Source organism: Escherichia sp. MR, assembly GCF_005280595.1.
GTDB classification, from domain to species: domain Bacteria; phylum Pseudomonadota; class Gammaproteobacteria; order Enterobacterales; family Enterobacteriaceae; genus Escherichia; species Escherichia ruysiae.
Genome location: NZ_SZVK01000016.1, coordinates 1 through 57,671, shown reverse-complemented (window position 1 = coordinate 57,671; position 57,671 = coordinate 1). Strand labels below are relative to the sequence as shown.

Genomic DNA, 57,671 nt, shown 5'->3' with positions numbered 1-57,671 from the left:
CACCTATCTTGGCTGGATCTGGAGCGGCTTTCAGGTGACGATCGCTTTGTCGATCTGCGCCTGGATTATCGCTTTCCTCGTCGGCTCGTTATTCGGCATTTTGCGTACCGTTCCTAACCGTTTTCTCTCCGGTCTGGGTACGTTGTATGTCGAACTGTTCCGCAACGTGCCACTAATTGTGCAGTTCTTTACCTGGTATCTGGTGATCCCGGAGCTACTGCCGGAGAAGATCGGCATGTGGTTTAAGGCCGAGCTGGATCCCAATATTCAGTTTTTCCTTTCATCCATGCTCTGTCTGGGGCTGTTTACCGCCGCTCGTGTTTGCGAACAGGTGCGCGCCGCGATCCAGTCGCTGCCACGTGGGCAAAAAAATGCCGCGCTGGCGATGGGGTTGACGCTACCACAGGCTTATCGCTACGTGCTGTTGCCTAACGCTTATCGCGTTATCGTCCCGCCGATGACGTCCGAGATGATGAACCTGGTGAAAAACTCCGCCATCGCCTCGACCATCGGGCTGGTGGATATGGCGGCGCAGGCCGGTAAATTGCTCGATTACTCCGCCCACGCCTGGGAATCGTTTACCGCCATTACGCTGGCGTATGTATTGATTAACGCGGTTATCATGCTGGTGATGACGCTGGTTGAACGTAAAGTTCGCCTGCCCGGCAACATGGGAGGCAAGTAATGTACGAGTTTGACTGGAGTTCCATAGTTCCTTCCCTGCCGTATCTGCTGGACGGGCTGGTGATCACCCTGAAAATTACCATCACGGCAGTCGTGATTGGTATTTTATGGGGCACCATGCTGGCGGTGATGCGCCTGTCCAGCTTTGCGCCCGTGGCGTGGTTTGCCAAAGCCTACGTTAACGTGTTCCGTTCAATCCCATTAGTAATGGTTCTGCTATGGTTTTACCTGATCGTGCCGGGTTTTCTGCAAAACGTGCTGGGATTATCACCAAAAACAGATATCCGCTTAATTTCTGCCATGGTGGCGTTTTCGATGTTTGAAGCGGCCTACTATTCCGAGATTATCCGCGCCGGTATTCAAAGTATCTCCCGTGGGCAGTCGAGCGCCGCGCTGGCACTCGGCATGACCCACTGGCAGTCGATGAAACTGATTATTCTGCCGCAGGCATTCCGTGCAATGGTGCCGCTACTGCTCACTCAGGGCATCGTACTGTTTCAGGATACCTCGCTGGTGTATGTGTTATCTCTGGCCGATTTCTTCCGTACCGCCTCAACCATTGGTGAACGTGATGGTACGCAGGTTGAGATGATCCTGTTTGCCGGATTTGTTTATTTCGTTATTAGCCTTAGCGCATCGTTGTTGGTCAGCTACTTGAAAAGAAGGACAGCATAATGATTTCCCTGAAAAATGTTTCAAAATGGTATGGTCACTTTCAGGTGCTGACCGACTGCTCAACCGAAGTGAAAAAAGGCGAAGTTGTGGTGGTTTGCGGCCCGTCTGGTTCCGGCAAATCAACGCTGATTAAAACCGTCAACGGCCTCGAACCGGTGCAGCAAGGTGAAATCACCGTCGATGGCATCGTGGTTAACGATAAAAAAACCGACCTGGCGAAGCTGCGTTCCCGCGTCGGCATGGTGTTCCAGCACTTCGAGCTGTTCCCTCACCTGTCGATTATCGAAAACCTGACGCTGGCGCAGGTGAAAGTGCTTAAACGCGATAAAGCACCAGCTCGTGAAAAAGCACTCAAGCTGCTGGAGCGCGTGGGACTTTCCGCACATGCCAATAAATTTCCGGCACAGCTTTCCGGTGGTCAGCAGCAGCGTGTGGCGATCGCTCGCGCGCTGTGTATGGATCCTATTGCGATGCTGTTTGACGAACCGACATCGGCGCTGGATCCGGAGATGATCAACGAAGTGCTGGACGTAATGGTGGAACTGGCGAACGAAGGAATGACCATGATGGTGGTGACCCATGAAATGGGCTTTGCCCGCAAAGTGGCGAATCGGGTGATCTTTATGGACGAGGGAAAGATTGTCGAAGACTCGCCGAAAGACGCTTTCTTCGATGATCCGAAATCGGACCGCGCAAAAGACTTCCTCGCGAAAATCCTGCATTAATCACTCTGGCGCGCATAGCCAAGTGCGCGCCATCTCACGCTTTATCGTTTCGCCCCTCGTATCTGTTACATCCTGGCGTTACCCTTGTCGCAAAGAAGCACACAACAAGGAGCAACAATGGCACTGCCAATTCTGTTAGATTGCGACCCAGGTCATGATGACGCTATCGCAATAGTTCTCGCCCTCGCCTCACCTGAGCTTGATGTTAAAGCGATTACTTCTTCCGCCGGAAACCAGACACCAGAAAAAACCTTACGCAATGTTCTGCGTATGCTGACCTTGCTTAATCGCACCGATATTCCGGTAGCAGGCGGCGCGGTGAAACCGTTAATGCGTGAGTTGATTATCGCCGACAACGTGCACGGCGAAAGTGGACTGGACGGTCCGGCATTACCGGAACCCGCATTTGCGCCGCAAAATTGCACGGCGGTGGAGCTGATGGCGAAAACGCTGCACGAAAGTGCTGAACCCGTCACCATTGTCTCTACCGGACCGCAAACTAACGTCGCCTTGCTGCTCAATAGCCATCCGGAACTGCATAGTAAAATCGCCCGTATCGTGATTATGGGCGGTGCAATGGGACTCGGTAACTGGACGCCTGCGGCTGAATTTAATATTTACGTTGACCCGGAAGCGGCAGAAATTGTCTTCCAGTCAGGGATCCCGGTGGTGATGGCCGGTCTGGATGTTACTCACAAAGCACAAATCCACGTTGAGGACACCGAGCGTTTCCGCGCGATTGGCAACCCTGTTTCAACCATTGTTGCCGAACTGCTGGATTTCTTCCTCGAATATCATAAAGACGAAAAATGGGGCTTTGTCGGCGCACCACTGCATGACCCATGCACCATCGCCTGGCTACTGAAACCTGAACTGTTCACCACCGTTGAACGCTGGGTCGGCGTGGAAACACAGGGGAAATATACCCAGGGTATGACGGTGGTTGATTATTATTATCTGACTGGCAATAAACCGAATGCCACTGTAATGGTCGATGTTGATCGTCAGGGCTTTGTTGATTTACTGGCTGAACGGCTTAAATTTTACGCTTAATAACTCGCCGGATGGTATCACGTCATCCGGCACTACCATTACGGCTCGAACGGGCGTCTCTGGAACTGGTCATGACCACATTTCGGGCATAGCGTTAGGACTTCCGGCGTGTAGATCGGGAGATGGAAGTGACATTTCTCGCAGACCAGATTCCCCAGCCCTACCACTTCTCCGCTGTGATAAACCCCGTGATGGTTGAGATCCTGGAAAACTTCGCGCCATTCAAGCTGCGTTTTATCGGTGATGTCTGCCAGCTCCTGCCACAAGCTTTCTTTTATCACCCGCATAAAGACGCTGTCAGATTCTTCTTTCAGGCTCTCTTCATAGCTCATGGCGAACTCTTCCAGGTCACGTCTGACAGCTCGCGTCAACTCATCGACCTCGGTTCGCGTTAACTCCCCTGTTTTTATTACGCGCTCCCGCGCCTGTTCCACCAGTGCGTCGATATCACGTTCGCCATTACGCAGGCGTTCGCTCAGTGACGCGACCAGTTCACGGTAATATTGAGCAACCTTGTTCATCGTTTCATCTCCCGGGTCGTTAACTGACTATAATAATAGACGTTCTTTGTTCCTTGCTTTGCTAATACGCCCACAAACTCTGTAAATTAATGTATGAATAATCCGGGCATCATTTCAACGTCGAGTGCGCGAAAGGCTGTTTTGACGCGGACGTTTGGGCTATGCTATGCGGATCTGAAAAACCACCTCAACGCTACATTTGTAGCCGTATTGAAAACAGGACCACTGGCTGCCATGCAAGAGCAATACCGCCCGGAAGAGATAGAATCCAAAGTACAGCTTCACTGGGATGAGAAGCGCACATTTGAAGTAACCGAAGACGAGAGCAAAGAGAAGTATTACTGCCTGTCTATGCTTCCCTATCCTTCTGGTCGACTACACATGGGCCACGTACGTAACTACACCATCGGTGACGTGATCGCCCGCTACCAGCGTATGCTGGGCAAAAACGTCCTGCAGCCGATCGGCTGGGACGCGTTTGGTCTGCCTGCGGAAGGCGCAGCAGTGAAAAACAACACCGCGCCAGCACCGTGGACGTATGACAACATCGCGTATATGAAAAACCAGCTCAAAATGCTGGGCTTTGGTTATGACTGGAGCCGCGAGCTGGCAACCTGTACGCCGGAATACTACCGTTGGGAACAGAAATTCTTCACCGAGCTGTATAAAAAAGGCCTGGTATATAAGAAGACTTCTGCGGTCAACTGGTGTCCGAACGACCAGACCGTACTGGCGAACGAACAGGTTATCGACGGCTGCTGCTGGCGCTGCGATACCAAAGTTGAGCGTAAAGAGATCCCGCAGTGGTTTATCAAAATCACCGCTTACGCTGACGAACTGCTCAACGATCTGGATAAACTGGATCACTGGCCAGACACCGTTAAAACCATGCAGCGTAACTGGATCGGTCGTTCCGAAGGCGTGGAAATCACCTTCAACGTTAACGACTATGACAACACGCTGACCGTTTACACTACCCGCCCGGACACCTTTATGGGTTGTACTTATCTGGCGGTAGCGGCGGGTCATCCGCTGGCACAGAAAGCGGCAGAAAATAATCCTGAACTGGCGTCCTTTATCGACGAATGCCGTAACACCAAAGTTGCCGAAGCTGAAATGGCGACAATGGAGAAAAAAGGTGTCGATACCGGCTTTAAAGCGGTTCACCCATTAACGGGCGAAGAAATTCCGGTTTGGGCAGCAAACTTCGTATTGATGGAGTACGGCACTGGCGCAGTCATGGCGGTTCCGGGTCACGACCAGCGCGACTACGAGTTTGCCTCTAAATACGGCCTGAACATCAAACCGGTGATCCTGGCTGCTGACGGCTCTGAGCCAGATCTTTCTCAGCAAGCCCTGACTGAAAAAGGCGTGCTGTTCAACTCTGGTGAGTTCAACGGTCTTGACCATGAAGCGGCCTTTAACGCCATTGCCGACAAATTGACGGCAATGGGCGTTGGCGAGCGTAAAGTAAACTATCGCCTGCGCGACTGGGGTGTTTCCCGTCAGCGTTACTGGGGCGCACCGATTCCGATGGTGACGCTGGAGGACGGCACTGTGATGCCTACTCCGGACGACCAGTTGCCGGTGATCCTGCCGGAAGATGTGGTAATGGATGGTATTACCAGCCCGATCAAAGCAGATCCTGAGTGGGCGAAAACCACCGTTAACGGTATGCCGGCACTGCGTGAAACCGATACTTTCGACACCTTTATGGAGTCCTCCTGGTACTATGCGCGCTACACTTGCCCGGAGTACAAAGAGGGTATGCTGGATTCCAAAGCAGCTAACTACTGGCTGCCGGTAGATATCTACATTGGTGGTATCGAACACGCCATCATGCACCTGCTCTACTTCCGCTTCTTCCACAAACTGATGCGTGATGCAGGCATGGTGAACTCTGACGAGCCAGCGAAACAGCTGCTGTGTCAGGGTATGGTGCTGGCAGATGCCTTCTACTATGTAGGCGAAAACGGCGAACGTAACTGGGTTTCCCCGGTTGATGCTATCGTTGAGCGCGACGAGAAAGGCCGTATCGTGAAAGCGAAAGACGCGGCAGGCCATGAACTGGTGTATACCGGCATGAGCAAAATGTCCAAGTCGAAGAACAACGGTATCGACCCGCAGGTGATGGTTGAACGTTACGGCGCGGACACCGTTCGTCTGTTTATGATGTTCGCTTCTCCGGCGGATATGACTCTCGAATGGCAGGAGTCCGGCGTTGAAGGGGCTAACCGCTTCCTGAAACGTGTCTGGAAACTGGTGTACGAGCACACTGCGAAAGGTGATGTTGCGGCGCTGAACGTTGACGCACTGACTGAAGATCAGAAAGCTCTGCGTCGTGATGTTCATAAAACTATCGCTAAAGTGACCGATGATATCGGTCGTCGTCAGACCTTTAACACTGCAATTGCGGCGATAATGGAGCTGATGAATAAACTGGCAAAAGCACCGACCGATGGTGAGCAGGATCGCGCGCTGATGCAGGAAGCCCTGCTGGCCGTTGTTCGTATGCTTAACCCGTTCACGCCGCACATCTGCTTCACGCTGTGGCAGGAACTGAAAGGTGAAGGTGATATCGACAACGCGCCGTGGCCGGTTGCAGACGAGAAAGCGATGGTGGAAGATTCCACTCTGGTGGTGGTGCAGGTTAACGGTAAAGTCCGTGCCAAAATCACCGTTCCGGTAGATGCAACGGAAGAACAGGTTCGCGAACGTGCTGGCCAGGAACATCTGGTAGCAAAATATCTTGATGGCGTTACCGTGCGTAAAGTGATTTACGTACCGGGTAAACTCCTCAATCTGGTCGTTGGCTAAGCGCGGGAGGAAGCGTGCGATATCTGGCAACATTGTTGTTATCTCTGGCGGTGTTAATCACCGCCGGGTGTGGCTGGCATCTGCGTGATACCACGCAGGTTCCTTCCACTATGAAGGTCATGATCCTGGACTCTGGCGACCCGAACGGGCCGTTAAGCCGTGCGGTGCGTAATCAGTTGCGTCTGAACGGTGTTGAGTTGCTTGATAAAGAAACCACGCGTAAGGATGTTCCATCCCTGCGTTTGGGTGCTGTATCAATCTCCCAGGATACCGCTTCAGTTTTCCGTAATGGTCAAACCGCTGAATATCAAATGGTGATGACTGTCAGCGCGTCAGTATTGATCCCTGGCCGTGACATCTACCCGATTAGCGCCAAAGTCTTCCGTTCGTTCTTCGATAACCCGCAAATGGCGTTAGCGAAAGATAATGAGCAAAGCATGATCATTCAAGAGATGTACGACCGTGCTGCCGAACAGCTGATACGTAAGCTGCCAAGCATCCGCGCTGCGGATATCCGTTCCGACGAAGATACGTCGAAAACAACGGATACTGCAGCAACGCCTGCACGCGTCTCTACTACGCTGGGTAACTGATGATTCGGTTGTACCCGGAACAACTCCGCGCGCAGCTCAATGAAGGGCTGCGCGCGGCGTATCTTTTGCTTGGTAACGATCCTCTGTTGTTGCAGGAAAGCCAGGACGCTGTTCGTCAGGTAGCTGCAGCACAAGGATTTGCAGAACACCACACTTTTTCCATTGATCCCAACACCGACTGGAATGCGATATTTTCGCTATGCCAGGCCATGAGCCTGTTCGCCAGTCGACAAACGCTATTGCTGCTGTTACCAGAAAACGGACCAAATGCGGCGATCAATGACCAACTTCTGACACTGACCGGACTGCTGCATGACGATTTGCTGCTGATCGTGCGCGGCAATAAATTAAGCAAAGCGCAGGAAAATGCTGCCTGGTTTACTGCTCTTGCTAATCGAAGCGTGCAGGTAACCTGTCAGACACCGGAGCAGGCTCAGCTTCCTCGCTGGGTTGCTGCGCGTGCAAAACAGCTCAACTTAGAACTGGATGACGCTGCAAATCAGATGCTCTGCTATTGTTATGAAGGTAACCTGCTGGCGCTGGCACAGGCGCTGGAGCGTTTATCGCTTCTCTGGCCGGACGGCAAACTGACATTACCGCGCGTTGAGCAGGCAGTGAATGATGCCGCGCATTTCACCCCTTTTCATTGGGTCGATGCTTTGTTGATGGGCAAAAGCAAGCGCGCATTGCACATTCTTCAGCAACTGCGTCTGGAAGGCAGCGAGCCGGTTATTTTGTTGCGCACATTACAACGTGAACTGTTGTTACTGGTTAATTTGAAACGTCAGTCTGCCCATATGCCGTTACGCGCGTTGTTTGATAAGCATCGCGTTTGGCAGAACCGGCGGGGCATGATGGGCGAGGCATTAAATCGCTTAAGCCAGCCGCAGTTACGTCAGGCCGTGCAACTTCTCACACGAACGGAACTCACCCTCAAACAAGATTACGGCCAGTCGGTTTGGGCAGATCTGGAGGGATTATCTCTTCTGTTGTGCCATAAACCACTGGCAGACGTATTTATCGATGGTTGATATGAAATCTTTACAGGCTCTGTTTGGCGGCACCTTCGATCCGGTGCACTATGGTCATCTTAAACCCGTGGAAACGCTGGCGAATCTGATTGGTCTGACGCAAGTGACTATCATCCCTAACAATGTTCCTCCGCATCGTCCACAGCCGGAAGCAAACAGCGCGCAGCGAAAACACATGCTTGAACTGGCTATTGCCGACAAACCACTGTTTACCCTTGATGAACGTGAGTTAAAGCGCAATGCCCCCTCTTACACTGCGCAAACACTCAAAGAGTGGCGACAGGAACAAGGTGACGATGTGCCACTGGCGTTTATTATTGGTCAGGATTCACTGCTGACTTTTCCCACCTGGTACGAATACGAAACAATTCTCGACAATGCGCATTTAATTGTCTGTCGGCGTCCCGGTTACCCGCTTGAAATGGCGCAACCACAATACCAGCAGTGGCTGGAAGATCATTTGACGCATAATCCAGAAGATCTGCACCTTCAGTCTGCCGGTAAAATTTACCTCGCTGAAACGCCGTGGTTTAACATCTCGGCGACCATCATCCGCGAACGCTTGCAAAACGGCGAATCATGTGAAGATTTGTTACCGGAATCGGTATTGACCTACATTAACCAACAAGGCTTGTATCGCTGATACCTGTCATCACGGAGGGAATGATGCGACTGTGGTTAATTCGTCACGGCGAAACGCAGGCAAATGTCGATGGATTGTACAGCGGTCATGCGCCGACGCCACTGACTGCACGCGGTATCGAGCAAGCTCAAAGCCTGAATACCCTGTTGCGTGATGTTCCCTTCGATATGGTTTTATGTAGTGAGCTGGAACGCGCGCAGCATACCGCGCGGCTGGTTCTCAGTGACCGCCAGCTCCCTGTACAAACCGTCCCTGAGCTTAATGAAATGTTTTTTGGTGACTGGGAGATGCGGCATCATCGCGATTTGATGCAAGAAGATGCCGAAAACTATAGCGCATGGTGCAATGACTGGCAGTATGCCGTCCCAACTAACGGCGAAGGTTTTCAGGCGTTTTCGCAACGGGTAGAAAGGTTTATTGCCGGATTTGTTGAATATCAGCACCACAAAAATATATTAGTCATCAGCCATCAGGGCGTGTTGAGTCTGTTAATTGCACGCTTACTTGGTATGCCAGCCGGGGCGATGTGGCATTTTCGTGTAGACCAGGGCTGCTGGAGCGCCATTGAAATCAATGACGCATTCGCAACTCTACGTGTCCTCAGTAGCCGTGCTATATGGCACAGGGATGCATGACTTTTCTGTTTTTTTGCATGTAAGGTGCAGCGCCCATTGACAGCCCCGGACAGGCTGATATTCTCCGCAGCCGGACTTTTTCCGCTAAACACGACTTTGTAGAAATTGTTTTACAAAAATGGCGATGCAATCTGCGGCGCAGGGTGGGATGATAGCCCACTTTCGAAAGCCGATTCGGCGACAATTGTCCCGAAATCGCCTCTGGTTCAGGTATACTGGCAGACCGTTTTTTATCTTTTTAATTCACCCAGGGGGAAAACTTGCAGGGTAAAGCACTCCAGGATTTTGTTATCGACAAAATTGATGACCTCAAAGGTCAGGACATCATCGCCTTAGACGTTCAGGGCAAATCCAGCATCACCGACTGCATGATCATCTGTACGGGTACGTCCAGCCGTCATGTTATGTCCATTGCTGACCACGTTGTGCAGGAGTCTCGTGCTGCTGGTCTATTGCCGCTCGGCGTAGAAGGTGAAAACAGCGCCGACTGGATTGTCGTTGATTTGGGCGAAGTTATTGTCCATGTCATGCAGGAAGAGAGCCGTCGCCTGTATGAACTGGAAAAACTCTGGAGTTAATGTGTGAAGCTGCAACTTGTGGCCGTGGGAACGAAAATGCCGGACTGGGTACAAACCGGTTTTACCGAGTACCTGCGTCGTTTTCCGAAAGATATGCCTTTTGAGCTGATTGAAATTCCGGCCGGGAAACGCGGCAAGAACGCGGACATCAAGCGCATACTCGACAAAGAGGGTGAGCAGATGCTGGCAGCCGCAGGCAAAAACCGCATTGTCACCCTCGACATTCCAGGCAAGCCCTGGGACACACCGCAGTTAGCCGCTGAACTGGAACGATGGAAGCTTGATGGCCGCGACGTCAGCCTGCTTATTGGCGGGCCTGAAGGGTTATCACCTGCCTGTAAAGCAGCGGCAGAACAAAGCTGGTCGCTTTCCGCGCTGACCCTCCCCCATCCGCTGGTTCGCGTACTGGTCGCAGAGAGTCTGTACCGGGCGTGGAGCATTACCACCAACCATCCTTATCACCGTGAGTGATAAGAAAGCTTTGAGTAGAAAACGCAGCGGATGAAACTACAGAACTCTTTTCGCGACTATACGGCAGAGTCCGCACTGTTTGTGCGCCGGGCACTGGTCGCCTTTTTGGGAATTTTGCTGCTGACCGGCGTGCTTATCGCCAACCTGTATAATCTGCAAATTGTTCGTTTTACCGATTATCAGACCCGTTCTAATGAAAACCGCATCAAACTGGTGCCTATCGCCCCCAGTCGCGGCATTATCTACGATCGTAACGGCATCCCTCTGGCACTCAACCGCACTATCTATCAGGTAGAGATGATGCCGGAGAAAGTCGATAACGTGCAGCAAACGCTGGACGCTTTGCGCAGCGTGGTCGATCTGACCGATGATGATATCGCTGCATTCAGAAAAGAGCGCGCACGTTCACACCGTTTCACCTCGATTCCAGTGAAAACTAACCTGACCGAAGTACAAGTAGCTCGCTTTGCCGTCAATCAGTACCGTTTTCCGGGTGTCGAAGTTAAAGGCTATAAACGCCGTTACTATCCTTACGGTTCGGCGCTGACCCACGTCATCGGCTATGTGTCGAAAATCAACGATAAAGATGTCGAACGCCTGAATAATGACGGCAAACTAGCCAATTATGCGGCAACGCATGATATCGGTAAGCTAGGCATTGAGCGTTACTATGAAGATGTGTTGCACGGTCAGACCGGTTATGAAGAGGTTGAAGTTAACAACCGTGGTCGCGTCATCCGCCAGTTAAAAGAAGTACCGCCACAAGCCGGGCACGATATTTACCTGACGATAGATCTCAAACTCCAGCAGTATATTGAAACACTACTGGCAGGCAGCCGCGCGGCTGTGGTAGTCACCGATCCGCGCACAGGTGGTGTGCTGGCGCTGGTTTCCACGCCAAGCTATGACCCAAACTTGTTTGTTGACGGTATATCCAGCAAAGATTATTCCGCATTGCTGAACGACCCGAACACACCGCTGGTGAACCGAGCCACACAGGGGGTTTATCCACCGGCGTCTACGGTTAAACCTTATGTAGCAGTTTCAGCATTAAGTGCTGGGGTGATCACGCGCAATACTACGCTGTTTGACCCAGGCTGGTGGCAGCTGCCTGGTTCGGAAAAACGTTACCGTGACTGGAAAAAATGGGGTCATGGACGCCTGAATGTCACAAGATCGCTGGAAGAATCTGCGGATACCTTCTTCTATCAGGTGGCCTACGATATGGGGATCGATCGTCTTTCCGAATGGATGGGTAAATTCGGTTATGGCCATTACACCGGTATCGACCTGGCAGAAGAACGTTCCGGCAACATGCCTACCCGCGAATGGAAACAGAAACGCTTTAAAAAACCGTGGTATCAGGGTGACACCATTCCGGTCGGTATCGGTCAGGGTTACTGGACAGCGACCCCAATCCAGATGAGTAAAGCACTGATGATCCTGATTAATGACGGTGTCGTGAAAGTTCCGCATTTGCTGATGAGCACCGCCGAAGACGGCAAACAGGTGCCATGGGTACAACCGCATGAACCGCCAGTTGGCGATATTCATTCCGGTTACTGGGAGCTGGCGAAAGACGGTATGTACGGGGTTGCTAACCGCCCTAACGGTACGGCGCATAAATACTTTGCCAGCGCACCGTACAAAATTGCGGCGAAATCTGGTACGGCTCAGGTATTCGGTCTGAAAGCGAACGAAACCTATAATGCGCACAAAATTGCTGAGCGTCTGCGTGACCACAAATTAATGACCGCCTTTGCGCCGTATAACAATCCGCAAGTGGCTGTCGCCATGATTCTGGAGAACGGCGGCGCGGGTCCGGCGGTCGGTACGCTGATGCGCCAGATCCTCGACCACATTATGCTGGGCGATAACAACACCGATCTGCCTGCGGAAAACCCAGCGGTTACCGCAGCGGAGGACCATTAATCATGACGGATAATCCGAATAAAAAAACATTCTGGGATAAAGTTCATCTTGATCCCACGATGCTGCTGATTTTACTGGCATTGCTGGTCTACAGTGCTCTGGTAATCTGGAGTGCCAGCGGCCAGGATATCGGCATGATGGAGCGTAAAATCGGTCAGATCGCAATGGGTCTGGTCATTATGGTGGTAATGGCGCAAATCCCTCCGCGCGTTTATGAGGGCTGGGCGCCCTATCTCTATATCATCTGTATTATTTTGCTGGTAGCAGTAGATGCCTTTGGCGCCATCTCCAAAGGTGCTCAACGCTGGCTGGATCTCGGTATCGTTCGTTTCCAGCCGTCGGAAATTGCCAAAATAGCTGTGCCGCTGATGGTGGCACGCTTTATCAACCGCGACGTTTGTCCTCCGTCGTTAAAAAATACCGCCATCGCCCTGGTGCTGATATTTATGCCCACGCTGCTGGTCGCAGCGCAGCCTGACCTGGGGACGTCAATTCTCGTTGCGCTTTCCGGTCTGTTCGTACTGTTCCTCTCTGGCCTTAGCTGGCGCCTGATCGGCGTTGCAGTGGTGCTGGTAGCAGCGTTCATTCCGATTCTGTGGTTCTTCCTGATGCATGATTACCAGCGCCAGCGCGTAATGATGCTCCTCGACCCAGAATCAGACCCTCTTGGCGCGGGCTATCACATTATTCAGTCTAAAATAGCTATTGGCTCCGGCGGATTACGCGGCAAAGGCTGGCTGCACGGCACTCAGTCACAGCTTGAATTTCTGCCCGAACGCCATACCGACTTTATCTTCGCAGTACTGGCGGAAGAGCTGGGATTAGTGGGCATTTTGATTCTGCTCGCTCTCTATATTCTGCTGATTATGCGCGGGCTGTGGATAGCCGCCAGAGCGCAAACCACTTTTGGTCGCGTCATGGCTGGCGGCTTAATGCTGATATTATTCGTTTATGTCTTCGTAAATATTGGTATGGTAAGCGGTATTCTGCCGGTTGTAGGGGTTCCGCTCCCACTGGTCAGTTATGGAGGATCGGCGCTAATTGTGCTGATGGCTGGGTTTGGGATTGTAATGTCAATCCACACCCACAGGAAAATGTTGTCGAAAAGCGTGTAAGAGGTGCGCAATGCGTAAGCAGTGGCTCGTGATCTGCATCGCGGCAGGAATGCTCGCGGCATGTACAAGCGATGATGGTCAGCAACAGACGGTAAGTATACCGCAGCCTGCGGTATGTAACAGCCCAATAGTTGAGATTGGCGGGGCAGAACCGCGTTTCGAACCACTGAACGCGACAGCGAATCAGGATTACCAACGCGATGGCAAAAGCTACAAAATCGTGCAGGATCCCTCACGCTTTAGTCAGGCTGGCCTGGCGGCTATTTATGATGCCGAACCGGGCAGCAATCTGACGGCCTCAGGTGAAGCGTTCGATCCGATGCAGCTAACAGCGGCACATCCGACTCTGCCGATCCCCAGCTACGCGCGAATCACGAACCTGGCTAATGGTCGGATGATTGTGGTGCGCATTAACGATCGTGGTCCCTACGGCAACGATCGCGTAATTTCACTTTCCCGCGCGGCAGCCGACCGTCTTAACACCTCGAACAACACCAAAGTTCGTATCGATCCGATTATCGTCGCCCAGGATGGTTCTCTTTCTGGTCCAGGCATGGCTTGTACCACTGTCGCCAAACAGACTTATGCCCTGCCAGCGCCCCCCGACTTAAGCGGCGGAGCGGGAACAAATTCAGTATCTGGCCCGCAGGGTGATATTCTTCCGGTCAGCAATTCGACGCTGAAAAGTGAAGATCCGACCGGCGCGCCTGTCACCAGCAGCGGTTTCCTCGGCGCACCAACCACCTTAGCGCCTGGTGTACTGGAAGGCAGTGAACCGACGCCGACACCACAGCCAGTGGTCACAGCACCGGCTTCAACGCCTGCAACAACACCTGCAATGGTGACACCGCAAGCTGCTTCGCAAAATGCCAGCGGTAACTTTATGGTGCAAGTCGGTGCTGTTAGCGATCAGGCTCGCGCTCAACAGTATCAACAGCAGTTAGGACAGAAGTTCGGCGTCCCCGGTCGAGTGACCCAAAACGGCGCAGTCTGGCGGATCCAGCTTGGCCCATTTGCCAGCAAAGCCGAAGCCAGTACCTTGCAGCAACGTTTACAAACCGAAGCCCAATTACAGTCATTTATTACCACCGCGCAATAGCGTAAAGCAGGCAACTGAAGTGTCAATTTCTGTAAATGACGTTAACAAAGTCACGCGGAAAGTCAGATGCCTGTCGGTAGTGCATTTGCTATAGTAGGGCACTTTTTTTAATTCCATCACGGATGTCGTAGTTCAGACCATGAATACCATTTCTTCCGCTCGTATCATGAAGCGCCTGGCGCTCACCACGGCTCTTTGCACAGCCTTTATCTCTGCTGCACATGCCGATGACCTGAATATCAAAACTATGATCCCGGGTGTACCGCAGATCGACGCGGAGTCCTACATCCTGATCGACTATAACTCCGGCAAAGTGCTCGCCGAACAGAACGCAGATGTCCGCCGCGATCCTGCCAGCCTGACCAAAATGATGACCAGCTACGTTATCGGCCAGGCAATGAAAGCCGGTAAATTTAAAGAAACTGATTTAGTGACCATCGGCAACGACGCCTGGGCTACCGGTAACCCGGTGTTTAAAGGTTCTTCGCTGATGTTCCTCAAACCGGGTATGCAGGTTCCAGTTTCGCAGCTTATCCGTGGTATTAACCTGCAATCCGGTAACGATGCTTGTGTTGCTATGGCAGACTTTGCCGCCGGTAGTCAGGATGCTTTTGTTGGCCTGATGAACAGCTACGTTAACGCGCTGGGTCTGAAAAATACCCATTTCCAGACCGTACACGGTCTCGACGCTGACGGTCAGTACAGCTCTGCACGAGATATGGCGCTGATCGGTCAGGCGCTGATTCGTGACGTACCAAATGAATACTCTATCTATAAAGAGAAAGAGTTCACCTTTAACGGTATTCGTCAGCTCAACCGTAACGGCCTGCTGTGGGATAACAGCCTGAATGTTGACGGTATCAAAACCGGTCATACTGACAAGGCAGGTTACAACCTTGTTGCTTCTGCGACAGAAGGTCAGATGCGTCTGATCTCCGCAGTCATGGGCGGACGCACTTTCAAAGGCCGTGAAGCCGAAAGTAAAAAACTGCTGACCTGGGGCTTCCGTTTCTTCGAAACCGTTAACCCGCTGAAAGTAGGCAAAGAGTTCGCCTCTGAACCGGTTTGGTTTGGTGATTCTGATCGCGCTTCGTTAGGTGTTGATAAAGACGTTTACCTGACCATCCCACGTGGCCGCATGAAAGACCTGAAAGCCAGCTACGTGCTGAACAGCAGTGAGCTTCATGCGCCGCTGCAAAAGAATCAGGTCGTTGGTACTATTAACTTCCAGCTTGACGGTAAAACCATTGAGCAACGTCCGCTGGTGGTGTTGCAGGAAATCCCGGAAGGCAACTTCTTCGGCAAAATCATTGATTACATTAAATTAATGTTCCATCACTGGTTTGGTTAAAAATTGAACACTTGAAAGTGTGATTTCCGCCCCCATATACTAAGCATCAGTAAAAACTCCCGCCTTCTGGCGGGAGTTGCTATTTAATTACGTTACGCCGGAGCTGACATGAAAACCAAACTTAACGAACTGCTTGAATTCCCTACTCCTTTTACTTACAAAGTTATGGGGCAGGCGTTACCTGAGCTGGTTGATCAGGTGGTTGAAGTGGTACAGCGCCATGCGCCAGGTGACTACACCCCAACGGTAAAACCAAGCAGCAAAGGCAACTACCACTCGGTATCTATCACTATCAACGCCACTCATATCGAGCAGGTTGAAACACTGTATGAAGAACTGGGCAAAATCGATATTGTCCGCATGGTTCTGTAACTCGCTTTACCATTACCCGGCCTCCTGGTCGGGTAACTCCCCTCCCTCCTCTGTGATATACTTTTTCTCCACTTTTACTCATTCTCCACGGAGATGCCGTTTTGTATCAGGATAAAATTCTTGTCCGCCAGCTCGGTCTTCAGCCTTACGAGCCAATCTCCCAGGCTATGCATGAATTCACCGATACCCGCGATGAAAGTACCCTTGATGAGATCTGGCTGGTCGAGCACTATCCGGTATTCACGCAGGGACAAGCAGGAAAAGCGGAGCATATTTTAATGCCGGGTGATATTCCGGTGATCCAGAGCGACCGTGGCGGTCAGGTGACTTATCACGGCCCAGGTCAGCAGGTAATGTACGTTTTGTTTAATCTTAAACGCCGCAAACTGGGTGTGCGTGAGTTGGTGACCTTACTCGAACAAACGGTTGTAAATACCCTGGCTGAACTGGATATTGATGCACATCCTCGTGCAGATGCTCCGGGTGTCTATGTCGGGGAAAAGAAAATTTGCTCGCTCGGCTTACGTATTCGTCGCGGTTGTTCATTCCACGGCCTGGCATTAAACGTCAATATGGATCTTTCGCCATTTTTACGCATTAACCCTTGTGGGTATGCGGGAATGGAAATGGCTAAAATATCGCAATGGAGACCTGATGCAACAACCGACAATGTTGCGCCACGCTTGCTGAGAAATACTTTAGCCCTGCTAAATAATCCTGCCGTAGAATATATATCTGCTTAACGACGCTCATAAATGACCCAACTTGTACTGGGTCATTACTCATGCCCACATTTATGTCCTCTTTAACCGTTGCAGGCCTCTGGAGAAATAGCTCTTTTCAGCATTAAATGAGGGGCAAATGGATTTTGCTGTCTATTACAACACATTCATCCAGCGTGCTCAGACTTCATGAGTGATTGATGTTACCGACAACGTCATTTGAAAAAATTATTGTTACAGCCAGATCACAGAGACAAACGACAAAATGGCACAAACCAACAACAATTTTACATTTTCGCGACCGCTTTGGCTGCTTTCTGGACCGTTTCAATGATATACTGCCAGTCGTTAATTCAAAAATAGTTGATAATTACAACAATCTATTGAGTTGAACGCTTTCCTTCGTAATTCGCAACTGGAACACGCACGCTATGAGTAAACCCATTGTGATGGAACGCGGTGTAAAATACCGCGATGCCGATAAGATGGCCCTTATCCCGGTTAAAAACGTGGCAACAGAGCGCGAAGCCCTGCTGCGCAAGCCGGAATGGATGAAAATCAAGCTTCCTGCAGACTCTACACGTATCCAGGGCATCAAAGCCGCAATGCGCAAAAATGGCCTGCATTCTGTCTGCGAGGAAGCCTCCTGCCCTAACCTGGCAGAATGCTTCAACCACGGTACAGCAACGTTTATGATCCTCGGCGCTATTTGTACCCGCCGTTGTCCGTTCTGTGACGTTGCCCACGGTCGCCCGGTAGCTCCGGATGCCAATGAGCCGGTGAAACTGGCGCAGACCATTGCCGATATGGCACTGCGTTATGTGGTTATCACCTCCGTTGACCGTGACGACCTGCGCGATGGCGGTGCCCAGCACTTTGCGGATTGCATTACTGCCATTCGGGAAAAAAGCCCGGAAATCAAAATTGAAACTCTGGTGCCGGATTTCCGTGGTCGTATGGATCGCGCGCTGGATATTCTGACCGCCACGCCGCCAGACGTGTTCAACCACAACCTGGAAAACGTGCCGCGTATTTACCGTCAGGTACGCCCAGGCGCGGATTACAACTGGTCGCTGAAACTTTTAGAACGCTTTAAAGAAGCGCATCCGGAAATCCCGACCAAATCGGGTTTAATGGTGGGTCTGGGCGAAACCAATGAAGAAATTATTGAAGTGATGCGAGATCTGCGTCGTCATGGTGTGACCATGTTAACGCTGGGGCAATATTTGCAGCCAAGCCGCCATCACCTGCCAGTTCAACGTTACGTTAGCCCGGATGAGTTCGACGAAATGAAAGCCGAGGCACTGGCGATGGGCTTTACCCATGCTGCATGTGGTCCGTTTGTCCGTTCTTCCTACCACGCTGATTTGCAGGCGAAAGGGATGGAAGTTAAGTAATCCCGTAATAATTACTTACATCTGTCTGATAAAAACCCGCTATCTGAAGCGGGTTTTTTTATCGAACAAGATATAGAGGGAGCGTCCTGCTCGCCACGTCACTCTTTATGAGAGAGCTTTTCAGCCTGAAGATCAACGTCTGCGCCTTTCTTCGCCGCAGCATCGTCATCATTCATCGCTTTCTTGAATCCTTTGATAGCCGCTCCAAGGTCTCCGCCCAGCGTACGTAACTTCTTAGTCCCAAACAGCAGAACGACCAGTGCCGCAACGACCAGCAGTTTGGTAATACTAATCTCACCCATAGATACCTTCTTGACATAAAACCGGCAACAGAACGCGCCTTAAAAACCAGAGAATATTAACGGTCATTCGACGCGCGCACACAATAGCAATCTGTAACAAGGTGAATCAAGCGCCGAATAAAAAAACATCATAATAATTGCGGTGGCGCAAACCGTCGGTTGTTTAAGACGGGGAGTTGTGCACGTACCTGACGCACGCGTTCAGGTGTCACTTCCGCCATGATTAAGGCCGGCATTTCTGCCGCCGCCGCAATGGTGACGCCAAAGGGATCGATAATCCGGCTTTGCCCGATATTTTTGTTCCCGCACTCCCCTGCCGCCACCATATAACAGGTGGTATCCAGAGCACGAGCAGCAAGCAACGTTGACCAGTGGTGCTCTTTGAGCGGTCCGCGAACCCAGGCTGCCGGAAGGACCAGGATTTCTGCTCCCTGTATAGCCTGTGCCAGCGCCAGCTCCGGAAAGCGTAAGTCATAGCAGGTCATAAGACCGACCTTCATGCCTTCGACCTCCAGTAACTGGGCTATTTCATTACCTGCATCAACATGACGCGACTCCTGAATGGAAAACGCATCATAAAGATGCAATTTGGCATAACGAGCGACAATTTTTCCTGCCTGAAGAGCCACCAGCATATTCCATGCTCGCCCCGGCGTAGAGGGAACATGAATCGTCAGAATCGTCGTCATCATGTTACGTTTACTTTCCCGCAATAAACGCCCGATAAATTGGCCTTCCAGCAGCTGCGCTGATTTAACAGATAGATCCGGATCATGATCGTCCCGCGCCAGCAAGGCTTCCGGCAGGACAAACAATGAGACGTCGTTTTCCGCCGCCTGCGCCATCAACGAGGCGCAAATTTCAGCGTTCTTTTCCCACACGGATGTAACAGCAAATTGTCCTGCGGCAACCAGCATTACCACCTCCTGCCAAAGTCGTAAAATTCGCCAACGATGATTATTCGGCGTTACACTTATCACTCATACAAATCAAATAGCAGGATTTTGCAGTGTTACAACTCCTTTTAGCAGTTTTTATTGGCGGTGGTACGGGAAGCGTGGCGAGATGGCTGTTAAGTATGCGATTTAACCCGCTGCATCAGGCGATTCCTTTGGGAACATTGGCAGCAAACCTGATCGGCGCATTCATCATAGGTATGGGATTTGCCTGGTTCAGTCGGATGACAAACATTGATCCAGTGTGGAAAGTATTAATCACCACCGGATTTTGTGGCGGGTTGACAACCTTCTCAACATTTTCAGCCGAAGTGGTGTTTTTGTTGCAGGAAGGGCGTTTTGGTTGGGCATTACTGAACGTCTTCGTAAACCTGTTAGGTTCTTTTGCCATGACTGCACTGGCTTTCTGGTTGTTTTCAGCATCAACCGCACACTAAAGACCAAAAAAAACCCGCTGATTAAGCGGGTTTTGAATTCTTGCTGACGTATCTTACAGAGCGATTACGTTTGCAGCAGAAGGGCCTTTGGCACCGTTAGTGATTTCGAACTCTACGCGCTGACCTTCAGCAAGAGTTTTAAAACCATTAGTCTGGATTGCAGAGAAGTGTACGAACACATCTTTGCTGCCGTCTTCCGGAGTAATGAAACCGAATCCTTTGGACTCATTAAACCACTTAACGTTACCTTTAATCTTAGACATCAAAATTACCTTTACATGAAAAATAGACACAAATGCTGTGTCGGTTACCAGTACACCAATTGTGGTACGCTTTGTCCAGTGCAACTTTGCTAAAAAGTGATAAAAGTCGCGTTATTTTTGGTGATACTTGCCTTACGCTATGATTTTTAAAGGTTTTGTAAAAACATAACTTGTCTAAAACTGAAACCGCATCCAGGCAAAGTAAACATTGCCATTGTTGTAGGTGCCAGGAATATAGGTCATCTGAAAAGTAGCCAGCTCATAGCCCACACAAACCAATGGCAGTACACCGGGACAGGTATGTCGTTCCCGTTATCACGCGTCGTTACGTACAAACCGTACCCGTTACTTTTCTCATCCCAACGCAACTGACCCAAACCGCTGCCCCACGATTTTTCGTTATAGCGATCGTTTTTTCTTTGTTATAAGCGAAAAGTGAATGCCAGGTTTTACCGAGATTCTATCTAAATGTAGTAATCCATAGATCCGTACCAGCAGAAACTTAGTCAACACGGATTCGCTCAATGAAAACAAGGGGAATTACGGCAATACATTTACTTGCGCCCATTAGTGGCCATAAAATATTTATCAGAAATCCACTGTCAGCATAGCTAAACTAAAATAAACAAACCTTAATTACTTCAACCTAAAGAACAAACTTAATATTTAATAGCGTTATACAAGAAAATATCATCAAATTATTCCGGAGACTTAAGTTGTATTTTTCTTTCATATAGCTGCTTAATCACAAAATTCATCCCAGCACGGTTCGCAATCTACAACAGAAAAAAACCTTATTTTTTAACTAGATGAAATAATAAGTCAGCAAATAAACATCTCCTACACTCTCATCACGCGTATACAGAAAATCATTTTTTAAGTAAGAAAAGGTTCTCCCATCAAGCGATTAACAAAACTGCATCAATTACTTATCAATTAGCATACATAATCACATTGATAAATACCGGTCATAAAAACGCATTTTGTTATTCAGGTATAAAAAACAAAAACATCAATGTATTAATGGTAGCTTTTCTTGATTTTAATCAGCATTCGCCACCCATTTATTCGGCATATTTTTTCTTTAGTCTTAGGAATTTGTTATTATTTACCTTGGAGTCTGGAACAGGAAAAATTATGCTGACATTCATTGAGCTCCTTATTGGAGTTATGGTTATTGTGGGTGTAGCTCGCTACATCATTAAAGGGTATTCCGCCACCGGGGTATTATTTGCAGGTGGTCTGTTATTGCTGATTATCAGTGCCATTATGGGGCACAAAGTTTTACCTGCCAGCCAGACTTCAACGGGCTATAGTGCCACGGATATCGTTGAATACATTAAAATATTGCTGATGAGTCGCGGTGGCGACCTTGGCATGATGATCATGATGCTGTGTGGTTTTGCCGCTTATATGACCCATATCGGCGCGAACGATATGGTCGTCAAGCTGGCGTCAAAACCGCTGCAGTACATAAACTCCCCTTACCTGCTGATGATTGCCGCCTATTTTGTTGCCTGCCTGATGTCACTGGCAGTTTCCTCCGCAACGGGCCTGGGCGTTTTACTGATGGCAACGTTGTTCCCGGTCATGGTGAACGTGGGTATTAGTCGCGGCGCGGCTGCTGCCATTTGCGCCTCACCGGCGGCAATTATTCTCGCACCAACTTCTGGTGATGTGGTGCTGGCGGCGCAGGCTTCCGAAATGCCGTTAATTGACTTCGCCTTCAAAACGACGCTGCCTATCTCAATTACCGCAATTATCGGCATGGCGATAGCCCATTTTTTCTGGCAGCGTTATCTGGATAAAAAAGAGCACATCTCTCATGAAATGTTAGATGTCAGCGAAATCACTACCACCGCCCCCGCGTTTTACGCCATTCTGCCGTTCACACCGATCATTGGCGTGCTATTTTTTGACGGCAAATGGGGTCCGCAATTGCACATCATCACCATTCTGGTGATATGTATGCTGATTGCCTCCGTTCTGGAATTTATTCGCAGCTTTAATACACAAAAAGTCTTTTCTGGCCTCGAAGTGGCTTATCGCGGCATGGCTGATGCCTTCGCTAACGTGGTAATGCTATTAGTTGCTGCGGGGGTATTTGCCCAGGGACTTAGCACCATCGGTTTTATCCAGAGCCTGATCTCAATCGCTACCTCGTTTGGTTCAGCGAGCATTATCCTCATGCTGGTGTTGGTTATCCTGACGATGCTGGCGGCGGTGACTACGGGTTCCGGCAATGCGCCATTCTATGCATTCGTTGAGATGATCCCGAAACTGGCGCACTCTTCAGGCATTAACCCGGCATACCTGACTATTCCAATGCTACAGGCGTCAAACCTGGGTCGCACGATTTCGCCTGTCTCTGGCGTTGTGGTTGCGGTTGCCGGGATGGCAAAAATTTCGCCTTTTGAAGTGGTTAAACGCACCTCGGTGCCGGTGCTTGTTGGGCTGGTGATTGTAATCGTGGCTACAGAGTTGATTGTACCCGGAACAGCCGCCGCAGTTACAGGTAAATAATTCTCCTTGCCGGAGGTATGCTTCCTCCGGCACTCTCTTCAGCCACTGTGGTAAATGCGCTGCGGCCTGCCAACTTTACCGTGAACAATTTCAGCAATAACAAGATGGCGGCTGGCGCAATATTCAAGATAACGTCTGGCGGTAGTGCGACTGATGGTCAATGCCTGCGCTACCGTCTCCGCCGTATGTTGCACACCTGGCTCTTTGAAAAGTTTCCGCACTGCGTTAAGTGTCAACGCATCAATACCAGTCGGAAGATCGTCCTTCGGTTCGCCACGCGCATAAGCGTTAAACATCTCATCAATTTGCTTCTGACTGGCACTATCAATACTTTCCAGCATATGTTTACGCTGGCGAAAACGGGTCAATGTCTGTCCCAGACGCTCATAAGCAATTGGCTTGATCAGATAATCAAACACACCACAGCGTACTGCTTCAGATACCGTTTCCATATCGCTGGCAGCAGTAGTAAACACCACGTCACCGTGATAATGCGCCTGCACTAGTTCATGCAGTAAATTAATACCTCTACCGTCAGGGAGATAGTTATCCAGCAGGATAAGCCCCGGCTTAAAACGCTCGATCATCATTCGGGCCTGCGCCAGGTTTCCCGCCAGCAATATCTGACTGAATCCGGGAATATGACGAATATATTCCGCATGCATCTCTGCCAGCGGCGTTTCGTCCTCAACGATCAATAGAGTTAATGGAGCTGTCATTAGGTTTCACTTTCGGAATATAGATTGAAAATAAAGTACCGCAGGGGTCATTCTCTTCAAGAGTGATAACTCCACCGCAGCGCGTTACATAGCTGGCAATAAGATACAACCCAATGCCATGCTCACCGGGTTCATCAGCACGCGTACTGACGCCCTGCTCAAATATTTTGTCGCGCAGAGCCTCTGGGACACCGCAACCCTGATCGGCGACTTCTATCACCACATCATCGCCTTCATCACTCAAATATAACTCGACTATCTTATTCCCTTCATCGCTGCGCAAACTGGCTTCGAAAGCGTTATCGAGTAAGTTGCCCACAATCGCCGCAAACTCAGTGCTGTCCAGCCCTGGCGGCAGTTGAGAAAGCTGGCTGCCGGGGACGATTGTCATTTTTAGCCCCAGTTCGCGGGCGCGCTGTACTTTACCAAACAACAGCCCCGCCACCTGGCGATCGGCAAAGGCTTCGCGCAGACTGTCAATAAGCTGTTGCTGAGCCTGGGACTCCCCCTGAACCATCGCCAGCACGCGATCATACTCTTTCATCTGCAACAGACCATTGAGCGTAGACATCCAATTGAGATGTTCATGACGCAATGTGCGCAGGCTTTCGACATATTGTTTAATTTGCGTCAGTTGTGCATTGAGGGTGGAAATTTCGTCTTTACTACGAAAGCTGATAATTGCCCCCAGCAAATCGTCACCAGAACGAATAGCCTCCCGATTAGCAATGACGCTCAGGCCGTTAAAATTTGTCACCACATCCTGGCGTTTTTCATCAATCTGCTCGGTGAAGAAATCGGCGGGTCTGACCACCTCTGCAATGGGTTTGCCCAGCCACTGCCGCCCAGGGGAACTCAGCCCCAGCATTTTTCTTGCGTTACGGTTGATGGCGGTTATGTCACCGTGCGGATCCACTGCAATCAGCCCTTCATAAACCGAACTAAACAGCGCCTCTTGCTGACGAACAACCCGCGCAATTTGCTTCGGTTCCATCCCCATCATCTGGCGGCGGATATGTGCGGCTAAGAACCACGACAACAGCATCAGAATACCCAGTAGCACGACAAATACGCCGGCCATTGGTAATAAAAATTCGGCGCGCCAACTATCGATTTTACTGACCAGATAACCCACCGACACCACGCCGATGACTTTGCCATCATCATCAAAGATCGGTGTTTTGGCACGCATCGCCATACCTATCGACCCTTTACCCGTGATGAAGTAGCTCTCCCCTTTCTCCAGCGCGCCGGGTTTGGTGAATTGCATAGGATAACCAATTTTCTCGGGATTAGGATGGTAAAGGCGGATCGAGTTGCGGTCACCTATCACCACATAGTCAAAATCAGTATCTCTTTGTAATTTATCGGCAATGGTCGCCAGCCGTTTGTAATTACGCGCTTTAACCGCCGTGATGATGCTGTCATTGGAGGCAATAATTTTCGCCTGATTCATTGCCATATCGCGCACATGAAGCGTTAAATAGTCCTCAAAACTGGCCGTAAAATATTGCGCCAGTGCTGCGATGACAAATATTGAGAACACCAGAATCAGCAGGAAGATACGCAACGGAAATGCCAGTCGTTCGAAAAAAGCAAACTGTTTATTCTCATTAAACTGCAACATTGTTTTCCTTGCGGGGTAAACCCTGTCTTTTGGTGAATGTAATTAAAATGTTGAATCTCGATATATAAAAATCAAATATGATCGTGGCAAAATTCATTCATTAAATCAATTAAATAACTTAAAACCACGCACCAATCCGCAATTACATTAATTAAAAAACTTAAAACCATTAAATAAATAAAAAACCACTAACTCTATGTGAAATAAATCAAAATTTCACGCCGCAATACTCCTTAGGATGTATGGCAAAAGGAGAAACAGATATACCTCGCTCGCTGCCCTTTCTCCCAACTGAAAATAAAAGGTTATCAGTTTGCAACACTGACTAACATTCATTGCAAATTGATAACAACACATACCTTCAGGATATGACTTATTATGTTCGGCAATGATATTTTCACCCGGGTAAAACGTTCAGAAAATAAAAAAATGGCAGAAATTGCCCAATTTCTGCATGACAATGATTTGAGCGTTGACACAACAGTCGAAGTATTTATTACCGTAACCCGCAATGAAAAGCTTATCGCTTGCGGTGGAATCGCCGGAAATATTATTAAGTGCGTCGCTATCAGCGAATCTGTTCGCGGTGAAGGACTGGCGCTGACATTAGCCACCGAACTGATAAACCTCGCCTATGAACGGCACAGCACGCATCTGTTTATTTATACCAAAACCGAATACGAGGCGCTGTTCCGCCAGTGCGGTTTTTACACGCTGACCAGCGTACCAGGCGTGATGGTGTTGATGGAAAACAGTGCCACACGTCTGAAACGCTATGCCGAGTCACTAAAAAAATTTCGTCATGAAGGGAACAAAATTGGCTGCATTGTGATGAACGCCAATCCCTTTACTAACGGTCACCGTTATCTGATTCAACAGGCAGCGGCACAGTGTGACTGGCTGCATCTGTTTTTAGTCAAAGAAGATTCTTCGCGCTTTCCCTATGAAGACCGGCTGGATCTGGTGTTGAAAGGCACCGCCGATATTCCGCGCCTGACCGTGCATCGCGGCTCCGAATACATCATCTCCCGCGCCACGTTCCCCTGCTACTTCATTAAAGAACAGAGCGTCATTAACCATTGCTACACCGAAATTGATCTGAAGATTTTCCGTCAGTACCTCGCTCCAGCATTGGGCGTTACCCATCGCTTTGTCGGTACTGAACCTTATTGCCGCGTGACCGCCCAGTACAACCAGGATATGCGCTACTGGCTGGAAACACCGACTATCTCCGCACCGCCCATTGAACTGGTTGAAATTGAGCGGCTGCGTTACCAGGAGATGCCGATATCCGCTTCCCGGGTACGCCAACTGCTGGTGAAAAACGATCTAACGGCTATCGCGCCGCTGGTTCCGGCAGCCACGCTGCATTACTTGCAGAATCTGCTTGAACACTCCCGTCAGGACGCGGCAGCTCGTCAAAAGACCCCCGCATGAGAAACAGGTGAAAAATGAAAATAAACCAGCCCGCCGTTGCAGGCACCCTTGAGTCTGGGGATGTGATGATACGCATCGCCCCGCTCGATACGCAGGATATCGACCTGCAAATCAACAGCAGCGTTGAGAAACAGTTTGGTGATGCGATTCGCACCACCATCCTGGACGTTCTCGCCCGCTATAACGTGCGCGGCGTACAGCTGAATGTCGATGACAAAGGCGCACTGGATTGCATTTTACGTGCACGACTGGAAGCCCTGCTGGCGCGCGCCAGCGGTATCCCGGCTCTGCCATGGGAGGATTGCCAATGATTTCCGCTTCGCTGCAACAACGTAAAACCCGCACCCGCCGCAGCATGTTGTTTGTGCCTGGCGCTAATGCCGCGATGGTCAGCAACTCTTTCATCTACCCGGCTGATGCCTTGATGTTTGACCTCGAAGACTCCGTGGCGCTGCGTGAAAAAGACACCGCTCGCCGCATGGTCTACCACGCACTGCAACATCCTCTGTATCGCGACATTGAAACCATTGTGCGTGTAAACGCGCTGGATTCCGAATGGGGTGTTAACGACCTGGAAGCTGTCGTTCGCGGTGGTGCAGACGTTGTGCGTCTGCCGAAAACTGATACCGCTCAGGATGTGCTGGATATCGAAAAAGAGATCCTGCGTATTGAAAAAGCCTGCGGACGCGAACCGGGCAGCACCGGTTTGCTGGCGGCAATTGAATCTCCGCTGGGTATTACCCGCGCGGTAGAAATCGCGCACGCATCTGAACGTTTAATCGGTATCGCGCTGGGCGCGGAAGACTACGTGCGTAACCTGCGCACTGAACGCTCACCGGAAGGTACAGAACTGCTGTTCGCTCGCTGCTCCATTTTGCAAGCCGCGCGCTCTGCCGGTATCCAGGCGTTCGATACCGTCTATTCCGACGCCAACAACGAAGCCGGATTCCTGCAAGAAGCCGCACACATCAAACAGCTGGGCTTTGACGGCAAATCGCTGATCAACCCGCGTCAGATTGATCTGCTCCACAACCTCTACGCACCAACCCAGAAAGAAGTGGATCACGCACGCCGCGTCGTAGAAGCCGCTGAAGCCGCCGCTCGCGAAGGCCGCGGTGTGGTTTCCCTGAACGGCAAGATGGTTGACGGTCCGGTTATCGATCGTGCCCGTCTGGTGCTCTCCCGCGCAGAACTTTCCGGCATCCGCGAAGAATAAGGCAATCAAAATGACGCAGAAAATTGAACAATCTCAACGACAAGAACGGGTAGCGGCCTGGAATCGTCGCGCTGAATGCGATCTTGCCGCTTTCCAGAACTCGCCAAAGCAAACCTACCAGGCTGAAAAAGCGCGCGATCGCAAACTGTGCGCCAACCTGGAAGACGCTATTCGTCGTTCTGGTTTAAAGGACGGCATGACCGTCTCCTTCCACCACGCTTTCCGTGGCGGTGACCTGACCGTCAATATGGTGATGGACGTCATCGCGAAGATGGGCTTTAAAAACCTGACACTGGCGTCCAGCTCTTTGAGCGACTGCCATGCACCGCTGGTAGAACATATTCGTCAGGGTGTGGTCACCCGCATTTATACCTCTGGTCTGCGCGGCCCACTGGCGGAAGAAATCTCCCGTGGCCTGCTGGCTGAACCGGTACAAATCCACTCTCACGGCGGTCGTGTACATCTGGTACAGAGCGGTGAACTGAATATCGACGTTGCTTTTCTCGGCGTCCCGTCCTGTGATGAATTCGGTAATGCCAACGGTTACACCGGTAAAGCCTGCTGCGGCTCCCTCGGCTATGCGATGGTCGATGCCGACAATGCGAAACAAGTAGTCATGCTCACCGAGGAACTGCTGCCTTATCCGCATAACCCGGCCAGTATTGAACAGGATCAGGTTGATCTGATCGTCAAAGTTGATCGCGTTGGCGATGCCGCAAAAATCGGCGCAGGCGCGACCCGTATGACCACTAACCCGCGCGAACTGCTGATTGCCCGCAGCGCAGCAGATGTGATTGTCAACTCTGGCTACTTCAAAGAAGGTTTTTCCATGCAGACAGGCACCGGCGGCGCTTCGCTTGCGGTAACCCGTTTTCTGGAAGACAAAATGCGTAGCCGCGATATTCGCGCCGACTTCGCCCTCGGCGGCATTACCGCAACGATGGTTGATCTGCACGAAAAAGGGCTGATCCGCAAACTGCTGGATGTGCAGAGCTTTGACAGCCACGCTGCGCAATCGCTGGCTCGTAACCCGAATCATATCGAAATCAGCGCCAACCAGTACGCCAACTGGGGTTCGAAAGGTGCATCGGTTGATCGTCTCGACGTGGTGGTACTGAGCGCGCTGGAAATTGACACCCAGTTCAACGTCAACGTGCTGACTGGCTCTGACGGCGTACTGCGTGGCGCTTCCGGCGGTCACTGCGATACCGCGATTGCATCCGCCCTTTCCATCATCGTCGCACCGCTGGTACGCGGTCGTATTCCGACTCTGGTGGATAACGTGCTGACCTGCATCACCCCGGGTTCCAGCGTCGATATCCTGGTTACCGACCACGGTATCGCTGTTAACCCGGCACGTCCTGAACTGGCAGAACGTCTGCAGGAAGCGGGCATTAAAGTGGTTTCCATTGAGTGGCTGCGCGAACGTGCGCGTCTGTTGACCGGTGAACCACAGCCGATTGAATTCACCGACCGCGTCGTTGCCGTCGTGCGTTACCGCGATGGCTCAGTGATTGATGTTGTACATCAGGTGAAGGAATAAGCCATGCACCTGCTCCCTGAACTCGCCAGCCACCATGCGGTTTCGATTCCCGAGTTGCTCATCAGCCGGGATGAAAGGCAAGCACGGCAACACGCCTGGCTCAAGCGCCATCCTGTTCCACTGGTCTCCTTTACCGTGGTTGCGCCTGGGCCGATTAAAGACAGCGAGGTCACACGCCGGATTTTTAATCATGGCGTGACTGCCCTGCGTGCTTTAGCCGCAAAACAGGGCTGGCAAATTCAGGAGCAGGCTGCACTGGTTTCCGCCAGCGGGCCGGAGGGCATGTTGAGCATTGCCGCACCGGCTCGCGACCTCAAGCTCGCCACCATTGAGCTTGAACATAGTCATGCTCTTGGACGTTTGTGGGATATCGATGTCCTGACGCCCGAAGGCGAAATTCTCTCCCGCCGCAATTATTCACTGCCGCCTCGCCGCTGCCTGTTGTGCGAGCAAAGTGCGGCAGTTTGTGCGCGTGGGAAAACCCACCAACTGACCGATTTACTCAACCGTATGGAGGCGCTGCTGAACGATGTCGATGCCTGCAACGTCAACTAAAACCACAAAGCTTGCGACGTCATTAATCAATGACTACGCCCTGCTGGGCTGGCGCGCCATGCTGACTGAAGTCAATCTGTCACCGAAACCCGGTCTCGTGGATCGCATTAACTGCGGTGCGCACAAAGATATGTCGCTGGAAGATTTCCACCGTAGCGCGCTGGCGATTCAGGGCTGGCTACCACGTTTCATTGAATTTGGTGCCTGTAGTGCAGAAATGGCACCAGAATCGGTACTCAGCGGATTACGCCCAATTGGTATGGCCTGCGAAGGCGATATGTTCCGCGCTACCGCTGGTGTAAACACCCATAAAGGCAGTATTTTTTCTTTAGGGCTGATGTGTGCGGCAATTGGTCGTTTGCTTCAGCTCAACCAGCCGGTAATGCCCAAAACCGTTTGTGCGACGGCAGCCAGTTTCTGCCGTGGTCTAACCGATCGCGAACTGCGCACCAATAATCCACAACTAACGGCAGGCCAACGGTTATATCAGCAACTTGGTCTTACCGGTGCGCGCGGTGAAGCCGAAGCGGGCTACCCGCTGGTTATCAACCGCGCCCTCCCGCATTACCTCACTCTGCTGGATCAGGGGCTGGATCCTGAACTGGCATTGCTCGATACCTTATTGCTACTGATGGCGATCAACGGCGATACCAACGTCGCATCGCGCGGTGGCGAGGGGGGCCTGCGCTGGCTACAGCGCCAGGCGCAAACATTATTGCAAAAAGGGGGCATCCGAACCCCCGCCGATCTCGATTATCTCCGGCAGTTCGACAGGGAGTGTATCGAACGAAATCTCAGTCCAGGCGGCAGCGCCGACCTGCTGATCCTTACCTGGTTTTTAGCACAGATTTAATAATTTAAGCACTTGATAAATTTGGAAATATTAATTTTCGGAGAACCCGTATGTCTTTAGCAAAAGATAAGATATGGAAATTATTGGCCCCACTGGTGGTGATGGGCGTCATGTTTCTTATCCCTGTACCCGACGGTATGCCGCCGCAGGCATGGCATTACTTCGCCGTGTTTGTGGCAATGATTGTCGGCATGATCCTCGAGCCAATTCCGGCAACGGCGATCAGTTTTATTGCAGTGACTATTTGCGTTATTGGCAGTAATTACCTGCTCTTTGACGCCAAAGAATTAGCTGACCCCGCTTTTAATGCCCAAAAACAGGCGCTGAAATGGGGACTGGCTGGTTTTTCCAGTACCACTGTCTGGCTGGTATTTGGCGCATTTATCTTTGCCTTAGGGTATGAAGTTTCCGGATTAGGCCGTCGTATTGCCCTTTTCCTGGTGAAATTCATGGGTAAACGCACGCTGACGTTGGGTTATGCAATTGTCATTATCGACATTCTGCTGGCTCCGTTTACACCGTCTAACACCGCACGTACCGGGGGTACGGTTTTCCCGGTCATTAAAAACCTGCCGCCGCTGTTTAAATCATTCCCGAACGATCCGTCCGCGCGTCGTATTGGCGGCTATTTAATGTGGATGATGGTCATCAGTACCAGTCTGAGTTCCTCCATGTTTGTCACCGGTGCGGCACCGAACGTGCTGGGTCTGGAGTTCGTCAGCAAAATTGCCGGTATCCAGATTAGCTGGTTGCAGTGGTTCCTCTGCTTCCTGCCTGTTGGGGTTATCTTACTTATCATTGCACCGTGGCTTTCCTACGTGCTGTACAAACCGGAAATCACACACAGTGAAGAAGTGGCAACCTGGGCGGGTGATGAACTAAAAACCATGGGTGCGCTAACACGCAGAGAATGGACGCTGATTGGCCTGGTACTGCTCAGCTTAGGTTTGTGGGTATTTGGCAGCGAAGTGATTAACGCCACTGCGGTTGGCCTGCTGGCAGTTTCGCTGATGCTGGCGCTGCACGTTGTGCCGTGGAAAGACATTACCCGCTATAACAGCGCATGGAACACGCTGGTTAACCTGGCAACGCTGGTTGTCATGGCTAATGGCCTGACCCGTTCTGGCTTTATCGACTGGTTCGCCAGCACCATGAGTACGCACCTGGAAGGTTTCTCACCACACGCAACAGTGATTGTACTGGTTCTGGTCTTCTACTTTGCACACTACCTGTTTGCCAGCCTGTCTGCGCATACCGCAACTATGCTGCCAGTCATTCTGGCCGTCGGTAAAGGGATTCCGGGCGTACCAATGGAACAACTGTGTATCCTGCTGGTGCTGTCTATCGGTATCATGGGCTGTCTGACGCCGTATGCAACCGGTCCTGGGGTGATTATTTACGGCTGTGGCTATGTGAAATCGAAAGATTATTGGCGTCTTGGCGCTATCTTCGGGGTAATTTATATTGCCATGCTGCTTCTGGTAGGCTGGCCGATTCTCGCCATGTGGAACTAATACGTTCGTCAAACGCTGAATAAATCATCACGCCCGCCAGGTAACCCCACCTGGCGGGCTTTTTTATGATTTAATAGATAGTATTCAGTGTATGTATGAGTTTCACACCCATTATGAAAGCATTCTGGCGTAACGCCGCTTTACTGACGGCTTCTCTGCTCTCCTTATCTTCTGTCAACGCCGCTGCGTTGCAGGCAAAACAGTATGGCGATTTTGACCGCTATGTCCTGGCTCTCTCCTGGCAAACAGGATTTTGCCAGAGTCAACACGATCGAAATCGTAACGAACGAGATGAATGTCGCCTGCAAACCGAAACGACCAACAAAGCTGATTTTCTGACCGTACATGGCCTGTGGCCGGGGTTGCCAAAATCAGTCGCAGCGCGTGGCGTTGATGAACGCCGCTGGATGCGCTTCGGATGCGCCACTCGTCCAATCCCGAACTTGCCGGAAGCTCGCGCCAGCCGGATGTGTTCATCACCGGAAACCGGGTTATCGCTGGAAACCGCAGCTAAACTGAGTGAAGTTATGCCAGGGGCTGGCGGACGCTCCTGTCTGGAACGTTACGAATATGCGAAACATGGTGCCTGTTTTGGTTTTGACCCGGACGCTTATTTCGGCACGATGGTGCGTCTGAATCAAGAAATTAAAGAGAGCACAGCCGGAAAATTCCTTGCGGATAACTACGGTAAAACCGTAAGCCGCAGTGACTTTGACGCGGCCTTTGCCAAAAGCTGGGGGAAAGAGAACGTCAAAGCGGTCAAGTTAACGTGCCAGGGTAACCCGGCGTATTTGACTGAAATCCAGATTTCGATAAAAGCTGACGCCATCAACGCACCGCTCTCAGCAAACTCATTCTTACCACAACCACACCCTGGCAACTGTGGCAAAGCCTTTGTGATTGATAAAGTGGGTTATTAATCATCTGATCTGTAAAACGTCGTCGCGCGTTTTACGTAAAACATGATGATTAATATATATACATAATGCGCTGCATTGAGGAATTACCTGAATGTGACGTATATCACTTCAAAGAGTGAGCAACAGTCAGTATCATCATATGAGTTAAACCCTCGCCGCCTGACGGTGAGGGTTTTCTTTTGGGTATGTTTATCTGCGACACTCGCAGTACCGACGACATGGAGTAAAAATGTCCAGACCAACTATCATCATTAACGACCTGGATGCCGAACGCATCGATATTCTGCTGGAGCAACCCGCCTATGCCGGTTTGCCAATCGCCGACGCGTTAAACGCAGAGTTGGATCGCGCCCAAATGTGTCGGCCAGAAGAGATGCCACACGACGTGGTGACGATGAACAGCCGGGTAAAATTCCGCAATCTTAGCGATGGCGAAGTGCGTGTACGCACACTGGTGTATCCGGCCAAAATGACCGACAGCAATACTCAGCTTTCCGTGATGGCTCCGGTGGGTGCCGCACTGCTGGGACTTCGCGTTGGCGATACCATTCACTGGGAACTTCCGGGCGGCACCGCAACCCACCTTGAAGTGCTGGAACTCGAATACCAGCCTGAAGCCGCTGGCGACTACCTGCTTTAATCCCATCTGCACAAGCGTTTACTCGCTTTGCCCAGAGGATGCATCCGCATCCTCTTTCTGTTCAAATATCAACCAGACTTATCATTTTGCTCTTCCCCGCTACGTTCTAATCTGAACTGGTTATCAACCTGCGGACTCCATTATGAGTGAAGCTCTTGGTATTACAGTATTTTATATTTTCATCGCGGCAATACTTGTTGTCGCGGTGCTATACCTTGAGCAACACTGGTAGTGTTTATGTGAATATATTTTACCAATCAATACTTAATAGATATAAAATCAACGTCGCAAATCACAGAACTGCAATCAATAATGTGATGTTATGTATTCATGCAACAGCAAGGAGAGAATGCTTATGTACAAAACAATCATTATGCCGGTAGACGTATTTGAAATGGAATTAAGCGACAAAGCCGTTCGTCATGCTGAATTTCTCGCCCAGGATGATGGTGTAATTCATTTACTCCATGTATTACCTGGCGCCGCAAGCCTTAGTCTGCACCGTTTTGCTGCCGATGTGCGTCGTTTCGAAGAGCATTTGCAACATGAGGCGGAAGAACGCCTGCAGACAATGGTTGGTCATTTCAATATTGATCCCTCCCGTATCAAAACTCATGTACGTTTTGGTAGCGTGCGAGATGAGGTGAACGAGTTAGCCAAAGAACTGAATGCAGATGTCGTGGTTATCGGTTCACGTAATCCATCAATTTCAACTCATCTGTTAGGATCTAATGCTTCCAGTGTGATCCGCCACACCAACCTGCCTGTATTAGTCGTTCGTTAACAGATTAACGTATTTATGATGCCCTGCCCGGAGCAATCCCGGCAGGTTTTTTATAACGAAAAAAAGCCGCCAGATTTGACCCCGGCGGCTAAACAATAGCAGGTGAATCTTACTTCTTCTTATGCAGTTTTGGTGCGAATCAGGTAGTCAAAGGCGCTCAGAGAGGCTTTGGCACCTTCGCCAGTGGCGATGATGATCTGCTTGTACGGAACAGTCGTACAGTCACCAGCAGCAAACACACCTTTAACGTTGGTTTCGCATTTCGCATCGATGATGATTTCACCCATGCGGTTACGTTCTACTGCGCCTTCCAGCCAGTTAGTGTTCGGCAGCAGACCGATCTGGACGAAAATACCGGCCAGTTCGATGTTGTGAATATCGCCGCTAACACGGTCGCGATATTCAAGGCCGGTCACTTTGCTGCCGTCGCCTTTTACTTCAGTGGTTTGCGCGTTCAGAATGATATCGACGTTTTTCAGGCTGCGCAGTTTGTCCTGCAATACCTGGTCTGCCTTCATTTCCGGAGCAAACTCAAGCAGGGTTACGTGTTCAACAATACCTGCCAGGTCGATTGCCGCTTCCACACCGGAGTTACCGCCGCCAATCACCGCCACACGTTTGCCTTTAAACAGCGGGCCATCGCAGTGCGGGCAGTAGGTTACGCCCTTAGTGCGATACTGATCTTCACCTGGTACATTCATGTTGCGCCATTTCGCGCCGGTCGCCACGATAATGCTGCGTGCTTTCAGCACCGCACCGGAGGCCGTTTCAATCTGATGCAGACCGCCTTCAACCGCCGCAGGAATCAGTTTGCTCGCGCTCTGGCTGTCGATTACATCAACATCGTATTCATCAACGTGAACTTTCAGCGCACCAGCCAGTTTCTGGCCTTCGGTTTTCGGTACGGAGATGTAGTTTTCGATATCGACGGTATCGAGGATCTGACCGCCAAAACGTTCGCCCATCAGACCGGTACGAATGCCTTTACGTGCGGAATAAATGGCCGCCGCTGCACCTGCCGGGCCGGAACCGACGATTAATACGTCATAAGCATCACGTTTGTTCAGTTCTTCTGCCGCACGTTTTTCCGCACCCGTATCGATTTTGGCAACGATTTCGGAAATAGTCATACGACCCTGACCAAACTCTTTACCATTCACGAACACAGCCGGAACGCCCATCACGTTGCGATCGGTAATTTCGTTCTGGAACGTACCGCCATCAATCGCCGTGTGCTTAATGCGCGGGTTCAGTACGCTCATCAGGTTCAGCGCCTGCACCACGTCCGGGCAATTATGGCAGGAGAGCGAATAATAAGTTTCAAATTCAAAATCACCGTCGATATGGCGAATCTGCTCCAGCAAAGATTGTGCTTCTTTCGACGGATGACCGCCGGTCCACAACAGCGCCAGTACCAGCGAGGTAAACTCGTGACCCAGCGGGGAACCTGCAAAGCGCGGCCCCTGGTTGGAACCTGGATTAGTGATCAGAAATGACGGCTTACGCACCGGCAAGCTGTTATCTTCTTTAAAGGTGACTTTGTCTGACAGTTCAGCGATTTCAGCCAACAGTTCCTTGATTTCTGCCGATTTTGCGCTGTCATCCAGCGTGGCAATTAACTCAACAGGCTTTGTCAATTTCTCAAGGTAAGCCTTGAGTTGAGTTTTCATATTTGTGTCGAGCATGTTTATCTCCTGGGCTTTAAACATCATCATGCAAGCGGCCTCATCGGCTACCTGGATGCAGCTTGCATCATGGTGTAGAGAAGAAAATCGGGTGCCGCAGCACCCGAAGAATTAGGTGAATTTCCGAAGTATTTCACGCCAGAGCAAGGCGGCTAGCCTGTGAATCCCCGGAAGCTTACACAAGTAAGTGACCGGGGTGAGCGGGCGACGCCAACGCCGCTATGGCGTGAAAGACGAAGGAAATTTAGATTTTACCAACCAGGTCCAGGGACGGAGCCAGAGTTGCTTCACCTTCTTTCCATTTAGCCGGGCAAACTTCACCTGGGTGAGAAGCCACGTACTGTGCTGCTTTGATTTTACGCAGCAGGTCAGACGCGTCACGGCCAATGCCTTCAGCGGTAACTTCGATAGCCTGGATGATACCCTGCGGGTCAACAACGAAGGTAGCACGGTCAGCCAGACCTTCGTCTTCACGCATGTTGTCGAAGTTACGGGTCAGGGCGCCAGTCGGGTCGCCGATCATCGCATATTTGATTTTAGCGATGGTTTCAGAGCTGCTGTGCCATGCTTTGTGGGTGAAGTGAGTATCGGTAGATACTGCGTATACGTCTACGCCCAGTTTCTGCAGTTCTTCGTAGTGGTCAGCAACGTCGCCCAGTTCGGTCGGGCATACGAAAGTAAAGTCAGCCGGGTAGAAGAAGAAGACGCTCCAGCGGCCTTCGGTATCTTTTTCGGTGATTTCAATGAATTCGCCGTTTTTGAATGCCTGGTTTTTAAAAGGTTTAATTTTGGTGTTAATCAAGGACATCTATACTTCCTCCGTGTTTTCGATGTGATGTAAGGTAACCAATTTTTGCCGATTCGGCTAATGCGTTTCCATTATCAAATCGATAAGTTTTACCTTACAACCTTCGTAAGACAACTTTGTGAACTTTGCACCGCCAGCGGCGATAAAAAGTAAAAAGGGTCCCCTTTCCAGGTGACCGCATAACCTGAACTACCCTTTGGTATCTTCAGCGCCTGTTCAACAGGCTGCGGTGTTGCAATGATGATCGCAATGACGAGAGGGATTACAACACCCTCATAAACAAAGGGCAATCATCTGACATAAGGTCTTAACTATGACAGTGATAGGTTAAGCCTTTTATTGTGTATTTGCACTGAACGAAAAGGACAAAGCAATGTTAAAAAAGATAATTTTTTTAACCCTACTCCCAGGATTAGCTTACGCCGAAGAGCTTCCTGCGCCCGTTAAAGCGATTGAAAAACAGGGGATTACGATTATTAGATCGTTCGATGCACCGGGTGGCATGAAAGGTTATCTGGGGAAATATCAGGACATGGGAGTCACTATCTACCTTACGCCTGACGGCAAACATGCCATCTCTGGCTATATGTACAACGAAAAGGGAGAAAACCTCAGTAACGCCCTTATTGAAAAAGAGATTTACGCACCTGCCGGACGCGAAATGTGGCAGCGCATGGAACAATCAAGCTGGTTACTTGACGGTAAAAAAGATGCACCCGTCGTGGTTTATGTTTTTGCCGATCCTTTCTGCCCATATTGCAAACAATTCTGGCAACAAGCGCGCCCCTGGGTTGATGCCGGTAAAGTACAAATTCGTACCCTACTGGTTGGCGTGATAAAACCCGAAAGCCCAGCCACTGCGGCGGCAATCCTTGCGTCTAAGGATCCGGCAAAAACGTGGCAAGAGTATGAAGCATCAGGCGGCAAGTTAAAGCTGAACCTCTCCGGGAGCGTGAGCCCGGAGCAGATGAAGATTCTAAGTGCCAATGAGGCGTTGATGGACGAATTGGGTGCAAATGTCACACCTGCGATTTATTACATGAGTCCAGAGAACACATTACAGCAGGCTGTCGGATTACCTGATCAAAAGACCTTAAATATTATTATGGGAAATAAATAGCATACATTTTATGGATAATTGGAATAGATCACTCTTTTTCAGTTATCCATAAAATCGCAAGTATTGTTCACCCCACTCATACCAACTATGCTATTTTAGAAAAACTTAATCGTAAATTAAGTAAAACAACATAATATATAAAAATACATAAAGCCATATCATTGACTTGATGAATATTATGAGAGCAAGCATATGAATGGAGTGCATCATGGCTAATCTTTACGACTTAAAAAAATTTGATTTAAACTTGCTTGTCATTTTTGAATGCATATATCAGCATCTTAGCATTAGCAAGGCCGCAGAATCGTTATATATAACACCTTCTGCGGTAAGCCAATCTTTACAACGTCTACGCGCACAATTTAATGACCCCTTGTTTATTCGCTCCGGGAAAGGTATTGCACCAACAACAACAGGGTTAAATTTGCATCATCACCTTGAGAAGAATCTTAAAAACCTTGAACAAACTATCAACATTGTCAATAAAGCAGAACTGAAGAAAAAATTTATTATTTGTGGCCCGCAACTCATCTCTTCAACTAACAGTAGCTTTTTGATCGGATGTCTACGACAAGATACAGCCGTAGAAATTGAACATCATGACATTATGATGTCAGCAGAAAGCGCCGAAGATTTATTGACTTATCGCAAAGCAGATCTGGTCATCACATTAATGCCTGTCATCAGTCGCTCGGTGATCTGCATGCCTTTTCAGTCGATACGAAACACGCTTATCTGTAGCGCAACCCATCCGAGAATAACGGAAAACAGTAGCCGCGAAGAAATTCTTGATGAAGAGTTCACCTCCCTGGCATCAAAAGCACCTGGCCTTGAAGATTTTTAGATGGAAATAGAAGCGATTCTGGCAAACCGAAAAATAGCATTTCGTAGCTCGTCACTGTTTACTATTGTCAATACTATTGCAGTAACCGATTTACTGGGTATTGTCCCCTTCGAATTATATCGTAACTATCAAAAAAACCTTCAATTAAAACAAATAAAACTAGAACAAAATCTACCTTCTAATACTCTTTATATTTCCTATAATAAATCATCATTAAACAACCTGAGCTTCTCTCGTTTTATTGACCGCTTGAATGATAACTTTTGTTAAACATCTGCCAGTATGGATAATATCCGCCAGAAAGATTTATTATATGAATATAAAATAAGATACCTCATTTTAATTTATTAATATTATAATCAGGAAACTATCGCACTTTTCTCACGGTCACGTTAAGAGAGCGTCTTCAGATGTCCATTTATAAAATTCCGCTACCTCTCAATATCCTGGAAGCAGCACAAGACCGTATCACCTGGACACTTAATACTCTGCCTCGCGTATGCGTCTCTTTTTCTGGTGGTAAAGATTCTGGCTTAATGCTCCATTTGACCGCAGATCTGGCCAGAAAAATGGGAAAAAAAATACACGTCCTGTTTATCGACTGGGAAGCTCAGTTTTCTTGTACGATTGACTATGTTCAATCGCTACGTGAGCAGTATGCCGATGTTATCGAAGAGTTTTATTGGGTGGCACTACCGCTAACAACGCAAAATTCATTATCCCAATATCAACCCGAATGGCAGTGCTGGCAGCCTGATATTGAATGGGTTCGTCAACCGCCAGAAGATGCGATAACCGATCCCGCATTTTTCTCGTTTTATCAATCTGGCATGAGCTTTGAACATTTCGTGCGTGAATTTGCCGAATGGTTTTCACAACATCGCCCAGCCGCAATGATGGTCGGTATCCGTGCCGACGAGTCTTATAATCGTTTCGTCGCCATTGCCAGCTTAAATAAACAACGTTTTGCTGACGATAAACCGTGGACCACCGCCGCACCAGGTGGCCATTGTTGGTATATTTATCCCATTTATGACTGGAAGGTGGCCGATATCTGGACCTGGTATGCTAAACACCAGTCTCTATCTAACCCTTTGTATAACCTGATGTACCAGGCTGGCGTCCCTCTGCGTCTTATGCGAATCTGCGAACCTTTTGGCCCAGAACAACGGCAAGGTTTGTGGCTATATCATGTTCTTGAACCTGACCGATGGGCCGCAATGTGCGCCCGGGTCAGTGGCATAAAAAGCGGTGGAATTTACGCAGGTCATGACAATCAATTTTATGGTCACAGGAAGATCCTTAAGCCCGACCATCTAGACTGGCAGGAATATGCCTTATTATTGCTTAACAGTATGCCGGAAAAAACGGCTGAACATTATCGCAATAAAATTGCTGTTTATTTGCACTGGTATCAAAAAAAAGGCATCGAGATCCCTCAGACGCAGCATGGAGATATTGGTTCAAAAGACGTCCCTTCCTGGCGACGTATCTGCAAGGTATTGCTCAACAATGATTATTGGTGTCGGGCATTATCATTCAGCCCCACAAAAGCCAAAAATTATCAACGTTATAACGAACGGATTAAAGGAAAACGTCAGGAATGGGGAATACTATGCAGCAGCGATTAACGCAGGATTTAACTCAATTTCTCGCCAGTCTGGCAGAAGAAGATCGCATTAAGGCGATCAATGAGATCAGAACGGCGATCCATCAAGTGAGTCCATTTCGCGACGAACCGGTCGATTGTGTTTTGTGGGTTAAGAACACCCAACTCACTCCCAATGATTACAATCCGAATAACGTCGCGCCGCCAGAGAAACGATTACTACAAAAATCAATTGAGATCGATGGTTTTACCCAGCCAATTGTGGTGACCAATACACGAGCCAGCACACTTGAAATTGTTGATGGTTTTCACCGTCATGAAATTGGTAAAGGCTCTAACACGTTAAAATTGCGATTAAAAGGGTATTTACCGGTCACCTGTCTGGAAGGAACACGTAACGAACGTATCGCTGCAACTATTCGCCACAACCGGGCGCGTGGTCGCCACCAGGTCACGGCAATGTCAGAAATTGTTCGAGAACTCAGCCAGTTAGGTTGGGACGATAATAAAATCAGTAAAGAGCTGGGTATGGATAGCGACGAAGTATTGCGCCTCAAGCAAATTAACGGCCTGCAAGAACTGTTTGCCGACCGTCAATATTCCCGCGCCTGGACGGTTAAATAGCTAAAGCTGGCGCAGGCGTTCAGCCGCCGCCAGCAGCGTCGATTCCTTCTTGGCAAAGCAGAGACGAATCAGTTTATGCGGGAAGGGATCGGCGCAAAACACCGACAGCGGGATCGCCGCCACGCCATGCTCCCGCGTCAGCCACTGGCAAAACTCAACATCATCCAGCGTAGACACGGCGCTGTAATCCACCAGCAAAAAGTATGTGCCTTCACACGGTAAAATCTCCAGCCGACTCTCGCTTAACGCGTTCACCAGAATATCGCGCTTCTGGCGATAAAAGTCCGGTAATGCAAGATAATGTTCAGGATTTTCCCGCAGCATATCGGCAAGCGCCAGTTGTGCGGGGGTGTTGACCGAAAAGGTCAGATACTGATGCACCTTACGTATCTCGCCGCTGATGGGCGCTGGCGCAACGCAATACCCCACTTTCCAGCCGGTCATATGATAGGTCTTGCCAAACGAAGACACCGCTACTGCTCGCTCACGCAACTGTGGATGCGCCAGTACGCTGGCATGGCCCTGCTGTGAAAAGTTGATGTGCTCGTAAACTTCATCACTAATGACAAAAATCTCGCGATCGGCAATTGCCTGCCACAAGGCCGCAAAATCAGCCTGCTGCCAAACGGTCGCGCTGGGATTATGCGGCGTGTTGAGGATCACCAGCCGGGTGCGCTCGCTTAACAATGCGGCAAATTCCTGCCAGTCAACGCGAAAATGCGGCGGCTGTAGCGCAATGCGTTTCACGATCCCACCTGATAGCGTAATGGCAGGCGCATAACTGTCATAACTGGGGTCGAAACAGATAACTTCATCGCCACTACGTACCAGCGCGGTAATCGCCGCGTATAACGCCTCCGTCGCCCCTGCTGTTACGGTGATATCGCTGTCGGCATCCGGGTGATAGCCATACAGCCGTGCTGTTTTCTCAGCTATCGCCTCGCGCAATGCCTGTACGCCGGTCATTGGCGCGTATTGGTTTGCCCCCTGGGCAACGTGGTACGCCAGCCGCTCCTGTAAATAGCGCGGACCATCAAAATCAGGAAAGCCTTGCGACAGGTTAATCGCCTGGTGTTGCTGCGCCAGCGCGCTCATCTGGGTGAAAATGGTAGTGCCAAGTTGTGGAAGTTTGCTTTGTGGAATCAGAGGGTTATTTGTCATTTTTATTGTGCCTGACGAAGTTGCGTGTTGAAGGCACTATAACACGATGCTAGTATTTGGCAATCAAGACGTTTAGATGTCTAAATAAAACAATAAGGACAACACAACATGCCTCACAATCCTATCCGCGTCGTCGTCGGCCCGGCTAACTACTTTTCACATCCAGGAAGTTTCAATCACCTGCACGACTTTTTCACTGATGAACAGCTTTCTCGCGCGGTGTGGATCTACGGCGAACGCGCCATTGCTGCGGCGCAAACCAAACTTCCACCAGCGTTTGAACTGCCAGGAGCAAAGCATATTTTGTTTCGCGGTCATTGCAGCGAAAGCGATGTACATCAACTGGCGGCTGAGTCCGGTGACGATCGCAGCGTGGTGATTGGCGTCGGTGGTGGCGCACTGCTCGACACCGCGAAAGCCCTCGCTCGCCGTCTCGGTCTGCCGTTTGTTGCCGTTCCAACGATCGCCGCTACCTGCGCCGCCTGGACACCGCTCTCCGTCTGGTATAACGATGCCGGACAGGCGCTGCATTATGAGATTTTCGACGACGCCAATTTTATGGTGCTGGTGGAGCCAGAGATTATCCTCAATGCGCCGCAAGAATATCTGCTGGCGGGGATCGGTGACACGCTGGCGAAATGGTATGAAGCGGTGGTGCTGGCTCCACAACCAGAAACCTTGCCGCTAACCGTGCGTCTGGGGATCAATAATGCGCAGGCCATCCGCGATGTTTTATTAAGCAGTAGCGAACAGGCGCTGCTCGATCAGCAAAATCAGCAGTTAACGCAATCATTTTGCGATGTGGTTGATGCCATTATCGCCGGGGGCGGAATGGTGGGAGGTCTGGGCGATCGTTTTACGCGTGTAGCGGCGGCTCATGCCGTACATAACGGTCTGACTGTCCTACCGCAAACCGAGAAGTTTCTCCACGGCACCAAAGTCGCCTACGGCATTCTGGTGCAAAGCGCCTTGCTGGGACAAGATGATGTGCTGGCGCAATTAACCGAGGCGTATCACCGTTTTCATCTGCCGACTACGCTGGCGGAGCTGGAAGTGGATATCAATAATCAGGCGGAGATCGACAAAGTGATTGCCCACACCTTACGTCCGGTGGAATCCATTCATTACCTGCCTGTTACGCTGACACCAGATACGTTGCGTGCAGCGTTCGAAAAAGTGGAATCGTTTAAAGCCTGACGTACAAATTTAGCAGCAGCGCGCGCCGCCTTTTCCACCGTAGCGCGCGTCCTGCCGCTCACGGAAAAACTCTTCGTAGGTCATCGGCGTTTGATCGGGATGGTTAACCCGCATATGTTCGACATAGTTGTCGTAATCAGGCATACCAATCATCAGCTTCGCCGCCTGACCTAAATATTTTCCGGCTTTTGCCAGTGAATCAAACATCAATACCTCCGGTAATCAGATTGCTGAGAGAGTGCATTAATAGCTATCAACGCACTCGGTCAGTCCCCTCGCCCCACCGGGGAGAGGGTTAGGGTTAGGGTGAGGGGGAACCCTCGGCACTATGCCAACATTCGCCAACATCCCCCCACACTCTGACTTTAGTGCGCGCCTTTCGCCTGCGCCACGATCTCCTCGACATTTTCCGGCATTGGCTCATACGGCGTTTCTTTCGCCGTTGGCTTCGGCTCTTTCAATGCCGCCAGCGCCGTTTTAATCGAGAACAGCGCCAGAACCACCACAACCACCATAAAGAAGATGGTCAACCCGGCATCCAGACGGTTGTTAAACACCAGTTGCGCCAGTTGTGACTCGGTATACTGCGACGGAATGTTGCCGCTGTCGATCATTGCCTGGAACTTATTGGCAATGGCCAGGAAGCCCACTTTCGCATCCGGGCTGAACGCTTTCTGCCAGCCTGCGGTCAGGGTACAAATCAGCAGCCAGGCTGTTGGCACCAGCGCCACCCAGGCGTAACGTTGACGTTTCATCTTGAACAGCACTACGGCACAGAGCATCAGCGCCATCCCTGCCAGCATCTGGTTGGCAATACCAAACAGCGGCCACAGGGTGTTAATACCGCCCAGCGGATCGACCACGCCCTGATGCAGGAAGTAGCCCCACGCCAGCACACACAGCGCCGTTGCCAGCAAGTTAGCAGGCAGAGAATCCGTCCGTTTCAGACCCGGAGACACCACGCCCAGCAAATCCTGCAACATAAAGCGCGCAGCACGCGTACCCGCATCTACCGCCGTCAAAATAAACAGTGCTTCAAACAGAATGGCGAAGTGATACCAGAAGGCCACATCCATCATGCCGCCCAGCGCACCGTGCAGAATGTAGGCCATCCCCACCGCCAGCGTCGGCGCACCGCCCGCACGGGAAATGATCGACTGTTCACCCACTTCGCTGGCAATCTGGTTTAACGTATCCGGAGTTATCGCAAAGCCCCAGCTACTCACCACCTGCGCCGCAGAAGCGACCACATCCGCCGTCCCTGCCGGAGCCAGCACCGCCATCGGGCTGTTCATAGCGAAGTACACGCCCGGATCGATGATACAGGCAGAAACCAACGCCATAATCGCCACGAAGGATTCCATTAACATCCCACCGTAGCCGATAAAGCACGCCTGCCCTTCGTTCGCCAGCATCTTCGGCGTGGTGCCAGAAGAGATCAGCGCATGGAAGCCAGACACCGCGCCACAAGCGATGGTGATAAACAGGAACGGGAACAGGTTACCGGTCCATACCGGGCCAGTGCCATCGACAAATTTGGTCAGCGCAGGCATGGTCAGCGTCGGGCGCATAATCAAAATACCTACCGCCAGACCGACGATAGTCCCGATTTTCAGGAAGGTAGAGAGATAGTCACGCGGGGCCAGCAGCAGCCACACCGGCAGCACCGCCGCCACAAAACCGTAACCCACCAGCATCCAGGTCAACTGCACGCCGGTAAAATCAAAGTACGGTGCCCAGGTTGGGCTTTCTGCCACCCAACCTCCAGAGATAATGGCGAAAATCAGGAACACCAGGCCAATCACCGACACTTCGCCAATACGCCCCGGACGCAGATAACGCAGGTAGATCCCCATAAACAGCGCCAGCGGAATGGTGAACGCAACGGTATACGTTCCCCACGGGCTATGGGTCAGGGCTTTCACCACGATCATCGCCAGCACTGCAAGGATGATGACCATGATCATAAAGCAGGCAACCAGCGCAATCACCCCGGCGGTTGGCCCCATCTCTTCTTTGACCAGCTCACCCAGCGAGCGACCGTCACGGCGCGTGGAAACAAACAGCACCATGAAATCCTGTACCGCACCGGCGAGAACCACCCCGGCAAGCAGCCAGATCATCCCCGGCAGGTAGCCCATTTGCGCTGCCAGCACCGGCCCCACCAACGGACCAGCTCCGGCAATGGCCGCAAAATGGTGACCGAACAGCACTTTCTTGTCCGTCGGCACATAATCCAGTCCGTCGTTATGGCGCACCGCTGGCGTCATACGCGTCGGGTCAACCGCCAGCACATTTTTGGCGATATACAGACCATAAAAACGATAAGCGATCAGATAGATACAGACCGACGCCACCACAATCCACAGCGCGTTGATCTGTTCCCCACGATTTAAAGCAATGTATCCCAGAGCAAATGCTCCCATTACAGAGAGCACTGTCCAGACGAGGTATTTCCCTGATTTGTTCATAGTTGTTATCCGTGTGCGTGTCCATAGAGATGTTACATTTTGTTTCTATAACATCTTTGTGCAATTTAACAACACAGTAACTATGCAAATCGGAGTTGAAACCAATATTTAACTTAACAATGTTAACTCGATCACTCCGTTAACCGAGTTTTCCTGCAATCTCATTTAATTCTGTCGGGTTCATCCCAAAACCGCCGTGCCCAGCCGACAAGTGCAGCAACGCCGCCCCTGTTCATCGAAAACGACGATTTCCCAACTCTGATTTTGCCGCCCAAGATGCAACGGCTGGCAGACGCCGCGTACCTTGCCTTCAGACACCGGGCGATGATGGGTGGCGTTAAGTTCCGTGCCCACCACACACTGTCCGTCGCGGGTCATCATAAATCCGGCCATCGATCCCAGCGTTTCCGCCAGCGCCGCCGACGCGCCGCCATGCAGCAGGCCAAACGGCTGATGAGTACGGGTATCAACCGGCATTTCGGCTTCCAGCACATCATCGCCCAGACGGGTATAAACAATTCCCAGATGCGCCACCATTGTGTTGTCGCTGGTGGCGTTGAGTTCGTCGAGCGTTAAATGGCGTTTCCAGATCATGCTTATGCTCCCAGCGTTGAGCCGCCATCCACCACGATATCCTGTAGCGTGATATGGCTGGCGAGGTCAGAGGCGAGGAACAAAATCGTGTTGGCGATCTCTTGTGGACGGGCGATTTTCCCCAGCGGAATGCCGAGCTTAAACTGCTCGCCAAAGCCACGAATACGCTGTTCTTCGGCGTCATCGCTCACCCACAGCGTGCGTTGCATATCGGTATCGGTGGAACCAGGGGAAACCACATTACAGCGCACGCCACTACCCGCCAGTTCCAGCCCGACGCTCAAGGCCAGGCTTTTCAGCGCCGCTTTCGACGCACCATAAGCACTCATACCAATACGCGGCGTGTGTGCAGCGTCGGACGCTACCGTAACAATCGCCCCGCCCCGCTGACGGCGAAACTGGTTCATGGTTTGCTGAAACAGGTTAAACGCACCGCCAACGTTGACCGCAAAGGTCTGCTGCCAGTCTTCTTTGCTGAGCTGATCGGTCGCGCCCATGCGTAAAATTCCCGCTGCATTGACCAGCACGTCCAGTCGTTCCGTTTCCGCTAACAGCCGCTGACACACTTGCGCCACCTGCCCGGCGTCGGCTACATCCATCACTTCGGTCGCAAAGGGATATTGCTCCTGAGTGAACACCCGATCAAAGCCCGTGACCTTCGCACCCGCTTCAACAAATGCCAGCGCCGTGGCGTAACCGATACCTTTCCCCGCACCGGTTACCCAGACATTTTTGCCGCTGAAATCCATTATTTCACCTCGCGGGAGAGCAGTTTCCACCAGGCATCAATGGTTGGGTTTTTCGCCAGCATGACAAAATCGATATCGCCATGTACTTTGCGCCAGCGCGCCGCCAGCGCCATCATGCGCACCGAATCCAAACCGTAGTCGATCAGGTTGTCATCATCGAACGGTTCATCGGACTCGTCCAGCAACGGCAGGATCACCTCGCGCAGCGCCGCTTTACTGGAAGGAATCGGTGCTGGTAGTAACTCTTCAGTCATCACCACCCGGCCAGAACGTCCGGCCACATATTTCAGCGACATCAAATGCTCGTCACGGCTGAAATCGGCCAGCGCATCCGCCACCATAAACGGCTTGATATCACGCATAAATGCGTCGGTCGCGGTGGTCATACAGCCAATGTGGGCATATACCCCGGTAATAATCAGCTGGTTACGTCCACTTTCTTTCAGCATTTGCTCCAGCGGGGAACGATGAAACGCGCTGTAGCGCCACTTCACCAGCACTGTATCGTCGGCATCCGGCGTCAGGCGATCCACCACCTTTTGCTGTTCCGGCGAACGGGTCAGGCCCGGTCCCCACATATCATTCAACAGCGCCCGATCTTCATCGTTCTGCTCTTTCGGCTGGGCGGTGTAATAAACCGGAATATTGTGCTGTTTGCAGTAGTCACGCAGCGCCGCAATGTTCGCGATCACCTGTTCCATCATCGGACAGTTCTCGCCCCAGAAGCTGACGAAATAGTCCTGCATATCATGAATTAACAGCGCGGCGCGTTGCGGTTCAAATGCCCAGTCGACTTTATTTTGCGGAATATCGTGAGACTCCGGCAGTGCGTAAGCCTGTAATTTTGGAATAGCCATCGTGTTCTCTCCTTCAGGCTGAAGCGCGTGACGCCAGCCACTGACGTAATTGTTTTTTATCGACTTTCCCGACCGCCGTCAGCGGAAGTGAATCCACACACTCCACGCGATCCGGTAATTTAAATTCGGCGATGCCCTGCTCACGCAGGAAGCGACGCACCTGCACCGCGCGCAGCGGCTCTTTTACCACCAGATAAGCGCAGCTTTTTTCGCCCATCAGTTCGTCTTCCATGCTCACCAGTGCGGCGTAGATCACCGCCGGATGGCGCAGCAGCAGGTTTTCGATCTCTTCGGCAGCAATCTTCTCGCCACCACGGTTGATCTGATCTTTCTCGCGCCCCTGCACGGTGATGTAACCCTCTGGATCAATGGAGATCAGATCGCCGGAACAGTAAAAACCGTTGGCATCAAAGGCGCTGGCATTGTGCTGCGGGCTTTTGTAATAGCCACGGAAGGTGTACGGACCGCGCGTCATCAGGCGTCCGACTTCCCCTTGCGGCAGTGGATTTCCTTCAGCATCGGCAACCCACACTTCATCGTCCGGACACATTGGGTAGCCCTGGGTATGGATAATTTTCTCCGCACTATCATCAAGACGGGTGTAGTTCACCAGCCCTTCCGCCATGCCGAACACCTGCTGCAACTGGCAGCCAATCTCTGCGGGAATACGCGCCGCCAGCGTGGCAGAAAGACGTGCGCCACCGACCTGTAACAGTTTCAGCGAAGCAAGCTGCGCTCGGCTTTCGCCTTCAGCCAACGCCTGTAACCACAGGCTTACCGCCGGCGGCACCAGCGCAGTAACGTTGACCTGATGTTTTGCAATCAATGGGAAGCAGAGCGTGGCACTGGGATCGGCCGCCAGAACGACGGTGCCGCCCGCAAGAAATACGCCCAGCGATCCTGGTGAACTCATGGCGTAGTTGTGCGCCGCCGGAATCGCGCACAGGTAGCGCGTCTGTTGCGTGAACTGACAAATCTCGACGCTACGACGCACGCTGTAGTAATAGTCGTTATGGGTACGCGGGATCAGTTTCGGCGTGCCGGTGGTGCCGCCAGAAAGCTGGAAATAGGCCACTTCATCAGCGGGTGACGGCGTGGCAGTAAAATCCTCTGCCTGATGGTTAAACGCATCCTGCAAATTGTGCTCGCCGCTATCGTTCAGCAGTTGCACCACGCGAATGGAGGAATGTTCTGTGACGAAAGTATTGAGGAAATCATCCCCGCTAAACAGCGCATGTTGGCGATCGGCAATCAGTAACACCGGTTCAATCTGGCTGGCATAGGCGTTCAGTTCACTACGCTGATGGCTGAACAGCGCCAGCACCGGCGCAACGCCCAGTTTCAGCAGTGCGAAAAAGGTAATGTAAAGTTCAGCGACGTTACCCAATTGTACCAGCGCGGTTTCACCAGGTTTAATGCCCTGACGGCGTAAACTACACGCGAGGTTATCCGCCGCCTGATTCAGCTCCCGATAACTCAACTGCCGCTCGCCGTCGATAACCGCGATGCTGTCACTCGCAGCGTGGCGAGTCAGAATGTCGGTCAGCGGCAAATCCTGCCAGTAGCCTTTTTCCCGATAGCGACGGGCAAACTCTTCCGGCCAGCGGGTGAATGGAATGCTCATCCTCGCTCCTTAATGCAATCCAAAAACGTTCAACATGGTAGAAAGTTTGACGCCTGTTTCGCGCCACTCACCCAACGGTGACGACGCAGGCACAATCCCCGCTCCGGCAAACAGACGCACCTGATTTTTCCGCAATTTTGCGCAGCGGATGGTCACCACCCACTCGCCGTTACCTTCGCTGTCGCACCAGCCGACAATGCCGCCAAACAGTTCGCGGTCGAACGGCTCCAGTTCAGCAATAACCTGGGTCGCGGCCTGATGCGGGAAACCGCTCAGCGCGGGGGTCGGATGCAGCAGACAGGCCAGAGTCAGTGCGTTTTCTTGCGAATTAGCTTTACCTTCAAAGGGTGTTGCGAGATGCCACAGCGTCGGCGTGGTGATCAGTTGTGGAGAGGAAGGAACGTGTAACTCACTACTGCGTTCGCGCAGTACCTCTTTCATCGCCTGAGTCACCAGTTCATGTTCATGGCGGTCTTTTTCCGACGCCAGCAGTCGATTTCCCGCTTCCCTGTCCAGCACTTCATCCGGCTGACGGCGTGCGGAACCGGCTAACGGAATGGAGCTAAAACGCTCGCCGTCTTTGCGCAGCAGCAGTTCCGGGCTGGCACCGAGCAGAACTCCACCATCGGACAGCGGGACATGGAAGTTGTAACTAACCGGGTTTTGCGCGATCAACCGTTCCAGTAGTACACCGCTGTCAATGGCGGCGTCGGTGGTGATATCAATCAACCGTGATAACACCACTTTGTCGACCTGCGGCGTGGCAGTGAGTGCAGCGGCGCGGGCGACCATCTGTTCAAAAGTAGCTTGCTCCGGAATTGCCTGACGTTCTACCACGTTCAGCGCCTGGCTGCGGGTGAAACGGCGCGCGGAAGCTTGTTTTTCTTTACGGGAGAATGGCTGCCAGGATTCGGGAATATACAGCGACGAAGGCTGACGTGGATCGAAGGGAATCGCCCCGACCATCACCGGATTTTTGATGCCCTGCGCTTTGGCATCAGCAAACAGCGCGGCGAGTTTTTGCTGGAAGGGACTGTCGGGCGAATCCCCGTTCACAGCAGGTTCATCGAAGCGGGCGAAACATCCTGACGTCGTAAAACTGCGGTACGGCGACATAAAGAAAAAGCGATTGGGCGCAAGTGTTGCCATGGTCTGCTGTACTTCCTCAGCCAGTGACGTATCCATATCATCCTCCATAAAATGATAAAGGCTTTAATAATGATTATCATTTATATTTTCGGTCGCTAACCTAAAAGCAAACGCGCACTATGTCAACTCTTGAGGCAACGCAATCTGCAACTCAGGGTTGCATCTGGTTGTGGTTACAATGAAAATGAGAAGCATTATTGATGGATTCGCATAAGCGCAATGTGATGTCCTGCGCCGTTCTGCCCCCTCTCCCTTCCAGGGAGAGGGCTGGGGTGAGGGTCAGTGTTCGCACCAGTGCTGGCTGTTCCCCTCACCCTAACCCTCTCCCCAAAGGGGCGAGGGGAAGGATTGTGCGCTTTGTCGAATTTGTCATTACGCCCTTAACCTTATTAATAACAGGAAGCTGATTTGTGAGACTCGCCCCGCTCTACCGCAACGCCCTTCTATTAACAGGAATTTTGCTTTCAGGAATAGCCGCCGTTCAGGCCGCCGACTGGCCGCGTCAGATTACTGACAGCCGTGGCACTCATACCCTGGAAAGCCAGCCGCAGCGTATTGTTTCCACCAGCGTCACCTTGACCGGCTCACTGCTGGCGATTGATGCTCCGGTGATCGCCAGCGGCGCGACCACGCCAAATAACCGCGTAGCGGATGACCAGGGCTTTTTACGCCAGTGGAGCAAGGTGGCGAAAGAACGCAAACTGCAACGGCTCTATATCGGCGAACCGAGCGCCGAAGCCGTTGCCGCGCAAATGCCGGATCTGATTTTAATTAGCGCAACCGGCGGTGATTCGGCGCTGGCGCTGTACGATCAGCTTTCCACCATCGCCCCGACATTAATCATCAATTACGACGACAAAAGCTGGCAGTCGCTGTTAACGCAGCTTGGCGAAATTACCGGACATGAGAAACAAGCGACAGAGCGGATTGCGCAGTTTGATAAGCAACTAGCGGCGGCGAAAGAGCAAATCAAATTACCGCCGCAGCCGGTCACTGCCATTGTCTATACTGCCGCTGCACACAGTGCCAATCTCTGGACGCCGGAATCAGCACAAGGGCAAATGCTGGAACAACTCGGCTTTACGCTGGCGAAGTTGCCCGCAGGCTTAAACGCCAGCCAAAGCCAGGGCAAACGCCATGACATCATTCAGCTTGGTGGGGAAAATCTGGCTGCAGGGTTAAATGGCGAATCACTATTCCTGTTTGCCGGTGATCAGAAAGATGCCGATGCTATTTATGCTAATCCGCTGCTCGGGCACCTGCCCGCAGTACAAAACAAGCAGGTTTATGCGCTGGGAACCGAGACGTTCCGCCTGGATTACTACAGCGCCATGCAAGTGCTGGACAGACTTAATTCACTGTTTAAAAAAGATTGATAAAACATACAATTAGAGCACTAACAGTCCCCTCGCCCCTTTGGGGAGAGGGTTAGGGTGAGGGGAAAATGCACCTTTAGCTAACTGTCGGACGCTGTCACCTGCGACGGCGTCTGGCGAAAACGTCGCAACTCCACCAGCACCAGCAACAACAACACGCCGATAATCAACAAACCAAAACCGCTCGCGCTTGCGGAAGCAACCGGTGTCATCATCGCTCCCAAACCGCCCAGCAGCGCCGCGCCTATGGCATCTCCCGTCACGTTTTGCGCCGTCCACAAACCGTTAATCCGCCCTAACATCGCTTCCGGGGTTTGCGTTTGCAGCATTGTATATTGCAGCAACGAACTAACCGCGCTCAGCCAGCCGAACAGCGCCAGACAAACCACGCCTAAAATCCACATCGGCATCAGGCCAAACAGACCAATGGCGAGGAACGATCCCAGCGTGGAGAGCAGCATCAATAACCCTGGTCGCGCGCTATGTGCCAGCTTCCCGCTGGTTAACGCGCCAATAGCCGCACCGAGCGGGATCGCCGCATAGAGAAAACCAATCTGTGCCGCCGACATCTGCCAGTTGTCAGCCAGCGCCGGATACAGTACCCGCACCGCACTCGCCATCGTCAATAACCCCCCCAGCAGCGCAATTCCCCCCACCAGCGGGCTGGCGAGCAGAAAACGAATCGCTGCCAGAAGCGATTTCAGCGGATGCTCACGCGGCTGCGGTGGCGGTGGCAGCGCCGGAAGGCTTAACAACGGCAGCAGGGTAATAAACGTTCCCGCCGCCGCCAGCCCGTAGTTCCAGGCCACGCCACCGATCGCCAGCAATAAACCGCCAATCATGGGCGAAATCACCGAACCCAGGCGCACGGTCAACATGGTGATCGCCCCGGCCTGCATTAAGTTTTCACGCCCTACCAGTGCAGGTGTCGCCGCCAGTAGCGCCGTAACGCCAAGCGATGCGAAAAAACCATCCCATAAACCAAGTAAATAGATTGCCAGCAATGACGGCTCCGGCAGCAGCGCGTTCAGGCACAGTCCAATGAAGCCAATGCCACAGGTGCCGCGCGCCAGCAAAATCACTTTTTTGCGCTCATAGCGATCCGCCAGCACGCCGCCAACCATCAGGCCAACAAACATCGCGCTGCCGGTGAGCGTCACCGAAAGCCCCACCTGCCAGGTAGAATGCGTCATCATCTGGATCTGCACCGGCACCGCGACGCCGAGCAAACCCAGAGACACAATTGAGATAAAACGAGCGAGGAATACTGCGCGAAACGCCGGGTGCGTTTTCAACAGGCTGAGGTTAAGCAGCCAGGATTGTTTATTCATTACAATGCCTTGCCATCAAATATTTTAAATACCTATTCTTAGGCTGCACATGCTAACATATCCAAATAAGATCGATAACGATAATTAATTTCATTATCATGGAAGTTCGTATGTCTGGTTCTGTTGCCGTGACACGCGCCATTGCCGTGCCCGGATTGCTGTTATTACTGATTATCGCGACGGCATTAAGCCTGCTCATTGGGGCAAAATCACTCCCCGCTTCCGTAGTGCTGGAGGCCCTCTCCGGCACCTGTCAGAGCGCCGACTGCACCATCGTGCTCGACGCGCGACTGCCGCGCACCCTTGCCGGTTTACTTGCAGGCGGCGCGCTTGGCCTTGCCGGGGCGTTGATGCAAACCCTCACCCGAAATCCACTTGCCGACCCCGGCTTGCTTGGCGTGAACGCCGGAGCCAGCTTTGCCATTGTGCTGGGTGCGGCGCTGTTTGGTTACTCTTCCGCACAGGAACAACTGGCGATGGCCTTCGCCGGGGCGCTGGTGGCCTCGTTGATTGTTGCCTTTACCGGCAGCCAGGGCGGCGGGCAGTTAAGTCCGGTGCGTTTAACCCTGGCGGGCGTGGCGCTGGCGGCGGTGCTGGAAGGGCTGACCAGCGGCATCGCCCTGCTTAATCCTGACGTCTACGATCAACTGCGTTTCTGGCAAGCCGGTTCGCTGGATATTCGCAATCTACATACCTTAAAAGTGGTGCTGATCCCGGTGCTGATCGCCGGAGCAACCGCGCTATTACTGAGCCGCGCACTGAACAGTTTAAGCCTCGGCAGCGACACCGCGACGGCGCTGGGCAGTCGCGTGGCGCGCACACAGTTAATTGGTCTGCTGGCGATTACCGTGCTTTGTGGTAGTGCGACAGCGGTAGTTGGCCCGATTGCCTTTATTGGCCTGATGATGCCGCACATGGCGCGCTGGCTGGTGGGTGCCGATCATCGCTGGTCACTCCCCGTCACGCTACTTGCTACCCCTGCCCTGCTGCTGTTTGCCGATATCATCGGGCGTGTGATTGTGCCCGGCGAGCTGCGCGTTTCTGTAGTCAGCGCCTTTATTGGCGCACCAGTGTTGATCTTTCTTGTCCGACGTAAAACGCGAGGTGGCGCATGATTTACGTCTCTCGCCGATTAATCATCACCTGTTTGCTGCTGGTTTCCGCCTGTGTAGTTGCAGGTATCTGGGGATTACGTAGCGGTGCCGTCATGCTGGAAACGTCGCAGGTATTCGCCGCGCTGATGGGTGACGCCCCACGCAGTATGACGATGGTGGTCACCGAATGGCGTTTACCGCGCGTGCTGATGGCGCTATTGATTGGTGCGGCGCTGGGCGTCAGCGGCGCGATTTTTCAGTCGCTGATGCGTAACCCGCTCGGCAGTCCGGATGTGATGGGCTTTAACACCGGGGCGTGGAGCGGCGTACTGGTGGCGATGGTACTGTTTGGTCAGGATCTGACAGCTATCGCGCTGGCAGCAATAGCGGGCGGCATTGCCACTTCTCTACTGGTCTGGCTGCTTGCCTGGCGTAACGGCATCGACACCTTTCGATTGATTATTATCGGCATCGGCGTTCGCGCCATGCTGGTGGCCTTTAATACCTGGCTGCTGCTGAAAGCGTCTTTAGAAACGGCGCTAACAGCGGGGTTGTGGAATGCCGGATCGCTCAATGGCCTGACGTGGGCAAAAACCTCGCCCTCCGCACCCATTATTATATTGATGCTCATTGCCGCCGCCTTGCTGGTAAGGCGGATGCGTTTGCTGGAGATGGGCGATGACACCGCCTGCGCACTGGGCGTCAGCGTCGAACGCTCGCGTCTGTTAATGATGCTGGTCGCCGTAATACTTACCGCAGCTGCCACTGCCCTGGCGGGGCCAATTTCCTTTATCGCGCTGGTTGCACCGCACATTGCCCGACGCATTAGCGGCACTGCTCGCTGGGGGCTAACTCAGGCGGCGCTGTGCGGGGCGTTGTTACTGCTGGCGGCCGATCTCTGCGCTCAGCAACTGTTTATGCCGTATCAACTTCCGGTTGGCGTCGTTACCGTCAGTCTCGGCGGTATTTACCTTATCGTCTTGTTAATTCAGGAGTCTCGCAAAAAATGACCGAATCAGTAGCCCGTTTGCGCGGCGAACAGTTAACCCTGGGATATGGCAAATATACCGTCGCGGAAAATCTTACTGTAGAAATTCCTGACGGTCACTTCACGGCAATTATCGGGCCAAATGGCTGCGGTAAATCCACGTTACTGCGTACCTTAAGCCGCCTGATGACGCCTGCTCACGGGCATGTCTGGCTGGATGGCGAGCACATTCAACATTACGCCAGTAAAGAGGTCGCACGCCGGATTGGCTTGCTGGCGCAAAATGCCACCACGCCGGGCGATATCACCGTGCAGGAGCTGGTGGCGCGTGGGCGTTACCCGCATCAACCGCTGTTTACCCGCTGGCGCAAAGAAGATGAAGAAGCGGTAATGAAAGCGATGCAGGCCACGGGCATTACTCATCTGGCGAATCAAAGCGTGGACACCCTTTCCGGTGGGCAACGGCAGCGAGCGTGGATTGCCATGGTGCTGGCACAGGAAACGGCAATTATGCTGCTCGACGAGCCGACCACCTGGCTGGATATCAGTCATCAGATTGATCTACTGGAATTATTGAGCGAACTGAACCGCGAGAAAGGCTATACGCTGGCGGCGGTGCTGCACGATCTTAATCAGGCCTGTCGCTACGCCAGCCATTTGATTGCGCTGCGGGAAGGAAAAATTGTCGCTCAGGGAGCGCCGAAAGAGATTGTCACTGCTGAACTGATCGAGCGTATTTACGGTTTGCGCTGCATGATTATTGATGATCCGGTAGCAGGAACACCGTTAGTGGTGCCGCTCGGACGAACGGCACCGTCAACCGCCGTGATTTAAACTAACCGATCTTCCATCATGGCATCCTGTTTTCTGGATGCCATTGCATGATGCAAGAGCACACTGCCACAAGCAACTATACCGCCGATCAACGCGGAAAGGATCACGATAATTGCTTTGCCCGGACCGTCTTTTTTCACCGGCAAAGTCGGACGCAACTGATATTTAAACGGCGTAAAATTTACATCGTTGACATTTGCTTTTGTTAACTGATTGACAAGATATTGACGATTACGTAACTCACCATTCAGTTCCGCAACATCGGTGACCGCTTTTTCAATTTCAAGTTTGCGTTCAATACCGTCTGCGCCGAGAGAAATAGAAAAATCAGGGTCGTCTTTAACGGCCTGACCATTACTGTAAACAGGCTTTTTAATTCCTGCCGCATTGGCAATATCCAGTGAATAATTGAGGCGCTGAATATTTGCATCAAGTTGGTTTTTCGTTTTAATACGATCCTGAGCCAGTTTTTCTTTTTCAAACTGGGTTCTGATTTCCAGTTTATTACGCACATTTTCAATCGACTCTTTCACCACGATAGCAGAGATATAATCGATATACCCTGCCAATACTGTCTGCGCTTCTTCACTGGTGGGTGCGGTGAAACTTAATGTCCAGGAAGTATACAACGCGGACTCATCTTTTTTCTTACTGGCGTTATCATCAACCACTTTCATTTTTTCGCTCAATGCGACAATAGCGCGATGCAAATCCAGGGTGATGCTGCCAACTTACTGATTTAGTGTATGATGGTGTTTTTGAGGTGCTCCAGTGGTTTCTGTTTCTATCAGCTGTCCCTCCTGTTCAGCTACTGACGGGGTGGTGCGTAACGGCAAAAGCACCGCCGGACATC

At 51.4% G+C, this 57,671-nt stretch carries 57 protein-coding genes and 3 pseudogenes (1 of these 60 running past the window's edge); 41 read left to right on the top strand and 19 right to left on the bottom strand.

Going from position 1 to position 57,671, the window contains the following annotated elements:
- From gltJ to rihA, 4 genes are all read left to right on the top strand, one after another.
- On the top strand, positions 1–685 hold the 3' portion of the coding sequence (gene gltJ / locus FC814_RS09580; RefSeq protein ID WP_000020950.1) for a glutamate/aspartate ABC transporter permease GltJ. The gene continues 56 nt to the left of window position 1, outside the view; 685 of the gene's 741 nt are visible here — the last part of the coding sequence; its start codon lies off the left edge, out of view; the stop codon is at positions 683–685.
- Positions 685–1,359 carry a glutamate/aspartate ABC transporter permease GltK gene (gltK, locus tag FC814_RS09575; protein WP_000272809.1) on the top strand — a complete coding sequence of 225 codons (675 nt, stop codon included), beginning with the start codon at positions 685–687 and terminating at the stop codon, positions 1,357–1,359. Before gltJ ends, gltK begins: the two co-directional genes overlap by 1 nt.
- The gene (gene gltL / locus FC814_RS09570; protein ID WP_000624497.1) at positions 1,359–2,084 is read left to right on the top strand and encodes a glutamate/aspartate ABC transporter ATP-binding protein GltL; all 726 of its coding nucleotides are present in this window, start codon (positions 1,359–1,361) and stop codon (positions 2,082–2,084) included. Before gltK ends, gltL begins: the two co-directional genes overlap by 1 nt.
- Positions 2,085–2,201: 117 nt before the next feature.
- Entirely contained in the window at positions 2,202–3,137 is a 936-nt protein-coding gene (rihA, locus tag FC814_RS09565; protein WP_105289822.1) for a pyrimidine-specific ribonucleoside hydrolase RihA, read from the top strand.
- A gap of 38 nt (positions 3,138–3,175) precedes the next feature.
- On the opposite strand, the gene FC814_RS09560 is transcribed toward rihA, so the two are convergent.
- Complete coding sequence (locus FC814_RS09560; RefSeq protein WP_001044880.1) at positions 3,176–3,658, bottom strand: zinc ribbon-containing protein; 483 nt, start codon at positions 3,656–3,658, stop codon at positions 3,176–3,178.
- Positions 3,659–3,892: 234 nt separating this feature from the next.
- On the opposite strand from FC814_RS09560, the gene leuS reads away from it, so the two are divergent.
- The 14 genes from leuS to lipA all read left to right on the top strand — a co-directional run bounded on the left by leuS (position 3,893) and on the right by lipA (position 18,414).
- Complete coding sequence (gene leuS, locus FC814_RS09555; protein WP_010346551.1) at positions 3,893–6,475, top strand: leucine--tRNA ligase; 2,583 nt, start codon at positions 3,893–3,895, stop codon at positions 6,473–6,475.
- Positions 6,476–6,489: 14 nt separating this feature from the next.
- Positions 6,490–7,068 carry an LPS assembly lipoprotein LptE gene (gene lptE / locus FC814_RS09550; protein ID WP_001269667.1) on the top strand — a complete coding sequence of 193 codons (579 nt, stop codon included), beginning with the start codon at positions 6,490–6,492 and terminating at the stop codon, positions 7,066–7,068.
- Complete coding sequence (holA, locus tag FC814_RS09545) at positions 7,068–8,099, top strand: DNA polymerase III subunit delta (protein WP_000620515.1); 1,032 nt, start codon at positions 7,068–7,070, stop codon at positions 8,097–8,099. Before lptE ends, holA begins: the two co-directional genes overlap by 1 nt.
- A gap of 1 nt (position 8,100) precedes the next feature.
- Positions 8,101–8,742, top strand: coding sequence for a nicotinate-nucleotide adenylyltransferase (nadD, locus tag FC814_RS09540; RefSeq protein WP_024165169.1), 642 nt, complete (start codon positions 8,101–8,103; stop codon positions 8,740–8,742).
- A gap of 23 nt (positions 8,743–8,765) precedes the next feature.
- Positions 8,766–9,377: an adenosylcobalamin/alpha-ribazole phosphatase gene (locus tag FC814_RS09535; RefSeq protein ID WP_137325873.1), complete on the top strand. Its 612-nt coding sequence runs from the start codon at positions 8,766–8,768 to the stop codon at positions 9,375–9,377.
- A 260-nt stretch (positions 9,378–9,637) separates the two neighbouring features.
- Positions 9,638–9,955, top strand: coding sequence for a ribosome silencing factor (gene rsfS / locus FC814_RS09525; RefSeq protein ID WP_001161665.1), 318 nt, complete (start codon positions 9,638–9,640; stop codon positions 9,953–9,955).
- A 3-nt stretch (positions 9,956–9,958) separates the two neighbouring features.
- Positions 9,959–10,426, top strand: coding sequence for a 23S rRNA (pseudouridine(1915)-N(3))-methyltransferase RlmH (rlmH, locus tag FC814_RS09520; RefSeq protein WP_000776104.1), 468 nt, complete (start codon positions 9,959–9,961; stop codon positions 10,424–10,426).
- Positions 10,427–10,456: 30 nt separating this feature from the next.
- Complete coding sequence (gene mrdA / locus FC814_RS09515; RefSeq protein ID WP_000776207.1) at positions 10,457–12,358, top strand: peptidoglycan DD-transpeptidase MrdA; 1,902 nt, start codon at positions 10,457–10,459, stop codon at positions 12,356–12,358.
- Between the two features lie 2 nt (positions 12,359–12,360).
- Positions 12,361–13,473: a peptidoglycan glycosyltransferase MrdB gene (gene mrdB, locus FC814_RS09510; RefSeq protein ID WP_000131717.1), complete on the top strand. Its 1,113-nt coding sequence runs from the start codon at positions 12,361–12,363 to the stop codon at positions 13,471–13,473.
- A 10-nt stretch (positions 13,474–13,483) separates the two neighbouring features.
- Positions 13,484–14,572: an endolytic peptidoglycan transglycosylase RlpA gene (rlpA, locus tag FC814_RS09505; RefSeq protein WP_137325868.1), complete on the top strand. Its 1,089-nt coding sequence runs from the start codon at positions 13,484–13,486 to the stop codon at positions 14,570–14,572.
- Between the two features lie 139 nt (positions 14,573–14,711).
- Positions 14,712–15,923, top strand: coding sequence for a D-alanyl-D-alanine carboxypeptidase DacA (dacA, locus tag FC814_RS09500; protein WP_001092444.1), 1,212 nt, complete (start codon positions 14,712–14,714; stop codon positions 15,921–15,923).
- Between the two features lie 108 nt (positions 15,924–16,031).
- Entirely contained in the window at positions 16,032–16,295 is a 264-nt protein-coding gene (gene ybeD / locus FC814_RS09495) for a DUF493 family protein YbeD (RefSeq protein WP_000850550.1), read from the top strand.
- 101 nt (positions 16,296–16,396) lie between these two features.
- Entirely contained in the window at positions 16,397–17,038 is a 642-nt protein-coding gene (gene lipB / locus FC814_RS09490) for a lipoyl(octanoyl) transferase LipB (RefSeq protein ID WP_137325867.1), read from the top strand.
- 410 nt (positions 17,039–17,448) lie between these two features.
- Positions 17,449–18,414 (top strand): lipoyl synthase, encoded by a 966-nt coding sequence (gene lipA, locus FC814_RS09485; RefSeq protein WP_000042625.1) that lies wholly within the window; start codon positions 17,449–17,451, stop codon positions 18,412–18,414.
- 98 nt (positions 18,415–18,512) lie between these two features.
- Here the strand turns inward: lipA and tatE are convergent, their stop codons facing one another.
- Entirely contained in the window at positions 18,513–18,716 is a 204-nt protein-coding gene (tatE, locus tag FC814_RS09480) for a twin-arginine translocase subunit TatE (protein WP_000503931.1), read from the bottom strand.
- Between the two features lie 128 nt (positions 18,717–18,844).
- Positions 18,845–19,633: a deaminated glutathione amidase gene (locus FC814_RS09475; RefSeq protein ID WP_010346575.1), complete on the bottom strand. Its 789-nt coding sequence runs from the start codon at positions 19,631–19,633 to the stop codon at positions 18,845–18,847.
- Positions 19,634–19,725: 92 nt separating this feature from the next.
- Between FC814_RS09475 and crcB the strand changes: the two genes are divergently transcribed.
- Positions 19,726–20,109, top strand: a complete 384-nt coding sequence (gene crcB, locus FC814_RS09470; protein ID WP_000939738.1) for a fluoride efflux transporter CrcB — start codon at positions 19,726–19,728, stop codon at positions 20,107–20,109.
- A 53-nt stretch (positions 20,110–20,162) separates the two neighbouring features.
- Here crcB and cspE read toward each other — a convergent pair whose 3' ends face one another.
- Entirely contained in the window at positions 20,163–20,372 is a 210-nt protein-coding gene (gene cspE / locus FC814_RS09465; protein WP_000034825.1) for a transcription antiterminator/RNA stability regulator CspE, read from the bottom strand.
- Between the two features lie 174 nt (positions 20,373–20,546).
- Positions 20,547–20,761: pseudogene (pagP, locus tag FC814_RS09460) on the bottom strand (lipid IV(A) palmitoyltransferase PagP); the annotation flags it as partial.
- A 748-nt stretch (positions 20,762–21,509) separates the two neighbouring features.
- On the opposite strand from pagP, the gene dcuC reads away from it, so the two are divergent.
- Positions 21,510–22,895 (top strand): anaerobic C4-dicarboxylate transporter DcuC, encoded by a 1,386-nt coding sequence (gene dcuC / locus FC814_RS09455; RefSeq protein ID WP_032224920.1) that lies wholly within the window; start codon positions 21,510–21,512, stop codon positions 22,893–22,895.
- A gap of 38 nt (positions 22,896–22,933) precedes the next feature.
- On the opposite strand, the gene dpiA is transcribed toward dcuC, so the two are convergent.
- Positions 22,934–23,614 (bottom strand): two-component response regulator DpiA, encoded by a 681-nt coding sequence (dpiA, locus tag FC814_RS09450; protein WP_137325866.1) that lies wholly within the window; start codon positions 23,612–23,614, stop codon positions 22,934–22,936.
- The gene (gene dpiB, locus FC814_RS09445) at positions 23,583–25,241 is read right to left on the bottom strand and encodes a sensor histidine kinase DpiB (RefSeq protein WP_000938911.1); all 1,659 of its coding nucleotides are present in this window, start codon (positions 25,239–25,241) and stop codon (positions 23,583–23,585) included. Before dpiB ends, dpiA begins: the two co-directional genes overlap by 32 nt.
- A 378-nt stretch (positions 25,242–25,619) precedes the next feature.
- Here dpiB and citC point away from each other — a divergent pair, with 378 nt between their 5' ends.
- From citC to uspG, 11 genes are all read left to right on the top strand, one after another.
- A complete protein-coding gene (citC, locus tag FC814_RS09440; protein ID WP_137325865.1) occupies positions 25,620–26,678 on the top strand; it encodes a [citrate (pro-3S)-lyase] ligase in 1,059 nt (352 codons plus the stop codon).
- Between the two features lie 14 nt (positions 26,679–26,692).
- Positions 26,693–26,989: a citrate lyase acyl carrier protein gene (gene citD, locus FC814_RS09435; RefSeq protein ID WP_000700703.1), complete on the top strand. Its 297-nt coding sequence runs from the start codon at positions 26,693–26,695 to the stop codon at positions 26,987–26,989.
- Positions 26,986–27,894 carry a citrate (pro-3S)-lyase subunit beta gene (citE, locus tag FC814_RS09430; protein ID WP_137325864.1) on the top strand — a complete coding sequence of 303 codons (909 nt, stop codon included), beginning with the start codon at positions 26,986–26,988 and terminating at the stop codon, positions 27,892–27,894. Before citD ends, citE begins: the two co-directional genes overlap by 4 nt.
- A gap of 10 nt (positions 27,895–27,904) precedes the next feature.
- Positions 27,905–29,437 (top strand): citrate lyase subunit alpha, encoded by a 1,533-nt coding sequence (gene citF / locus FC814_RS09425; protein ID WP_000192233.1) that lies wholly within the window; start codon positions 27,905–27,907, stop codon positions 29,435–29,437.
- Positions 29,438–29,440: 3 nt separating this feature from the next.
- Complete coding sequence (gene citX / locus FC814_RS09420; protein WP_032224916.1) at positions 29,441–29,992, top strand: citrate lyase holo-[acyl-carrier protein] synthase; 552 nt, start codon at positions 29,441–29,443, stop codon at positions 29,990–29,992.
- Positions 29,967–30,845, top strand: coding sequence for a triphosphoribosyl-dephospho-CoA synthase CitG (citG, locus tag FC814_RS09415; RefSeq protein WP_085460510.1), 879 nt, complete (start codon positions 29,967–29,969; stop codon positions 30,843–30,845). Before citX ends, citG begins: the two co-directional genes overlap by 26 nt.
- Before the next feature lie 50 nt (positions 30,846–30,895).
- A complete protein-coding gene (gene citT, locus FC814_RS09410; protein ID WP_137325863.1) occupies positions 30,896–32,359 on the top strand; it encodes a citrate/succinate antiporter CitT in 1,464 nt (487 codons plus the stop codon).
- A 113-nt stretch (positions 32,360–32,472) separates the two neighbouring features.
- Entirely contained in the window at positions 32,473–33,279 is an 807-nt protein-coding gene (gene rna, locus FC814_RS09405) for a ribonuclease I (RefSeq protein WP_010346591.1), read from the top strand.
- 229 nt (positions 33,280–33,508) lie between these two features.
- On the top strand, positions 33,509–33,919 hold the full coding sequence (gene rnk, locus FC814_RS09400; RefSeq protein WP_000089725.1) for a nucleoside diphosphate kinase regulator: 411 nt from the start codon (positions 33,509–33,511) through the stop codon (positions 33,917–33,919).
- A 142-nt stretch (positions 33,920–34,061) separates the two neighbouring features.
- Positions 34,062–34,151 (top strand): small membrane protein YldA, encoded by a 90-nt coding sequence (gene yldA / locus FC814_RS23465; RefSeq protein WP_016159109.1) that lies wholly within the window; start codon positions 34,062–34,064, stop codon positions 34,149–34,151.
- Between the two features lie 123 nt (positions 34,152–34,274).
- Entirely contained in the window at positions 34,275–34,703 is a 429-nt protein-coding gene (uspG, locus tag FC814_RS09395; protein WP_010346594.1) for a universal stress protein UspG, read from the top strand.
- Positions 34,704–34,822: 119 nt separating this feature from the next.
- On the opposite strand, the gene ahpF is transcribed toward uspG, so the two are convergent.
- Positions 34,823–36,388, bottom strand: a complete 1,566-nt coding sequence (gene ahpF, locus FC814_RS09390) for an alkyl hydroperoxide reductase subunit F (protein WP_032224910.1) — start codon at positions 36,386–36,388, stop codon at positions 34,823–34,825.
- Between the two features lie 244 nt (positions 36,389–36,632).
- The gene (gene ahpC / locus FC814_RS09385) at positions 36,633–37,196 is read right to left on the bottom strand and encodes an alkyl hydroperoxide reductase subunit C (RefSeq protein WP_000052796.1); all 564 of its coding nucleotides are present in this window, start codon (positions 37,194–37,196) and stop codon (positions 36,633–36,635) included.
- 373 nt (positions 37,197–37,569) lie between these two features.
- Here ahpC and dsbG point away from each other — a divergent pair, with 373 nt between their 5' ends.
- The 4 genes and pseudogenes from dsbG (at position 37,570) to FC814_RS09365 (ending at position 41,393) form a co-directional block, all read left to right on the top strand.
- A complete protein-coding gene (dsbG, locus tag FC814_RS09380; protein ID WP_000913735.1) occupies positions 37,570–38,316 on the top strand; it encodes a thiol:disulfide interchange protein DsbG in 747 nt (248 codons plus the stop codon).
- A gap of 208 nt (positions 38,317–38,524) precedes the next feature.
- A pseudogene (locus FC814_RS09375) lies at positions 38,525–39,430 on the top strand (LysR family transcriptional regulator).
- A 140-nt stretch (positions 39,431–39,570) separates the two neighbouring features.
- On the top strand, positions 39,571–40,791 hold the full coding sequence (locus FC814_RS09370; protein ID WP_085460506.1) for a phosphoadenosine phosphosulfate reductase: 1,221 nt from the start codon (positions 39,571–39,573) through the stop codon (positions 40,789–40,791).
- Positions 40,764–41,393, top strand: a complete 630-nt coding sequence (locus tag FC814_RS09365) for a ParB/RepB/Spo0J family partition protein (RefSeq protein ID WP_000528559.1) — start codon at positions 40,764–40,766, stop codon at positions 41,391–41,393. Before FC814_RS09370 ends, FC814_RS09365 begins: the two co-directional genes overlap by 28 nt.
- Here FC814_RS09365 and ybdL read toward each other — a convergent pair whose 3' ends face one another.
- Positions 41,394–42,554, bottom strand: coding sequence for a methionine-oxo-acid transaminase (gene ybdL, locus FC814_RS09360; protein ID WP_137325862.1), 1,161 nt, complete (start codon positions 42,552–42,554; stop codon positions 41,394–41,396).
- A gap of 108 nt (positions 42,555–42,662) precedes the next feature.
- On the opposite strand from ybdL, the gene hcxA reads away from it, so the two are divergent.
- On the top strand, positions 42,663–43,751 hold the full coding sequence (gene hcxA / locus FC814_RS09355; protein ID WP_137325861.1) for a hydroxycarboxylate dehydrogenase HcxA: 1,089 nt from the start codon (positions 42,663–42,665) through the stop codon (positions 43,749–43,751).
- Between the two features lie 9 nt (positions 43,752–43,760).
- On the opposite strand, the gene FC814_RS09350 is transcribed toward hcxA, so the two are convergent.
- The 7 genes from FC814_RS09350 to entC form a co-directional block, all read right to left on the bottom strand.
- A complete protein-coding gene (locus tag FC814_RS09350; RefSeq protein ID WP_000460431.1) occupies positions 43,761–43,958 on the bottom strand; it encodes a YbdD/YjiX family protein in 198 nt (65 codons plus the stop codon).
- A gap of 158 nt (positions 43,959–44,116) precedes the next feature.
- Complete coding sequence (gene cstA / locus FC814_RS09345; protein ID WP_001043146.1) at positions 44,117–46,222, bottom strand: pyruvate/proton symporter CstA; 2,106 nt, start codon at positions 46,220–46,222, stop codon at positions 44,117–44,119.
- 180 nt (positions 46,223–46,402) lie between these two features.
- A complete protein-coding gene (entH, locus tag FC814_RS09340; RefSeq protein ID WP_000637953.1) occupies positions 46,403–46,816 on the bottom strand; it encodes a proofreading thioesterase EntH in 414 nt (137 codons plus the stop codon).
- A 2-nt stretch (positions 46,817–46,818) separates the two neighbouring features.
- Positions 46,819–47,565, bottom strand: a complete 747-nt coding sequence (entA, locus tag FC814_RS09335) for a 2,3-dihydro-2,3-dihydroxybenzoate dehydrogenase EntA (protein WP_000347668.1) — start codon at positions 47,563–47,565, stop codon at positions 46,819–46,821.
- Positions 47,565–48,422, bottom strand: a complete 858-nt coding sequence (gene entB, locus FC814_RS09330) for an enterobactin biosynthesis bifunctional isochorismatase/aryl carrier protein EntB (RefSeq protein WP_137325860.1) — start codon at positions 48,420–48,422, stop codon at positions 47,565–47,567. The genes entA and entB overlap by 1 nt, the downstream gene beginning before the upstream one ends.
- Positions 48,423–48,435: 13 nt before the next feature.
- Positions 48,436–50,046, bottom strand: coding sequence for a (2,3-dihydroxybenzoyl)adenylate synthase EntE (gene entE, locus FC814_RS09325; protein WP_137325859.1), 1,611 nt, complete (start codon positions 50,044–50,046; stop codon positions 48,436–48,438).
- A 9-nt stretch (positions 50,047–50,055) separates the two neighbouring features.
- Positions 50,056–51,231, bottom strand: coding sequence for an isochorismate synthase EntC (gene entC, locus FC814_RS09320; protein ID WP_010346610.1), 1,176 nt, complete (start codon positions 51,229–51,231; stop codon positions 50,056–50,058).
- A 374-nt stretch (positions 51,232–51,605) separates the two neighbouring features.
- Between entC and fepB the strand changes: the two genes are divergently transcribed.
- Complete coding sequence (fepB, locus tag FC814_RS09315; protein WP_137325858.1) at positions 51,606–52,571, top strand: Fe2+-enterobactin ABC transporter substrate-binding protein; 966 nt, start codon at positions 51,606–51,608, stop codon at positions 52,569–52,571.
- Between the two features lie 80 nt (positions 52,572–52,651).
- Here fepB and entS read toward each other — a convergent pair whose 3' ends face one another.
- A complete protein-coding gene (gene entS / locus FC814_RS09310) occupies positions 52,652–53,902 on the bottom strand; it encodes an enterobactin transporter EntS (protein WP_137325857.1) in 1,251 nt (416 codons plus the stop codon).
- A 110-nt stretch (positions 53,903–54,012) separates the two neighbouring features.
- Between entS and fepD the strand changes: the two genes are divergently transcribed.
- The 3 genes from fepD to fepC are packed head-to-tail and all read left to right on the top strand — an operon-like array spanning position 54,013 to position 56,818.
- The gene (gene fepD, locus FC814_RS09305; RefSeq protein ID WP_001295314.1) at positions 54,013–55,017 is read left to right on the top strand and encodes a Fe(3+)-siderophore ABC transporter permease; all 1,005 of its coding nucleotides are present in this window, start codon (positions 54,013–54,015) and stop codon (positions 55,015–55,017) included.
- Positions 55,014–56,006 carry an iron-enterobactin ABC transporter permease gene (gene fepG, locus FC814_RS09300; RefSeq protein WP_137325856.1) on the top strand — a complete coding sequence of 331 codons (993 nt, stop codon included), beginning with the start codon at positions 55,014–55,016 and terminating at the stop codon, positions 56,004–56,006. The genes fepD and fepG overlap by 4 nt, the downstream gene beginning before the upstream one ends.
- Positions 56,003–56,818: an iron-enterobactin ABC transporter ATP-binding protein gene (gene fepC / locus FC814_RS09295; RefSeq protein WP_000140639.1), complete on the top strand. Its 816-nt coding sequence runs from the start codon at positions 56,003–56,005 to the stop codon at positions 56,816–56,818. The genes fepG and fepC overlap by 4 nt, the downstream gene beginning before the upstream one ends.
- Here fepC and wzz(fepE) read toward each other — a convergent pair.
- Positions 56,815–57,534: pseudogene (gene wzz(fepE), locus FC814_RS09290) on the bottom strand (LPS O-antigen length regulator Wzz(fepE)); the annotation flags it as partial. The gene fepC and the pseudogene wzz(fepE) sit on opposite strands and share 4 nt — an antisense overlap.
- 55 nt (positions 57,535–57,589) lie before the next feature.
- On the opposite strand from wzz(fepE), the gene FC814_RS09285 reads away from it, so the two are divergent.
- Positions 57,590–57,671, top strand: an 82-nt coding sequence (locus FC814_RS09285; RefSeq protein ID WP_320408481.1) for an IS1 family transposase, incomplete at its 3' end; no start/stop codon positions are given.

Excerpts from the sequence above, each read along its gene's own strand:
- gltK (WP_000272809.1), top strand. The coding sequence starts at position 685 with ATGTACGAGTTTGACTGGAGTTCCATAGTTCCTTCCCTGCCGTATCTG.
- gltL (WP_000624497.1), top strand. The coding sequence starts at position 1,359 with ATGATTTCCCTGAAAAATGTTTCAAAATGGTATGGTCACTTTCAGGTG.
- rihA (WP_105289822.1), top strand. The coding sequence starts at position 2,202 with ATGGCACTGCCAATTCTGTTAGATTGCGACCCAGGTCATGATGACGCT.
- FC814_RS09560 (WP_001044880.1), bottom strand. The coding sequence starts at position 3,658 with ATGAACAAGGTTGCTCAATATTACCGTGAACTGGTCGCGTCACTGAGC.
- leuS (WP_010346551.1), top strand. The coding sequence starts at position 3,893 with ATGCAAGAGCAATACCGCCCGGAAGAGATAGAATCCAAAGTACAGCTT.
- holA (WP_000620515.1), top strand. The coding sequence starts at position 7,068 with ATGATTCGGTTGTACCCGGAACAACTCCGCGCGCAGCTCAATGAAGGG.
- nadD (WP_024165169.1), top strand. The coding sequence starts at position 8,101 with ATGAAATCTTTACAGGCTCTGTTTGGCGGCACCTTCGATCCGGTGCAC.
- FC814_RS09535 (WP_137325873.1), top strand. The coding sequence starts at position 8,766 with ATGCGACTGTGGTTAATTCGTCACGGCGAAACGCAGGCAAATGTCGAT.
- mrdA (WP_000776207.1), top strand. The coding sequence starts at position 10,457 with ATGAAACTACAGAACTCTTTTCGCGACTATACGGCAGAGTCCGCACTG.
- mrdB (WP_000131717.1), top strand. The coding sequence starts at position 12,361 with ATGACGGATAATCCGAATAAAAAAACATTCTGGGATAAAGTTCATCTT.
- rlpA (WP_137325868.1), top strand. The coding sequence starts at position 13,484 with ATGCGTAAGCAGTGGCTCGTGATCTGCATCGCGGCAGGAATGCTCGCG.
- dacA (WP_001092444.1), top strand. The coding sequence starts at position 14,712 with ATGAATACCATTTCTTCCGCTCGTATCATGAAGCGCCTGGCGCTCACC.
- ybeD (WP_000850550.1), top strand. The coding sequence starts at position 16,032 with ATGAAAACCAAACTTAACGAACTGCTTGAATTCCCTACTCCTTTTACT.
- lipA (WP_000042625.1), top strand. The coding sequence starts at position 17,449 with ATGAGTAAACCCATTGTGATGGAACGCGGTGTAAAATACCGCGATGCC.
- tatE (WP_000503931.1), bottom strand. The coding sequence starts at position 18,716 with ATGGGTGAGATTAGTATTACCAAACTGCTGGTCGTTGCGGCACTGGTC.
- FC814_RS09475 (WP_010346575.1), bottom strand. The coding sequence starts at position 19,633 with ATGCTGGTTGCCGCAGGACAATTTGCTGTTACATCCGTGTGGGAAAAG.
- cspE (WP_000034825.1), bottom strand. The coding sequence starts at position 20,372 with ATGTCTAAGATTAAAGGTAACGTTAAGTGGTTTAATGAGTCCAAAGGA.
- dcuC (WP_032224920.1), top strand. The coding sequence starts at position 21,510 with ATGCTGACATTCATTGAGCTCCTTATTGGAGTTATGGTTATTGTGGGT.
- dpiA (WP_137325866.1), bottom strand. The coding sequence starts at position 23,614 with ATGACAGCTCCATTAACTCTATTGATCGTTGAGGACGAAACGCCGCTG.
- dpiB (WP_000938911.1), bottom strand. The coding sequence starts at position 25,241 with ATGTTGCAGTTTAATGAGAATAAACAGTTTGCTTTTTTCGAACGACTG.
- citC (WP_137325865.1), top strand. The coding sequence starts at position 25,620 with ATGTTCGGCAATGATATTTTCACCCGGGTAAAACGTTCAGAAAATAAA.
- citD (WP_000700703.1), top strand. The coding sequence starts at position 26,693 with ATGAAAATAAACCAGCCCGCCGTTGCAGGCACCCTTGAGTCTGGGGAT.
- citE (WP_137325864.1), top strand. The coding sequence starts at position 26,986 with ATGATTTCCGCTTCGCTGCAACAACGTAAAACCCGCACCCGCCGCAGC.
- citF (WP_000192233.1), top strand. The coding sequence starts at position 27,905 with ATGACGCAGAAAATTGAACAATCTCAACGACAAGAACGGGTAGCGGCC.
- citX (WP_032224916.1), top strand. The coding sequence starts at position 29,441 with ATGCACCTGCTCCCTGAACTCGCCAGCCACCATGCGGTTTCGATTCCC.
- citG (WP_085460510.1), top strand. The coding sequence starts at position 29,967 with ATGTCGATGCCTGCAACGTCAACTAAAACCACAAAGCTTGCGACGTCA.
- citT (WP_137325863.1), top strand. The coding sequence starts at position 30,896 with ATGTCTTTAGCAAAAGATAAGATATGGAAATTATTGGCCCCACTGGTG.
- rna (WP_010346591.1), top strand. The coding sequence starts at position 32,473 with ATGAAAGCATTCTGGCGTAACGCCGCTTTACTGACGGCTTCTCTGCTC.
- rnk (WP_000089725.1), top strand. The coding sequence starts at position 33,509 with ATGTCCAGACCAACTATCATCATTAACGACCTGGATGCCGAACGCATC.
- yldA (WP_016159109.1), top strand. The coding sequence starts at position 34,062 with ATGAGTGAAGCTCTTGGTATTACAGTATTTTATATTTTCATCGCGGCA.
- uspG (WP_010346594.1), top strand. The coding sequence starts at position 34,275 with ATGTACAAAACAATCATTATGCCGGTAGACGTATTTGAAATGGAATTA.
- ahpF (WP_032224910.1), bottom strand. The coding sequence starts at position 36,388 with ATGCTCGACACAAATATGAAAACTCAACTCAAGGCTTACCTTGAGAAA.
- ahpC (WP_000052796.1), bottom strand. The coding sequence starts at position 37,196 with ATGTCCTTGATTAACACCAAAATTAAACCTTTTAAAAACCAGGCATTC.
- dsbG (WP_000913735.1), top strand. The coding sequence starts at position 37,570 with ATGTTAAAAAAGATAATTTTTTTAACCCTACTCCCAGGATTAGCTTAC.
- FC814_RS09370 (WP_085460506.1), top strand. The coding sequence starts at position 39,571 with ATGTCCATTTATAAAATTCCGCTACCTCTCAATATCCTGGAAGCAGCA.
- FC814_RS09365 (WP_000528559.1), top strand. The coding sequence starts at position 40,764 with ATGGGGAATACTATGCAGCAGCGATTAACGCAGGATTTAACTCAATTT.
- ybdL (WP_137325862.1), bottom strand. The coding sequence starts at position 42,554 with ATGACAAATAACCCTCTGATTCCACAAAGCAAACTTCCACAACTTGGC.
- hcxA (WP_137325861.1), top strand. The coding sequence starts at position 42,663 with ATGCCTCACAATCCTATCCGCGTCGTCGTCGGCCCGGCTAACTACTTT.
- FC814_RS09350 (WP_000460431.1), bottom strand. The coding sequence starts at position 43,958 with ATGTTTGATTCACTGGCAAAAGCCGGAAAATATTTAGGTCAGGCGGCG.
- cstA (WP_001043146.1), bottom strand. The coding sequence starts at position 46,222 with ATGAACAAATCAGGGAAATACCTCGTCTGGACAGTGCTCTCTGTAATG.
- entH (WP_000637953.1), bottom strand. The coding sequence starts at position 46,816 with ATGATCTGGAAACGCCATTTAACGCTCGACGAACTCAACGCCACCAGC.
- entA (WP_000347668.1), bottom strand. The coding sequence starts at position 47,565 with ATGGATTTCAGCGGCAAAAATGTCTGGGTAACCGGTGCGGGGAAAGGT.
- entB (WP_137325860.1), bottom strand. The coding sequence starts at position 48,422 with ATGGCTATTCCAAAATTACAGGCTTACGCACTGCCGGAGTCTCACGAT.
- entE (WP_137325859.1), bottom strand. The coding sequence starts at position 50,046 with ATGAGCATTCCATTCACCCGCTGGCCGGAAGAGTTTGCCCGTCGCTAT.
- entC (WP_010346610.1), bottom strand. The coding sequence starts at position 51,231 with ATGGATACGTCACTGGCTGAGGAAGTACAGCAGACCATGGCAACACTT.
- entS (WP_137325857.1), bottom strand. The coding sequence starts at position 53,902 with ATGAATAAACAATCCTGGCTGCTTAACCTCAGCCTGTTGAAAACGCAC.
- fepD (WP_001295314.1), top strand. The coding sequence starts at position 54,013 with ATGTCTGGTTCTGTTGCCGTGACACGCGCCATTGCCGTGCCCGGATTG.
- fepG (WP_137325856.1), top strand. The coding sequence starts at position 55,014 with ATGATTTACGTCTCTCGCCGATTAATCATCACCTGTTTGCTGCTGGTT.
- fepC (WP_000140639.1), top strand. The coding sequence starts at position 56,003 with ATGACCGAATCAGTAGCCCGTTTGCGCGGCGAACAGTTAACCCTGGGA.